This is a genomic window from Arthrobacter sp. TJ-265 (assembly GCF_058269135.1).
Genome location: NZ_JBZCND010000002.1, coordinates 513,313 through 568,050, shown reverse-complemented (window position 1 = coordinate 568,050; position 54,738 = coordinate 513,313). Strand labels below are relative to the sequence as shown.

The following is a 54,738-nucleotide window of genomic DNA, read 5'->3' as shown; positions in this document are numbered from 1 at the left end:
GCTCGACGCGCAGGACCTCGGCAAGGAACGCGCCTTCATGCAGGACATCCGCGACGCCGTCCCGGCCGGCATGCAGACCTTCTGGGACATGACCATCTCGGCGTACTGGGCCTGGAGCTGCTGGGACGCCCGCGAGGGCGGGTTCCATTCTGCGCAGGGGGCCGGCGGCCTCGGCTTCGGCTTCCCCGGCGCGATCGGTGGATCGGTCGGACTGGAATCGCACGGCCTGCCCGCACGGGTCCTCGCCGTCTCCGGCGACGGTTCCGCCATGTACTCCATCGCCGAGCTCGCCACCGCGCGGCAGCACGACCTGCCCGTCACCTGGCTGATCGTGGACGACGGCGGCTACGGGATCCTCCGCGAGTACATGGAGGGCGCCTTCGGCCAGGCCACGGCGACCGAGCTCGCCCGGCCGGACTTCGTGGCGCTCGCGGAATCGTTCGGGGTGCCGGCACGCAGGGTCGCACCGGAGGGCATCGGCGAGGCGCTGCGCGAGAGCCTCGCGGCCGACGGCCCCAACGTCGTCGTCGTGGAGACGCTCCTGCGGCTCTTCGCACCCACCCACCTCGATCAGTAGGCTTCCTTTTTCCATCCCGGGGTGAGAGTGTCGGAAGAACTGCTCGACCACGTACATCGAGGGAGGAACCCCATGGCATTCAGCAAGGGCGACGAGGTCACCTGGAACACGCCGCAGGGCACGACCGAGGGAAAGGTCGTGGAGAAGCACGAGAAGGAATTCAGCTTCGACGACCAGAAGTTCAACGCGTCGAAGGACGAGCCCTACTACACCGTGGAGAGCGCGAAGTCGGGCAAGCAGGCCGCCCACAAGGAGAGCGCGCTGTCGAAGAAGTAGTGGGCACGGCGAGGGGGCGTTCCGCAGGGAGCGCCCCCTCGCCGCGTCCCGCTACGTCAGCGGATCGTGGCCCCAGTTCATCAGGGAGTACCGCCACTTCGAGGTCTCGATGTCCTCCTTGGAGGGCTTCTGCGCGACATGGCGGTGGACGTAGCCCACGACCTTCCGCATGTGCTCCACGTCCTCACTTGTGAGGTCGTCCCGCCGGGTGCGCAGGATGCCGATGATCCGCCTGCCGGACCGGTGGCCCACGGACTCACCGCCGTCCGGCTCCTTCTGGCCCACCGATCGGGATTCCTCGGTGTCGAGCCACGCCTCCAGCTGGGACGGGCTCATGTTCACCGCATCCTTCCACTGCGTCCATATCTCGTCGAGGTCGTGCTGGTTCTCCGCCATGGGGCGCCCTTCGTAGCAGTTCCTGGGGACATTGCACACCCTGGCCGTATCCCGGGCGTGCTATGGCTTTATCCTAAGCATGCTGATAGTTGTAGGGGGTAGGTCGAACCAACCTCGAAGGAGCTTTACATCATGGCAGGAAATCTTTTGGCACGATCCGCTCACGATCTCGGCGCGGCAGCCTGGTTCGGTGGAACCCTGATGGGCGCCGTCGGCCTCAACGGAGCCACCGGCAAGGCGAAGGACCCCAAGGAGCGCACGCGCCTGTCCTCGCTCGGCTGGGCGAAGTGGGCTCCGGTCCAGACCGCAGCCTTCGCGGCACACGCCGTCGGAGGCATCGGCCTGATCCTCGGCAACAAGGGCCGCGTCGCCGCCCAGGATTCCGTCGGGTCCAACACCGTCCTGAAGTCCGTGGTCACCGTGATCGGCATGGTGCTCTCGCTGTACTCGGGCATCCTCGGCAAGAAGGTCGGCGAGCTCGCCGAGCAGGGCAGCGCGGGCGCCACCGAGCCCCGACCCGGAGCGAGCGACGAACTCGCCAAGGCACAGTCCCAGCTCAAGATCACGCAGTGGCTCCTGCCCGTCATCAGCGGCATCGTCGTCGTGATGGGTGCGAAGCAGGGCGAGATGCAGCGTCCCGAGAACGTCAAGAAGGGCCTGCTCCGCAAGTAGACCCACCGATCCACCTCGGACCCCGCAGCGACCCCGCCCCACGCCACCCGGCGTCCGGTGGCGGTCCCTGCGGGGTTCCGTCATGGGAGGGTGCGCCTACTGCATCGTGAACGCGCGGGCCACACCGGCGTGGACGGCGCTGTTCCTGATCAGCGCCCCGAGGAGCGCGTTGCGCGGGCGCAGGACCGGACCGGGCAGGGGCCGCCCGAGCGCCATGTTGATGGCGGCCTTCCGGCGGGCCAGGGCCGCTTGCGCCCGGCGATCCCTCTCGTAGCGCGCGAGCCGCACGGCGACGTCCTGCCCGTCCCGCAGTGACGCCGCGATGATCGGGACCAGGTCGACGGCGTCGAGCCAGCCCAGGTTCATGCCCTGTCCGCCGATGGGGGACACCTCGTGGGCGGCGTCTCCTACCAGCACGACGCGCCCGGCGACGAGGCGCCGGGCGAGCCGGGACCGCACCTCGAACGCGCTCAGCATCGAGTTCGACGCCGGGTCGACGTCGACCCCCGTCCGCTCACGGACGAGCCGTGTGAGGCCGGCGGCGGTGGGGCGTTCCACCGGGCAGCCGACCCGCACGACCCAGCGCCGGATGCCCCCGGGCAGGGGGAAGGACTCGACGATCCCGCCCGTCTCCAGGTACAGGACGGCGTCGTCGCCGTCGCCCGTGGTGTCGCGGAAGTCGCCCATGACGTAGCAGTCCGGATAGCGATGCGCGGGGGCGCGAATCCCGGCGTCGTCACGGATGGAACTCCTGGCGCCGTCCGCCGCGACGACCAGCCGCGCCTGCAGGACGGCGTCCACGCCCTGCTCCCGGGTCACGGCCAGGATGTGGTCCCCGGCGTTGTGCGTGGTGACGACGGCGACGCCGCGGCGCAGCGTGCCCGGGAACCCGTCCTCGAGGTGGCGCTCCAGGATCTCCTCGGTGACGGCCTGCGGCACGGCGAGGACGTACGTCTCCTCGCCCGGGAGGGCCGAGAAGGAGACGGTGCCCACGTCCCGGCCTGCACTCCGGGCGATCCCGTCCCGGATCCGCACCCCCCGCGCGCGCAGGTCATCGGCGATGCCGCCGGCTTCGAGGGCACGCAGGGCCGGCGGGTGGATACCGATGGCACGCGAATGGCCGCTGCGCTCCCGACGGCGTTCCAGCACGACGGCGTCGAGCCCGGCCTGCCGCAGCAGCAGGGCGGTGTAGAGGCCGACGGGCCCGCCGCCGACCACGATCACGTCATGCACCGCCGTCTCCCGCCGAGCGGCGGTCGAGCACGAGCAGGTTGATGAACGGCACGGCCGTGCGGACCGTCCACTGCCCGCGTCCGTCGGTCGCTGCGCGCAACTCGTCCGGCGTGTAGCTGCGGCGGATCGAGGTCAGGCCGTCCTGGCGGATGTAGGAGCCGGGCAGCGGGAGGGTACCCGCCGAGAACAGCGCGTAGCCGAGCGGGTGCCGCGCGATATCGCTGTGCACCGCGACCGCGCGCGTCAGGCGTTGGGTGTCGTCGAGCAGGCCGTCGAACGCCGTGCGGTCGAGGTGGTGGAGCACGTGGTTCGAGACCACGGCGTCGAACACGGCCCCCTCGGCCACGAGCTCCGAGCTCAGCGCCCGGCGGAAGGACAGGCCGGCCAGGGGCGGACGCGACGTGGCGAAGGCGTGCGCGCGCTCGTCGGGGTCGATCGCCGTCACCTCGAGCGGGAAGCCGTCGAGCCGGGCCCAGCGTGCCAGCGTGCGCGGGACGTCCCCGCCGCCGGCGCCGATGTCGAGCAGCGTGTTGGTCCGGTCCCGCGAGAAGACCGGGCGGAGCAGCGAGGTGTAGGTGCGCCGCCACCCGGAGACGACGGCGTTGACCACCCCGAACTGGGCGTACGTGCGGTCGAGCCGGCGGGGGTCGCAGTCGGGCCGGTCCATCTCCTCGATGGCGTGCGGATCGCGCTCCGCGAGGAACCCTCGAGGCCTCATGCGCCCGCGTCGGTGAGGATGGGCGCCAGATCGTCGGGCACGACGTCGTCCGGGCCGCTCGCCGGACCGGCGTCGGCCGTCGCCGTCGCCGTCCCCGTCGCGGCCCCGGCGGCCGGTCCGCTGCCGATCCTGGTGAGCAGGGCCGTCTCGACCGTGAGCCCCGGGCCGAAGGCCATGGAGCAGATCCGGTTGTTCCCGTCGGAGGCCGGCTGGTCGAGGATGTGCTTCAGCACGAACATGACCGTCGCGCTGCTCATGTTGCCGTAGTCGCGCAGCGTCTCGCGGGCGGGGACGAGCTGGTCCCGGGTCAGGCCGAGCTTGGCTTCGACCTTGTCCAGGATGCTGCGCCCGCCCGGGTGGATGGCCCAGTGCTCGATCTCCGCATAGTCCAGGCCCTGCAGCGATGCGTCGCGGGCGAGCAGGGGTTCGAGGGCCCCGATGATGTGCTCGTCGATGATGTGGGGGACGTACGTTCCGAGGACCATCTCGAACCCCTCGTCGCCGATGTTCCAGGCCATGGATTCCTCGCCGACCGGGGTCAGCACGGTCTCGAAGTGATCGAGCGTCAGGGCGGGCCCGGTCAGGGGGAGGTCCCGGGCGGAGACGATCGCGGCCGCGGCACCATCGGCGAACAGCGACGAGCCGACGATGGTGTCGGGGTTGTTGGAGGACCGCACGTGGAGCGAGCACAGTTCGGCCGCGATGACGAGGACGACGGCGTCGGGGTCGGCGTCGCAGAAGGCCTTGGCCGCGCGCAGTGCCGGGAAGGCCGCGTAGCAGCCCATGAACCCGAGATGGTAGCGCTGCACGGAGGGTTCGAGGCCCAGCGCGCGCACCACCTTGTAGTCGGGACCCGGGGCGAAGAAGCCCGTGCAGGACGCCGTGACGACATGCGTGACGTCCGCCGCCTCGAGGCCCTGCGCCGCGTCCAGCGCCTTGCGGGCAGCCTCGACGAAGAGCTTCGTGCCCTCCTCGGCGTAGACCTCGTTGCGGGTCTTGGTGCTCGGCGTCAGGATCCGCAGTTCCTTCCGATCGAAGAACACGGGGTCCTCCGCGGCGCTGTCGAGCGTGAGTTCCCTGACGGCGGTGTAGCGCGTCTCGATGCCCGAGGAGTCGAAGGCCGCTCCGACCAGCCGCCGGCCGAGCCGCGTGAGGCCGGGTTGCGCGGCAAAGACATCACGGACCTGGGACTGCACCATGATCGTGTCGGGTACGGCGGTTTCGAGGGACCTCAGGATCGCAGTCATATGTCCATTACTAGAGGACTGACGCTGCAAACACAATGACAGTAGGCTTAGCATCCACCCTCCCGCCGTCACCAGGAGCATCATGTCCAACGAACCGTCAGGCACCCTCGACCAGGACGATCCCCGGGGCCCCGCTGTCGACCCCTCGACCGAGTTGCAGCAGTACCCAGGGTTCACGGAGCGCATGGACCCCCGCCCCGACCACGGCGAGGACAGCTATACCGGGCACGGGCGCCTCAGTGGCCGGCGCGCCTTCATCACCGGCGGCGACTCCGGCATCGGCAGGGCCGTGGCGCTGGCCTTCGCGCGCGAGGGCGCCGACGTCGCCATCGGGTACCTCCCCGAGGAGGAGGAGGACGGCGCCAGCTGCCTCGAACTCATCCGCGCCGAGGGCCGGAAGGCCCTGGCCGTGCCGGGCGACCTCCGCGACGAGGCCTACGCCGCGTCGGCCGTGTCACAGGTGGTGGACGGCCTCGGCGGCCTGGACATCCTCGTGAACAATGCGGGCTACCACATCGCGCAGCCGAACGGCCTGCCCGACGTCGACGCCGACCAGCTCCGGCGCACCTTCGAGACCAACGTCTACGGGACGATCTGGCTCACGCAGGCCGCACTGCCCCATCTGACGGCCGGCGCCTCGATCATCAACACCACGTCCGTCCAGGGGTACCACCCGTCCCGGAACCTCATGGACTATGCAGCGACCAAGGCTGCGCTCAACAACCTGACGTTCAGCCTCGCCGAGCTGCTCGGGGAGCGCGGGATCCGCGTCAACGCCGTCGCGCCCGGCCCCGTCTGGACGCCCCTGCAGCCCGCGACGACGACCAGTGAGAAGCTGGAATCCTTCGGCGAGGGCACACCACTGGGACGGATGGGGCAGCCGGCGGAACTGGCCGGCGCGTACGTCTTCCTCGCCTCGAACGATGCACGGTACGTCTCCGGAGAGATCCTCGGCGTCACCGGAGGCACACCCCTCGCCTGAGGGTCCGGGCGGACGGCGGGGCGACCACCCCGCCGTCCGGACCAAGCCGCGGCGGGGTACGGAACGAAGAACAGGCACCAGCGCCGGATGTTCGTGGCCGGCCGACATGGATGGGCTCACCGTGAAACACCTGACCGTACTGCCGCACCGTCGAGGCGCCGCACTCCTCGCCGTCATGCTCGCCTCGTCCCTGGCGCTCGCCGGGTGCGGAGCCGTCGAGGAGAACCCGCTCGGGGTGAACACCGCGGACAGCACCCGTGGGTCGGTGGCCACCCCGGCCCCCGGTCCGGACGGCAGCAGGGCGGAGCCCGTGGGCAGCGACCTCGGCGATGATCCCCTGAACGTGGGCGTCGACGGCGCGCAACTGTGCGGCGTCCAGCCCCGGGACAGCCGCCTGCGCTACACCGTCATGCTGCACAACCCGACCCTCGAGACCTTCACGTTCGGCGAGATGGCGCTCGGCAACCCCCAGGGGCTGGACATCCTCTCGGCGGAGGTGCAGACCGCGAACCGCGAGGGACACCACCATCCGGCACCGGAGGCGAGTGCGCACGAGGAGCACACGGCCGCCCCCACCCCGACGAAGCCTGCCGAGCCGATCGGACCGCCCGAGCCGGCGGAGGGGTACCGCTTCCTGCCGGACGCCCACATCAACATCATCGTCACGGTGGAACTCGCGGACGGCGTCACCCACGGCAGCGCCGACACCATCCTTGTCGCGTTCTCGTCCCCGGAACGCGACTACACGGTGCCGCACAACCTCAGGATCGACGTCGACGCCACGTCCTGCAACTGATCGTTCACGGGCCTCGACGCAGCGGAGCCCCCGTCGAGATGACGGGGGCTCCGCTGCGTCGTGCTGGACGGGCGGCAGACGCTCTGGGCGCTACCGGACCCGGAGAGCTCCTGGACTAGGCCGGGAGCTGCAGGACCTGGCCGGTGAAGATCAGGTCCGCGTGGATGACGGTGTCGGTGTTCGCGGCGAACAGTGCCTGCCAGCCGCCGTTGACGCCGAGCTTCGCGGCGATGGTGCTGAGGGTGTCACCCGACTGGATGGTGTAGGTCTGGCCGCTCAGTGCCACAGGGGCGACGGCGGGGGCCTGGACCGGTGCAGCGACGGGTGCCTGGACCTGGACGGGTGCTGCGACGGGCGCCTGGGCGACGGGGGCAACAGGTGCCTGGGCCTGGACGGGTGCTGCGACGGGTGCCTGGACCTGGACGGGTGCCTGGACGGGGGCGGCTACGGGAGCCGGAGCCTGCTGGGTGGAGACATAGCCGGTGGACGAGCCGCCGTTGAGGCCGAGCTTCGCCGAGCAGGCGGGCCATGCGCCCCAGCCCTGCATCTGCTGGAGATTCGTTGCAACACGCTTCTGCTCTGCGACGCTGGCCTGGGCGGGGGATCCCGAGCCGCCGGCTGCGTTCCAGCTCTGCTGGGAGAACTGCAGTCCGCCGAGGTAGCCGTTGCCCGTGTTGATGCTCCAGTTTCCGCCGCTCTCGCACTCTGCGAGCTGGTCCCAGGTGTCGGCGTTGGCCGCACCGGCCGAAGCGCCGAGACCGAGGCCGGCGATTGCTACTGCTGCGAGTCCGCGACGGGCTGTGGTGCTGAATTTGGTAGTGTTCATGGCGTTACGATGCTCCGAAAGGCCACCTGCACTAGGTCCGTCCCCGGACTTCTTCGCGCCGTTGCTCACCTTGACGGTATAGAGGTCATGGTTCGGCAGCCGCCTGTTGAGCAACGAGCGGTGGAGAGCGGTGCCGGGCATTCATCGCTGCTCGCCGAGCGGCAGCGTTTTCGCTTCCCCCTGACGGGGAACTACCCCTACCGTAGAGTAATTTCGTTTCGTTGCCAAATCGGTACTGAACCGTAATTGACTTTCTGTGAAGTTGAGAATTTATGCTGGACCTGTGGGGTATCTTCTGGGACACTCACCCGCCGAGGGTGATTCGGAGGTGCGGTAGAAGGCGTACCGAAGGCCCGGAGGGCGCGACAAAGGGGCCCGGACCGTCACGGTCCGAGCCCCTTCCGGTTCCGCTCAGGCGGACGACGCCCTGATCAGGCGGCGACCATCCCGTGCGGATCGATGACGTACTTGGTCGCAGCTCCGGCATCGAACTCCTCGTAGCCGCGGGGTGCGTCGTCCAGGCCGATCGACTTCGCGTTCACGGCCTTGGCGATCTGCACGCGATCGTGCAGGATCGCCATCATCAGGCCGCGGTGGTACTTCATCACCGGACACTGTCCGGTGGTGAAGGACAGCGACTTCGCCCATCCGGTGCCCAGACTGATCGACAGCGATCCGACCTTCGCGGCCTCGTCGATGCCTCCGGGGTCGCCGGTGACGTACAGGCCCGGGATGCCCAGTGCACCGCCGGCGGCCGTCACCTGCATCAGCGAGTTGAGCACCGTGGCCGGTGCCTCGGTCGACGCGCCGCTTCCGTGGCCACGGGCCTCGAAGCCGACGGCGTCGACGCCGCAGTCGACCTCCGGCACGCCCAGCAGCTGCTCGATCTGATCCCGCGGATCACCCTTGGACACGTCGACGGTCTCGCAGCCGAAGCTCCGGGCCTGGGCCAGCCGGTCCTCGTTGAGGTCGCCCACGATGACGACGGCGGCACCCAGCAGCTGCGCCGATGCCGCGGCGGCGAGGCCCACGGGGCCGGCTCCGGCGATGTAGACCGTCGATCCGACGCCGACGCCGGCCGTGACGGCACCGTGATAGCCGGTGGGGAAGATGTCCGACAGCATCGTCAGGTCGAGGATCTTCGCCAGGGCCTGGTCCCGGTCCGGGAACTTCAGCAGGTTCCAGTCCGCATAGGGCACGAGGACGTACTCGGCCTGTCCGCCCACCCAGCCGCCCATGTCCACGTAGCCGTAGGCGGCGCCGGGACGGGCGGGATTGACGTTCAGGCAGATGCCGGTCTTGCGTTCCTTGCAGTTCCTGCACCGCCCGCAGGCGATGTTGAAGGGGACGGAGCAGATGTCCCCCTTCTTGATGAATTCGACGTCGCGCCCCACCTCGACGACCTCTCCGGTGATCTCGTGTCCCAGCACGAGGTCTGCCGGCGCCGTCGTGCGCCCGCGGACCATGTGCTGGTCCGAGCCGCAGATGTTGGTGGTGACGGTCTTGAGGATCACGCCGTGGTGGAGGGCCCGGCCCACGTTGGCCGGATTCACCCCCGGCCCGTCCTTCAGCTCGAAGGTGGGGTACTCGGTGTCGATGACCTCCACTTTTCCTGGTCCCTTGTACGCAACAGCTCTGTTACCGCTCATGGAACTTCCTCTCGTGACACATCGGTCGCACCGGGTGTTGCCGGCGCTGGACTCGAGGGACGGAACGCGCAGGTGTGCGTCGTCCGCCCCCGGTGACGCGAACGTACACCGCAGGGGGTCGCATCGACGTTGCATGGCCGGATGTCCTGTCCACGGGCCATGTGTTGTGCCGCCGGACGCCGTGGGGGAGGGTGGAGGGATGACCGAGACCGTGTTGATCACCGGGGCCACGTCGGGGATCGGCGCCGAATTCGCGCGCCAGTTCGCCGCCCGAGGATGCGATCTGGTGCTGGTCGCCCGATCCCCGGGTCCCCTGGAGGAGGCGGCGGCGACGTATCGTGCGCTGGGCGTCGGGGCCGAGACGATCGCCGCGGATCTCCTCGAGGACGACGGGCTGGCCCGCGTCCTGGACCGCCTGGGCACTGCCGGGGGCGACCACCGGGCGCCTGTCACGGTGCTCGTCAACAATGCCGGTTACGGCCTGGTCGGGCCGTTCGCGGACAACGCGCTCGAGGACGAGATCCGCCACCTGAGGATCCACGTCGAGGTACCCCTCGCCCTGGCGCATGCAGCCCTCCAGTCGATGCGGCCCCGCCGCTCCGGGACGATCATCACGGTGGCGAGTGTCGCCGGTTTCACCCCGCGGGGCACCTACGGCGCTGCGAAGGCGGCCATGATCAGCTTCAGCCGCTGGGCGAATCCGGCGTACGGGCGGGAGGGGATCCGGGTGACGGCGGTCTGCCCGGGCTTCGTCCGCACGGAGTTCCACCAGCGCATGGGGATGGAGACGTCCTCCGTCCCCGCCGCCCTGTGGCTCGATACCGGTCTCGTGGTGCGGGAGGCACTCCGTGACACCGCGGCAGGCAAGGCCGTCTCCGTTCCCGGTCTCCGCTACAAGACCCTCGTGGCGCTTGCGCGGGTGGCGCCGTCGTCCCTCGTGGCCCGGCTCGCGGCGCGGGGCCGCTGAGCAGCGTCAGCGACCTGCGGCTCCGCCGTCCCAGGTGTCGTGCTCGAAGGCGGCGTCCTCGGGGTGGCGCGGGCGGTCGGCGCCGTCGGTCGCGTCCGTCGAGTCGTCCCCGTCGTACGCGGCAGGCACGGCGCCGGCCTCGTGGATTCCCTGCTCGTCCCGGATGCTCGCGGCATGGTGGTCCCACGATCCGGGGGACGGTTCCAGGATCTGCTCGCGCCGATCAGGGGCGGGACGGCCGTCGGGGTGTCCGTCGGAGGGATGCCCGCCCCGGGTCCCGCCGTCCGGATGTCCTGCGCTGCTCGACTCGGTCATGGTGCTCCTTCTCATGCCCTGCAGGGCGTCGGTCGGTGGACCGGACGGGTGATCGGTCACATCCCACGACCCCGTGTCAGGGGCGGTCAGTATGCTTATGATAGGGGATCACAGGTTGGTGACGTTGTCCCTTACAAGGAGGTAAGACGATGGCTGGATACTTCAAACTGGTGGACGCTCACGACGACGGTTTCCGGGTGAAACTGACCGCTCCCGATGGAACGCTCGTGGCAGTGTCCACGTATTACGCCACGAAGGACGAGGCGGTCGCGGGGATCGACCTCATCCGCGAGATCGCCGGGACCGGCCCGGTCGTCGACCACAGCCGCGTCGAGTCCCAGGAGCACGCGGCGCTCATGGACGGGCTGCAGTCCGGTCCGGACCGCGCGGGCACGGTCCGCCACAAGGCCTGAGTCGGCCCGACCGGCTTTCCCCGGGAGGTCGGGGACACGGTGTACGACTGTATACAGTGCCCCCGATCGTGGAATAGGATGGGGTTATTCCACAACCTCTCTGAAGGGAGCCAACGTCATGTCGACCGCGGACTCATTCGGCGCAAAGGGCGTTCTCGACGTCGCAGGCGCCAACTACGAAATTTTCCGGCTCAGCGCGGTCGAAGGCGCCGAGAACCTTCCGTTCAGCCTCAAGGTCCTGCTGGAGAACCTGCTCCGCACCGAGGACGGCGCGAACATCACGGCCGACCACGTCCGCGCGCTCGCGCAGTGGGATGCCGCGGCGGAGCCCAGCACGGAGATCCAGTTCACCCCGGCCCGCGTGATCATGCAGGACTTCACGGGCGTCCCCTGCGTCGTCGACCTCGCAACGATGCGTGAGGCTGTCGCGGACCTCGGCGGAGACCCCAAGCGCGTCAACCCGCTCGCCCCCGCCGAGATGGTCATCGACCACTCCGTCCAGATCGACGTGTTCGGCAACGCCGGCGCCCTCGAGCGCAACATGGAGATCGAGTACCAGCGCAACGGGGAGCGGTACCAGTTCCTGCGCTGGGGCCAGACCGCGTTCGACGACTTCAAGGTCGTCCCGCCGGGCATGGGCATCGTGCACCAGGTGAACCTCGAGTACCTCGCCCGCACCGTCATGACCCGCGAGGTCGACGGCGTGCTCCGCGCGTACCCCGACACGTGCGTCGGGACCGACTCGCACACCACGATGGTCAACGGCCTCGGTGTGCTGGGCTGGGGCGTCGGCGGTATCGAGGCGGAGGCCGCCATGCTCGGCCAGCCCGTATCCATGCTCATCCCGCGCGTCGTCGGCTTCAAGCTCACCGGTGAGATCCCGGCCGGCGCCACCGCCACGGACGTCGTCCTCACCATCACGCAGATCCTGCGCAAGCACGGCGTGGTCGGCAAGTTCGTCGAGTTCTACGGGGAGGGCGTCGCGTCCGTGCCCCTCGCCAACCGTGCCACCATCGGCAACATGAGCCCCGAGTTCGGCTCCACCGCCGCCATGTTCCCCATCGACGACGTCACGCTCGACTACCTGCGCCTCACGGGCCGCCCGGCGGAGAACGTGGCGCTCGTCGAGGCGTACGCCAAGGAGCAGGGCCTCTGGCACGATCCGTCGCGCGAGATCCGCTTCTCCGAGTACCTGGAACTGGACCTGTCCACGGTCGTCCCCTCGATCGCCGGGCCCAAGCGCCCGCAGGACCGCGTGGAGCTCAGCAACTCCAAGGCCCAGTTCCGCGAGGACCTGCGCAACTACTCGAACGACCCGGAGCTGACGTTCGCACCCGGGGGCACCGTGGACGAGTCCTCCCAGGAGAGCTTCCCCGCCTCCGACTCGCCGAGCTTCACGCCCGGCACGACGTCGTCGGTCACGGACGAGAACGCGGAACCCCGCGAGACCGTCGGTGCCGGGTCGAACGGCTCCACGCGTCCGTCGAAGAAGGTCGGCGTGACCATGAAGGACGGCCGCGAGTTCGAGCTGGACCACGGTGCCGTCAGCATCGCGTCGATCACGTCCTGCACCAACACGTCCAACCCGTCGGTCATGCTCGCCGCTGCGGTCCTGGCGCGCAACGCCGTCGAGAAGGGCCTCGTGTCCAAGCCGTGGGTCAAGACCTCCGTGGCCCCCGGGTCGAAGGTCGTCACCGACTACTACGAGAAGTCGGGCCTGATCCCGTACCTGGAGAAGCTCGGCTTCTTCACGGTCGGCTACGGCTGCGCCACCTGCATCGGCAACTCCGGCCCGCTGGAGGACGAGATCTCGCAGGCCATCCAGGACAACGACCTCGCCGTCACCGCCGTCCTGTCCGGCAACCGCAACTTCGAAGGCCGCATCAACCCGGACGTGAAGATGAACTACCTGGCGTCCCCGCCGCTGGTGGTCGCCTACGCACTCGCCGGCACCATGGACTTCGACTTCGACAACGAGCCCCTCGGCCAGGACGAGGCCGGCAACGACGTCTTCCTGAAGGACATCTGGCCCAACCCGGTCGAGGTCCAGAAGGTCATCGACTCCTCGATCGACGAGGAGATGTTCACGTCGAGCTACAAGACGATCTTCGAGGGCGACGAGCGCTGGAAGTCCCTGCCCACGCCCGACGGCGACACCTTCGCCTGGGATCCCGAGTCCACCTACGTGCGGAAGCCCCCGTACTTCGACGGCATGCAGCGCGAGGCGAGCCCGGTCGAGGACATCGACGGCGCCCGGGTGCTGCTGAAGCTCGGCGATTCGGTCACCACCGACCACATCTCGCCTGCGGGATCCTTCAAGTCGGACACCCCGGCCGGCCGGTACCTCACGGAGAAGGGTGTGCAGCGCAAGGACTTCAACTCCTACGGCTCGCGTCGCGGCAACCACGAGGTCATGATCCGCGGCACCTTCGCGAACATCCGCATCAAGAACCAGCTGCTCGACGGCGTCGAGGGCGGGTTCACGCGGGACTTCTCGCAGCCGGATGCGCCGCAGGCCGCTGTGTACGACGCCGCCGAGAACTACCGCGCGGCGGGTACGCCGCTCGTGGTCCTCGCCGGCAAGGAGTACGGGTCGGGGTCCTCGCGTGACTGGGCAGCCAAGGGCACCGCGCTGCTCGGCGTGAAGGCCGTCGTCGCCGAGAGCTACGAGCGCATCCACCGCTCGAACCTCATCGGGATGGGCGTCCTGCCCCTGCAGTACCCCGAGGGCCAGAACGCGGAGAGCCTCGGCCTCACCGGCACGGAGACCTTCGCGGTCAGCGGTGTCACCGAGCTCAACGAGGGCCGCACGCCCCGCACGGTGAAGGTCAGCGCCACCCCGGCCGACGGCGGATCGCCGATCGAGTTCGACGCCGTCCTGCGCATCGACACCCCGGGTGAAGCCGACTACTACCGCAACGGCGGCATCCTGCAGTACGTGCTGCGCCAGCTCGCGAGCTAGCGCCCACCTCCGGTTCCGGGCCGGGAGGCCTGCCTCCCGGCCCGGGCCGTCCGCAGGGCATCAGCCCTGACCATCCCAACCACGAGACCTCCGAGGAGGGCGCCATGGCCGAGTCCGCGGAGCTGTCGGCGCGCGTGGACGGCGATGCGATCTTCCGCGTCCTCCGCAGCGAGATCCTCGCCGGGGTGCACCCGCCGGGGACGGCGCTGCGGGAAGTGGTCATCTCGGAGCGGTTCGGCGTGTCGCGGACCCCCGTGCGCGAGGCGCTCAGCCGCCTGCAGCACGAGCGGCTGCTCGAACGGGCCGCCCGCGGCCTCCAGGTCCCGCAGATCGACCCGCAGGAGGTCATCCAGATCTACGACCTCCGGGTGATGCTCGAGGAGGAAGCCGCCGGGCAGGCCGCCCTCAACCGCGGGGCAGCGGACGTCATGCGCCTCGAGGCGCTGCTGGAACGCGACCGCGCCGTCGTCGATCCCGATGACACCACCAAGGTCACGAACAACCTGGAGTTCCACACCTCGCTGTGGGCGGCCGCGCGCAACCCCATCCTCATGGATCTCCTCCAGCGGCTCTCGACCCACCTCATCCACACGCCGCGCTCCACGCTGTCGGTGGGCACCCGCTGGCAGGAGGTGCTCCTCGAGCACGAGGCCCTGATCAGCGCCATCACCGAGCGCCGCAGCGACGACGCCCGGGCGATCGCACGCAGGCACATGGAGACGGCCCGCGCCATCCGCCTGCAACTGCTCCGCACCACGGCGGCGGACTGACGGTGACCCGGAGCCCCCAGCGCCTCCTGCTCGACGCGGACACGGGTATCGACGACGCCGTCGCGCTCCTGTACCTCCTCGGGACGCCGGAGGTGACGCTGGAGGCGATCACCTGCACCGCGGGCAACGTCGGCGCGCGGCAGGTCGCCGTCAACAACCTCGCCCTGCTCGAGCTGTGCGGCTCCACCGGGGTGGAGGTCGCGATCGGCAGCGAGGTGCCGCTGGAGATCCCGCTCGTCACGACCGAGGAGACCCACGGCGACCAGGGCATCGGCCACGCCGTGCTGCCCCCACCGCGCGGCGGTGTCTCGGAACGCCACGCCGTCGACGTCTGGGTGGAGGCCGTCCGGAACCACCCGGGGCAGGTCACCGGTCTCGTCACGGGACCGCTCACCAATCTCGCACTCGCGATCCGCGCCGAGCCGCAGCTGCCGATGCTCCTCAAGGGCCTCGTCATCATGGGCGGGGCGTTCAACTATCCGGGGAATACGACGCCGGTCGCCGAATGGAACACGCACGTCGACCCGCACGCGGCGCAGGAGGTCTACGCGGCCTACGAGGGTCTGCCGTTCGGGAAGCTGCCCATCGTGTGCGCGCTCGAGACCACGGAGCGGATCGAGTGCACACCCGCCCACGTCGACGCCGTGTCCCGGGCGGCCGGGGCCGGGCCGGAGGTCCTCGATCCGGACGGGCCCGAGGGGACGCGCAGTGGGAGCGGCAACGCCGTCGTCGCCTGCGTGTCCGATGCCCTCCGCTTCTACATGGAGTTCCACCGACTGTACGACCAGGGGTACGTCGCGCATCTCCACGACCTGTTCGCCGCGATGGTCGCGACGGGGGAGGCGGGCTTCGAGGAACGCCTGGCGACCGTCGACGTCGAGACCGGGTCCCCGCTGACCTTCGGGCAGACGGTCGCGGATTTCGCGGGGATGTGGAAGCGGGAGCCCAACGCCCGGATCGTCACGGGCAACGACCCCGCCGCGGTGTTCGGGCTGATGGTGCAGAGGTTGTCCGACGTCGCACGCCGGCACGGCTGAGGCCAGGTCCCGCGCACCCGGCGCGGCGGTGCGGCCCCCGGTACACTGATAGCTGCCACGCACAGCTGCGCGGCCGGCGCCGAGGTGACATGAGGTGCGTCCTCCTCCCTCCACTGCGCCCAAGGAATATCGTGAGCTCACCCCTGATCCTCGCCTCCGAGCCCGCCACCGAACGGCCGCGGCGCCTCCTGATCGCCCTCGGGGCTGCGCTCATCGCCGCCACGTACGTGTTCCTCGTCGTCGTCCAGCCGGCCGAGATCGCCGGCGGCATGGGCAGCGCGGCGTCGCTCGTCTCGCTCTTCGGCTTCCTCGGCGGCGGGGCGCTGCTGGTCGGCGGGATCCTGCCCATGCTCACCACGAGCTCCCTGGTCATCATGCCGCTCGGCATCGCCCTGAACATCGCCATCGGCCAGATCGCCGGCTCCCTGGGCATGCAGATCTACCTCGACGCCATCGGCACCGTCCTCGTCGCCGTCCTGGCCGGTCCCGCAGCGGGCGCCGCGACAGGCGCGATCAGCAACGCCATCTGGGGTCTCTTCAATCCCTTCGCGCTGCCCTTCGCGGCGGGTGCCGCCCTGATCGGGCTGCTCGCGGGCCTGGCCGCGCGCTACGGCGCGTTCCGCCGCGTGTACCTCGCACCCGTGACGGGGCTCGTCGTCGGTGCGGTCGGCGGGCTCGTCGCGGCGCCGGTGGCCGTCTTCATGTTCGGTGCCGCCGGGACGTTCGGGACCAACGCGATCATCGCGGTGTTCCGCTCGATGGGGGACAAGCTGCTGGTCGCGGCGACGAAGCAGGGCCTGCTGTCGGATTCCGTCGACAAGATCGTGGTGTTCGTCATCGTCGCCCTGATCGTCTACGCCCTGCCCCAGCGCGCCGTCCGGCAGTTCCCCTTCGCCCGCACGTACCGGGTGCTCGGCAGCCGGACCGGCACCGCGTCCGGCACCATGAGCGTCAGTGGCGCCGGAGCCGGCGCCGGCAGCGCCGGCGCATCCACCACTCCCGCGCGCGGGAACGACACCGGCGTCCCCTGAACCATGCCCCGCCGCAGGATCTACAACCCCCTGACAGAACTGCTCGCCGCGGTCCTGCTGGTGGTGCTCGTCCTCGTGGTGAACCGCTGGGAGTTCTCCCTCGCGGTGCTGGGTCTCGTGGTGCTTCCCGCCGTGCTCCTGTCCGGCCGGCCCCGGCAGATCGGCCTGGCGGTCACCCTGATCGCAGGGCCCCTGCTCGTCTCCTCCCTGCTGCTCCACGGGCTCTTCTTCCCCGAGGGCACCACCGTCCTGCTCGATCTCGGCGTCGCCCGCGTGACCGCCGAGGGCCTGGCCTTCGCCGCCCTCATGGGCCTCCGCATGACCGTGTTCACCGCGGCGCTGCTGACGGTCACGATGACGCTGAACCTCGCCGACCTCCTGGCCACCATGACGCACCGCGGCTGGAACCGGAAGCTCGTCTTCGTCGCCGGATCGGCCGTCGGGCTCATCCCGCACGTGGCCGAGCGCGCACGCCACATCACGCGGGCGCAGCAGGCCCGGGGCCTCATCGTGGGGCGGGGACCGCTCTCCCGGGCACGGGCCCTGCTGACCGTCCTCACGCCGCTCGTGATCGGGCTGCTGGTGGACGCCTCGGAGCGTACCCGCATGCTCGAGGCCCGCGGCTTCTCGTCCCCGGGCCCGCGCACGAGCTATCTGCCGGACTCGGACACGGCACGCCAGCGTGCGGCACGCCGGGCGATGGTCGCCGTCGTCGGGACGTTCTCCGCCGCCTGGCTCCTGACGGCGGCGGCATGATCGCCCTCGACAGCGCGGGCTTCGCCTACGACGACGGCGCGCCGGTGCTCGCCGGCGTCGCGCTCACCGTGGCGGCGGGGGACTACGTGGTCGTCGCGGGGGCCTCCGGGTCCGGCAAGACGACCTTGGCCCGGCTGCTCGCGGGCATGACCGGGGCGGACGCGGGCTCCGCCTTCACCGGGGCGATCACGCTCGGCGCCGAGACCGTGCGCTTCCGCGGGCTGCCGGACGACCCGCGGATCGATCCCGCCCGGTGGAGCGCGAGGGTGGCGTACGTCGCCCAGGGCGCCTGGGGGCAGCTGTCCATGATGTCCTCCACCGTCGCGGAGGAGATCGCCTTCGGCCCCGCCAACCGCGGCATGCCCGCGCAGGAGCTGCGGCGGGCCGTCGACGACGTCGCGGCGGCCCTGAAGCTCACACCCCTGCTGGGGCGTGATCCCCGCAGGCTCTCCGGCGGGCAGCTGCAGCGCACCATCATCGCCGCCGCCGTGATCCAGCGGCCCGAGGTCCTCGTCCTCGACGAGCCGTTTCAGGGGCTCGACGACGACGCGACGCAGGACGTCGCCGAGGCCCTGGAGGCGCTCCGGCGGACCGGCACCGGGGTGGTGGTCTGCGCACCCATGCTGCCGCGCCACGCCCCGCGGGGTGCGCGCGTCCTGGCGCTCGCCGACGGCCACTCCGTGTTCGACGGCCCGCTGCCGGAGGCGCGCCGGGCCGGACTGCGGCGCTTCGGCATCGGCACGGAGGGGGAGCCCCTCCGGCTGGGCGACGACGACGCCCGCCTTCCCGTCGATCCCGCGGGCCCCGAGGCGATCGTGATACGTGGCCTCGGCTTCCGCTACCCCCGGGAGCCCGGCACGGACGTGCCGCCGGTTGGGCTGGCCGGCGTCGATCTGTCCGTCCAGGCGGGCGAGGTGGTGGCCCTCCGCGGCCCCAACGGGTCCGGCAAGTCGACCTTGCTGCACCACCTGAACGGGCTGTCCCGGGCTGACAGCGGCTCGGTCGCCGTGGGCGGCGTGCGGATCGACCGGCAGCCGACGGGCGCCCTCGCGGCCACCGTGGGCTACCTGTTCCAGGACACGGACCAGCAGCTCTTCGAGCGCACGGTCCTGCGCGAGGTCTCCTACGGCCCGCGTTCCACGGGGCTGCGGAAGGCCGATGCCGCACGGCGGGCCGCGATCGCCCTCGACGCCGTAGTGCTCGGCGCACTGGCGGACGCGCACCCGTACGAACTGGGCTTCGTGCAGCGGCGCATGGTGGCGCTGGCCTCCCTCATCGCCACGGGTCCGGCCGTCTGGGCCCTCGACGAACCCACCGCAGGCCTCGACGGACCCGCGCGCCACCTCCTCGCCGCCGTCCTCTCCCGCCATACCAGGGACGGCGGCTGCGTCCTCATGGCCACGCACGACGCCGCCTTCGCCGACGCCGTCGCGCACCGGAGCGTGTGGCTCGACGGCGGCAGGATCAGCCCGGACGGGGCGCCGCACCGGGGTGCCTCCGCCGGACCTGCGCAGCCCCTAGGGTGAACCTCATGGACCTACTGCGCGAGAGACACCGGAGGATCGAGGCGGAGGGCGCCGACCTCGCCGTGTTCGAGTACGGCCTCGATCCGGACCCGGCCACGCCGACCATCGTTTTCCTGCACGGCTATCCCGACGATCACCGGGTCTTCCACCCGGTTCTCCGGGAGCTCGCCCCGACGCACCACCTGGTCGCGTTCGACACCCGGAACGCCGGCCGGTCCCGTGCCCACGCGGGCGCGGGGTTCACGGTGGCGGAGCTCGTGGACGACATCTTCGCGGTCCTCGACGCCGTGGACATGCCGGGCGGTGTGCGCCTGGTGGGCCACGACTGGGGCTCGATCCAGGGCTGGGCCGCCCTGCAGGACGAGCGTGCGCAGGGGCTGATCCTCGACTACACCAGCATCTCCGGTCCCGATCTGCGCCACTTCTCCCGGTGGCTGCGCCGGCGGCTCCGGGATCCCCGGCTGGTGCCGCAGGGCGTGGGGCAGGTGCTGCGCAGCTCGTACGCCGGATTCTTCCAGCTGCCCGTCCTGCCCGAGGCGCTCTGGAAGTACGGGCTGACGCGGCGCTACGAGCTGACGGCCCGGCGCAACGTGGGGCAGGACCCGGTGCGGGGCCTCGCCCTCTACCGGACCAACCTGTCCGCCGCGGTCACGCCGCCCCGGCGGCGTCCCGTCGCCGTCCCCGTGCACGTGATCGTCCCGCTGAAGGATCCCTTCCTGTCGCCGCACCTCGTGGACGGACTCGAGGACTGGGTGTCGGACCTGACCGTCACGAGCGTCCCGGGCGGGCACTGGTGGATCGCGGACCGGCCCCGGGCCTTCGCGGAACTGCTCGACCCCGCGCTGCGGGACCGGGACGGCCAGGCCTGATCGCGGCATCCGGGGTCCGTTGTGCACGTGTGGCGGGTGGCGTCATCGTGGACCCGCCACACGTGCGCACTGAGGCGACGTGGACCCGGGCGCCGTCCCGGATCCGACAGCGCACCGGGGCCTACGCGTCGAGCAGGCCCCGGATGTCGTCCGCGGTCAGCGCGGAGGAGAAGATGGCGTCGTCGTCCATGACGGACGTGAACAGCTTCGCTTTCTTCTCCTTGAGCTTCATGACCTTCTCCTCGATGGTCCCCCTGGACACCATGCGGTAGACCATCACGTTCTTGGTCTGCCCGATGCGGTGGGTGCGGTCCACGGCCTGGGCCTCGGAGGCCGGGTTCCACCACGGGTCCAGCAGGAAGCAGTAGTCCGCCTCCGTCAGGTTCAGGCCGAACCCGCCGGCCTTGAGGCTGATGAGGAACACGGGGGCCTTGCCGTCCTTGAAGGAATCGATGACCTCGCCGCGGCTGCGCGTGGATCCGTCCAGGTAGGCGTACTCGATGCCGCGCGCATCCAGCTGCTCGGCGGCCTTCTTGAGGTAGGACGTGAACTGGCTGAAGACCAGGGCCCGGTGTCCTTCCGCGAGGACGTCCTCCAGATTCTCGAACAGGACCTCGAGCTTCGCGGACGGGACGCCCTCGTGCGCGGGGTCCACGAGCGAGGCATCGAGGCTGAGCATGCGCAGGAGGGTCAGGGACCGGAACACGATCATGCGGTTGCGGTTCATGTCCTCGATCAGCCCGAGGAGCTTCTGCCGCTCGCGCTGCAGGTACGTCTCGTAGATGTGCCGGTGCTCGGGGTGGAGCTCCACCTCCAGGACCTGCTCCTGCTTCGGCGGGAGGTCGGAGGCGACGGCCTCCTTGGTGCGGCGCATCATCAGCGGCCGGATGCGCTTCCGGAGCCGCACGAGCGGACGGTTGTCGCCGATTTTCTCGATCGGCGTGCGGTAGTCCTCCGTGAACTTGCGGGCCGAGGGGAACAGCCCGGGCGCCACGATGTTGAACAGGGACCACAGCTCCATGAGGTTGTTCTCCATGGGCGTGCCGGTGATCGCGAGCTTGAACGGTGCATCGAAGTCCTTCGCCGCCTGATGCACCTTCGACGCGCGGTTCTTCACGAACTGCGCCTCGTCCAGCACGAGACCGGACCAGGCGAGGTCCTGGTAGGCGGGGAAGTCGAGCCGGAAGAGCGTGTAGGAGGTGATGACGACGTCGGCGTCTCCCACCTGCTCGTCGATAGGGATGCCGGAGGCGCCCTGCGTGTCGCTGATCGCGACGACCTTGAGGCCCGGCGCGAAGCGGCGTGCCTCGTTGGACCAGTTGGGGACCACGGAGGTGGGTGCGACGACGATGAACGGGGCGTCGAGCCCCGACGTCTCCTTCGCGTGGATCATCAGGGCCAGGGCCTGGAGGGTCTTGCCGAGCCCCATGTCGTCGGCGAGCACGCCGCCGAGGCGGTGCCGCCACAGGAACGCCAGCCAACTGAAGCCCTCCGCCTGGTAGGGGCGCATGTCGGCGACCAGGCCCGCCGGGGCCGGGGTGGCCGCGACGTCCTCGAGCTCGAGCAGTCCGCTCACGGCGTCGCGCCAGGACTGCGCCTGCTCGGTCTCCTCCGCGAGGTCCTCGAGGTCGGCCCACAGGCCGGCCTGGTAGCGGCTGATCTGCAGCCCGGAGTCCGGGTCCCATTCGCTGAGCGCCCGGGCTTCCTCGATGAGCTCGCGGAGCTGGTCGAAGACGGGCTGGTCGAGCGAGAGGTAGCTGTTGTCGACGAGCTTCAGTTTCTTCTGGCCCTGGGCGAGCGCGCGGAAGACGGAGTCGAAGGGGATGGTGCGGCCGCTGACGGTGACCATCACGCCGAGGTCGAACCAGTCGCGGTCGTCCGTCTCCACGGTGCTGATCCGCAGGGTCGGTGTCTCGGTCAGTTCCCTGTAGTCGGGCTTGTCGCCGACCACCTCGACGCTCACGCCGTCGAGCTCCGCGAGCCGGGGCAGGACGTCCTCCACGAACTCGACGGCCTGCATGTCCTCGAGCCGGAGCGACCTGATCGGGACCGGGCCGAGGACCTGACGCGCGGAGGCCGCGAGGGCATCCTCGACGTCGGGCTCGCGGTAGCCGTCGTCGCCGCCGGGACCTCCCCGGCGGAAGGGCCGGCGCTGCACGGCATCGCCGAGGGTGTAGTCGAAATGCCAGTCCAGGGCCACCGACCCGTCCTCGCCGTAGGCGGTGGTGAGGACGAGCGCGGGAGGCTGGATCTCGGGCAGTTCCACGCTGCCGTCACTGCTGTCCACCTGGATGGACTGCCGCAGCTTCGGGTAGTAGTCCTGGAGGAAGAGGGACTTCTCCTCCTCGGGCACCACGACGGCGTGCCCGCGCTGCAGGAGCTCGATGTCCTTCGCCGTCAGCCTCCGCGAGGCGGGGGCGAGGGTGATCGTGTCATCGGGGGCGACGGTGTAGATGCCGTGCGTGCTGATGACGTGGGCCGTCTCGGACGGGTGGGGCCGGCCGTCGACGTCGAGGGCCGGGCTCAGCCGCAGCGAGCCGTCCTCCGTCTCGGTCGCGTCGAGCTTCAGGGTGGCGCGGGCCGCGAGGTCGATCGAGACGGACTTCTTCGACCCCACGAACGCGATGCCGAGGCGCTGCGCCTCGTCCAGCAGTTGCCAGAGCAGCGGGTTGCTGAAGTCGTCGAGGTACAGCCAGGAGTCGTTGTTGCCGAAGTAGTTGACGCCGGTGCCGCGGTGCAGCGCAGGGAACTGGGAGAACCACCGGTGCTGGTCCGGGTCCAGCGTCAGCCCGTAGGTCTGGTAGCTGATGCTGCCCCAGGACAGGTTGTTCTTGATCCACTTGCCCTTGCCGTTCTGGCTGACGGGCCGCACGCCGAGGCGTGTGTTGAGCGTGCGCTGGCCCTGGCGCTCGGCGGCGGAGCCCCACCGCTGCACGGCGACCTCGGGGGTGCGCAGCTCGAACTGCAGCCCGAGGGGCGTCCGCGGCGCGGGCGGGGAGTCGATGCCGGTGTCGGCCTCCAGGAGATCCGTGAGGGATGCCTGCCAGCCCTCGGGCACCGACGTGCGCGGAGCGGACCGGGCGCCGAGGCCGCGTTCGTGCTGCGCCAGCAGGTTCTCCGTGTTGCTCTGCAGGGCCGTGGCGGCCACGTGCTTGCAGTCCGCACCGATGGGGCAGCTGCAGAAGTTCTCGAGGGGGCGGAAGCGGCCGTCGCCCTTGAGCCCGAGGCGCAGCTTGGTCCGGTAGTCATGGGGCGCGGTGCCGCGGACCTTCCCGGTCAGCAGCTTCGACTCGGCGTCCCAGGCGAGGGAGCTGACAGCGCCGTCCTTGGCGTAGGTCTGTCCGCGCTGGAACGCCGCGCCGCCCACGATCCGGATGATGTCTGTGACATCGACCATGGGGTGGGTGGAAATGGGCATAATTCCATGCTCTCACGTGGCGGTGACGCACTCCTCGCCGGGCGCTCCGTTTCGGGGAAAGCCCGACTGCCGGTGGGCGTCCGGCGGGGAACGGCCGTATAGTCTACCCGCTGCCGGCGGGGAACCGTGATGAGGCAGGCGCGCTCCGGCGACACCCCGGCCTGCCCTACTCTTGGCTCGGGGGCTGAGCGCCAGGTCGCAGGGAAACGGAAGAGGTCGCACGTGTTCGAGGCTCCAAGCATCATCTTCGCGGCGGCGGGGCTTGCGGTGTTCGCGGCCGCCCTCCTGCCCCGCCTGCTGATGCGCGCCCCCGTGTCCATGCCCATGGTCTTCCTCGCCGCCGGCATCATCATCTTCACGTTCGCGAAGGACCTTCCGGACCCGGACCCCATGAAGTACAGCGACGTGACCATCCACCTCAGCGAGGTCTGCGTCATCATCTCGCTGATGGGCGCCGGGCTGGCACTGGACCGCAAGGTCGGCTGGCACCGGTGGTCCACCACCTGGCGGCTCCTCGGCATCGCGATGCCGCTGTGCATCCTCGGACTGACCCTCATGGGGATGTGGGTCCTCGGCCTCGGCGTCGCGTCGGCCCTGCTGATCGCCGCCGCCCTCGCGCCGACCGACCCCGTGCTCGCCTCGGAGGTGCAGGTCGGCGAGCCGTCGGAGTCCGAGGAGGACCTGGACGCCGAGGACGAGGTGCGGTTCGGACTGACCTCCGAGGCAGGCCTCAACGACGGGCTCGCGTTCCCCTTCATCTACCTCGCGATCCTGCTGAGCACCGTGGGGCTCGCTCCGTCGGCCTGGTTCCCGGAATGGATCCTCCTCGACGTGCTGTGGCGCATCATCATCGGCTGCGCGTTCGGCGTCGGGATCGGCATGCTGCTCGGCCGCATCTTCTTCCGGTCACCCATCAAGAGCGTCCGCCTCGCCAACCACTCCGAGGGCTTCGTCGCGCTCGCGGCCACCTTCCTGACGTACGGCGTGACCGAGGCGGTGGAGGGCTACGGCTTCATCGCCGTGTTCGTGTGCGCCGTCACCATCCGCGCGGGGGAGCAGACCCACGGCTACCACGGGGTCCTGCACAGCTACATCGAGCAGCTCGAGCGCCTGCTGACGGTCGTCGTGCTCGTCCTGCTCGGTGGTGCCGTGGCACGTGGGCTGCTCGAGGGCCTGCGCCCGCTCGAAGTGGTGGTCGCCGCAGCCTTCATCCTCCTCGTCCGGCCCGTCAGCGGCTGGATCAGCCTGGCCCGCGGGAAGACCGGTCCGCGGGAGCGCAGCACCCTCGCCTTCTTCGGTGTGCGCGGCATCGGGTCCATCTACTACCTCAGCTACGCGCTGTCGAAGGGGGAGTTCACGGCCGACGAGTCCACGCTGTGGCGCATCGGGGCGCTGGTGATCGTGATGTCGATCGTGGTGCACGGCATCACCGCGGCGCCGGTCATCAACGCGCTGGACCGGGCACGGCAGCGCAAGGCACGTGAACAGGGCGACGAGGCGCAGGCGCCGCATACGCCCGTCTAGCCGTCGCCGGTCAGGCGGGCCGTTTCCGTTCGATGGCGGTCCGCACCGCCAGCCCGCCGACGAGCGCCCAGAAGGCCCCGCCGATCCCGAGGACGGACAGGCCGGACGCCGCGAGGAGGAACGTCACGGCGCCGCTCATACGCCCGGTCGCGTCCCGGAAGGACGCCGTCACCGCCGTCGCCATGGTGCCGATCAGGGCGAGCCCGGCCACCGCCTCCACGAGCCCGGCGGGTGCGGCGCCCACGACGACGACGAGCGCCCCCGAGCAGGCAGCGAGCACCAGGTAGGACAGGCCCGCGGTGAGGGCCGCGATCCACCGGCGGTCGCGGTCCTCACCCGCACCCTCGCCTGCGGACAGCGCGGCCGACAGGGCCGCGAGGTTGACCGCGTGGCCGCCGAAGGGCGCGACGACGGCGGTCCCCGCGCCCGTGACGGCCAGGGCGGGCCGCCACGGGGCCTCATAGCCGAAGGACGAGAGCACGGCGACGCCCGGGAGGTTCTGCGACGCCATCGTGACCACATAGAGCGGCAGGGCGATGCCGAGGACGGCGGCAGGCTCGATGACCGGGACGGTGAATGCCAGGGACGGGGCCAGGGACGACGCGTCGATGGCCGTACCCGCGAGGCCGAGCTGGACGCCGATCACGGCCAGGGCCGCGAGGAGCGCGAGGGGGACCGACCACTTGGGGGCGAGGGCCGAGGCGGCGAGCCAGACGAGGATCACCGGCAGCACCAGGAGCGGGATGGTGCCGATGGACTGGAACGGCGCCAGGCACAGGGGGAGCAGCACGCCCGCGAGCATCGCCTGCGCGAGGTGCTGCGGGATGCGGGCCACCATCCGGCCCAGCCACGGCACCGCCGCGGTCAGCGCGATGAGGACGCCGGTGACCAGGAAGGCGCCGACCGCCGCGGGCCAGCCGCCGGACGGGATGCTGGCACCGGCCAGCAGGGCGGCACCCGGGGTGGACCACGAGAGCGTGACGGGGATGCGGTACCGCAGCGACAGCAGGACGATCCCGAGGCCCACGACCGCGGTCAGCGCCAGCAGCCCGGAGGCGGCCTGCTCGGGTGACGCGCCGGTGGCCCGCAGGCCGGCGAGCACGACGGCGAACGACGAGGTGAAGCCCACCAGGGCGGTGACGATGCCGGCGAGGACGGGTTCGTGCAGACCGGGCCGGACGGAGGATCTGGTGTGCACCGCGGGACTCCTGTCGGGTGGCGCGCAGCGCCCTCGGAATTCGTTCTGTATACGGAACGGCCAGCGTAGGATGCAGGGATGCCCGAGGACAAACCGGACCGCGACGAATCCCTGCACTCCGCCGTCGCCCGCAGGATCACGCGGCTGCGCCGGGACCGCGGGCTTTCCCTCAGCGCCCTGGCACTGCAGGCGGGCATCGGGAAGGGCACGCTGTCCGAACTGGAGGCGGGGACCCGCAATCCGACCCTCGGGACGCTCTACGCGCTCGCAGGCCCCCTGAAGGTACCGCTCACCGGACTCGTGGGGGACGGGACGGGGCGTGGCGTCTCCGACGGCGTCGTGGAGGCCCGGCTGCTCACGGTGCGTACGCACGACGACGGCGGCACCACCGAGGTCTTCTGGCTCACCATCGCGTCGGCGGGGACGCGGGTGTCACCGGCCCACGGACCGGGGACCGTGGAGCACTTCCGGGTGGTGCGGGGCAGCGCACGCGTGGGCGTGCTCGGCTCCGAGCAGGACGCGACGGCCGGCGACGCGCTGTCCTGGCACGGGGACACGGTGCACTCCTACGCGTCGACGGACGGGGGCGCGGAGGGGGTCCTGACCATCGAGACGCCGGCGCGCCGAGACGGATCAGGCGCCGGTCACGCGGTGATCATGCAGTGATCAGGCGTGGCGCAGCTGCTCGAGCCGGCGCTGGATGGCCTCCAGCTCGTCGCTGAGCGCCTGCAGGCGGGCGGAGTTCTGTTCCACCGCGAGCTCGCGGACGAGGAGGTCTTGGCGCTCGCGGAGCGCGGCTTCGGACGGAAGTGGGTCGCTGGGCATGCGCCCAGTCAAGCAGATCCGGCGCAGGCTCGGGGCCGTGCGCCGTCACAGGGGCGTGACGTAGGCGCCGGCGATGCCGCCGTCGACCATGAACTGGCTGGCCGTGATGAAGGACGAGTCGTCCGAGGCCAGGAAGGCGACGGCGGCAGCCAGTTCGTCGGGTTCGGCGAAGCGCCCCAGCGGGATATGGACGAGCCGGCGTCGGGCCTGTTCGGCGTCGCTCGCGAACAGCTCCTGCAGTAAGGGGGTGTTGACGGGGCCCGGGCAGAGCGCGTTCACCCGGATCCCCTCCCGGGCGAACTGCACCCCCAGCTCACGGCTCATGGACAGCACGCCGCCCTTGGACGCGGAGTAGGAGATCTGGGACGTGGCGGCGCCGAGGACCGCCACGAAGGAGGCCGTGTTGATGATCGACCCGCGTCCCTGCGCCTGCATGTAGGGCAGGACGTGCTTGCAGCAGTAGTACACGCTCGTCAGGTTCACCTCCTGGACACGGCGCCAGGCGTCGATCCCCGTGTCGAGGATGGAGGAGTCGTCGTCGGGCGAGATCCCCGCGTTGTTGAAGGCGATGTCGACCGAACCGTAGGTCGCGAGGGCGAAGGCGTACATCGCCCGGACATCGTCCTCGCTGGTGACGTCGGCGCGGATGAAGCTGCCGCCGAACTGCTCCGCCAGCGACTCCCCGACCGCGTCCGGACAGATGTCCCCGATCACCACGTGCGCCCCCTCGTGGGCGAGGCGCCGGGCCGTGGCCAGGCCGATCCCCGAGGCGCCCCCGGTGACGACCGCGGTGCGCCCCTGGAGGCGGTTGGTCACGAGTCCGTTGTAGGGCAGGGCGGTCATGGGCACTCCTTCTGGTCGGATGGACGCCACTCAGGCGTCGGTGGCTATGAAGACGTTCTTGGTCTCGCTGAACGCGTCGAGGGCCTGGGGGCCCAGTTCCCGGCCGAGGCCGGACTGCTTGAAGCCGCCGAACGGCGTGGAATACCGGACGGAGGAGTGCGAATTCACGGAGAGGTTCCCCGCGTCGATGGCCCGTGAGACGCGGAGCGCGCGGCCCACGTCGCGCGTCCAGATGGATCCGGACAGTCCGTAGGCCGAGTCGTTGGCGAGCCGGACGGCATCCGCTTCGTCCTCGAACGGGACGACGCAGACCACCGGGCCGAAGATCTCCTCCGTGAAGGCGGCGGACCGGGGATCCGAGGGCGTGATGACGGTGGGCGGGAACCAGAAGCCGGGTCCGTCGGGGGCGGCGCCCTGGAAGGCGACGTCGGCCACGGTCCTCCCGTCCGCGTCGTAGACGAATCGCGCCACGGCGTCGCGCTGGGCGGCCGAGATCAGCGGACCCATGTGCGTGTCCTCCAGGCCCGGATCGCCCACCCTGACGGATTCCACCGCGGTTCCCAGCATGCCCAGGACGTCGTCGTACACGGACCGCTGGACGAGCACCCGGGACCGGGCGCAGCAGTCCTGCCCGGCATTGTCGAAGGCCCCGTCGGGTACCGCGGCGGCGGCCTTCTCCAGGTCTGCGTCGGCGAAGATGACGTTGGCGCTCTTCCCGCCGAGTTCGAGGGTCACGCGCTTGACCTGTTCCGCGCAGCCCGCCATGATCTGCTTGCCCACGCTGGTGGAACCGGTGAAGACGACCTTGCGGACCGCAGGGTGGGTGACGAAGCGTGCACCGACGACGGAGCCCTTGCCCGGCAGGACGGTGAACACGCCCTCGGGGATCCCGGCCTGCAGTGCGAGCTCACCGAGCCGTATCGCCGTCAGGGGGGTGAGTTCGGCCGGTTTCAGGACCACCGTGTTGCCGGCGGCGAGCGCCGGGGCGAAACCCCACGCTGCGATGGGCATGGGGAAGTTCCACGGCACGATGATGCCGACGACGCCGAGCGGTTCGTGGAACGTCACATCCACGCCGCCCGCGACGGGGATCTGCTGCCCGAGATGGCGTTCGGGGGCCGCCGAGTAGTACGTCAGGACGTCACGTACGTTGCCGGCCTCCCAGCGCGCATTCCCGATCGTGTGGCCGGCGTTGGCCACCTCGAGCGCGGCGAGCGCCTCGATCTCCGCATCCACGGCGGAGGCGAACCGCCGGAGCAGCAGCGCACGGTCCGCCGGGGCCACCTGCCGCCAGGCGGGGAAGGCGTCGGCCGCCCGCAGGATCGCGGCATCCGTGTCCTCGGGTCCCGCCATGGCGACCGTGCCGATGGCCTTCTCGGTCGCAGGGTCGAGGATCTGATGGGTAGAGCTCATGACGCGGTCCTTTCAGGGGCGAGGCGGGAGGCGTAGGTGCGGGCAGCGTCGACGAAGCCGCCGAACAGGCGCCTGTCCTGCCCGTTCTCCTCGGGATGGAACTGGACGCCGAGGGTCCAGCCGACAGGGCCCCCGACGGCCGCTTCGACGACCTCCACCGTCCCGTCCGCGGCCAGGGCCGTCACGCACAGTCCGTCGGCGATCCTGTCCAGGCCCTGGTGGTGGTAGCACGGGCTCGACGCCCGCTTCCCCAGCAGCTGCCGGGCGATGGACCCCGGTTCGGTGGTGAAGTCGACGCTGCCGAAGACACCCGGCGCGGGCTGATACCGCGCTGCGTCCTCCCGCACCTCGGGCAGGTGCTGGTGCAGCGTGCCGCCGAGGGCGACGTTGAGGACCTGCGCCCCCCGGCAGATGGCGAAGAGGGGTGTGCCGGCGGCCAGCGCCGCCCGCGTCAGGGCGAGGTCGTGGTCGTCGCGCTCCGGCTGGGACACCGTGGTCGGATGCGGCGCGGCGCCGTAGCGCACAGGGTCCACGTCGACCCCGCCGATGACGATCAGACCGTCGAGCAGGCCGACGACGCTCGGATCGGTGCCCACGGGTGGCAGCAGGAGGGGGCTCCCGCCGGCGTCCACGACGGCGCGCACGTAGGCGCCCGGCACGATGGCCGCGGTGCCGTCCCAGACACCCCAGGCCGCGGACTGCCAGTACGTGGTGAGGCCGACCCTCGGGCGGTAGGTGCCCTGTGCGGGCTCGGTCGTCACCATGACGCCCTAGTGTCGTTCAAACCCGCGCCGCACTTCCCAGTCCGTCACGGCCGCGTTGAACTGCGCCAGCTCGACGTCGGCATAGTGGGTGTAGTGCTCCACCACCTCCTCGCCGAAGACCTCCCGCGCGATCGCGGAGCCGGCGAAGAGGTCACGGGCCTCCTGCATCGTGGCGGGCACGTGGTCGGCGTCGGACAGGTAGGCGTTGCCGTCCATCCGTGGTGGCAGCTCCAGTTCGTTCTCGACGCCGTACAGTCCGCCGGCGAGCATCGCCGCGAGTGCGAGGTAGGGGTTCGCATCCGCGCCCGGGACCCGATTCTCCAGGCGGGCGGAGGAGCCGTGGCCCACGAGGCGGACCGAACAGGTCCGGTTGTCCAGCCCCCAGGCGACCGCCGTCGGTGCGAAGGAGCCTTTGGAGAAGCGCTTGTAGGAGTTGATGTTGGGCGCGTAGAAGAGCGTGAACTCGCGCATGGTCGCGAGCACCCCCGCGATGAAGTGGTCGTAGAGCGGCGTGCGCTGGTTCCCGGCCTCGTCCCAGAACACGAGTCCGCCGTCGTCGCTCCGGAGGGACATGTGGATGTGGCAGGAGGAGCCCTCCCTCTGGTTCGGCTTGGCCATGAAGGTCACCGACTGGCCCCGCTGGGATGCGATCTCCTTCGCCGACAGTTTGTAGACACTGTGGTTGTCGGCCGTCACGACCACGTCGTCGTACTTGAACGCGATCTCGTGCTGACCGAAGTTGCATTCGCCCTTGGCCGACTCGACGATCATGCCCGCCTGGTACATCGCATTGCGGATGTCCCGCAGGAGCGGTTCGACGCGCAGGGACCCCAGGATCGAGTAGTCGACGTTGTACTGGTTGGCGGGAACGAGATCGCGGTAGTGCTTGAGGCCGGCGTCCTCGAACGAGTCGTTGTAGATGATGAACTCGAGCTCCGTCCCCGAGAACGCCCGCATGCCGCGGTCCGCGGCCCTCGCGGCCTGCGCCTTGAGGATGCTGCGCGGGGCGACCCGGACCGGTTCGCCGGTGGTGAAGGACAGGTCCGACTGGATCATCACCGTGCCCTCCCGATAGGGGAGGCGCCGGATGGTGTCGAGGTCGAGGTCGAACACCATGTCCCCGTACCCGGTGTCCCAACTCGACATCGCATAGCCTTCCACGGTGTTCATGTCGGTATCGACTGCCAGCAGGTAGTTGCATCCCTCCGTGCCGTGGCCGAGGACCGTGTCGAGGAAGAACCGGCCGTGGATCACCTTGCCCTGCAATCTGCCCTGCATGTCGGTGAACGCCAGGACCACCGAGTCGATTTCACCTGCCTCGACGGCCGAGGTGAGCTGGTCGACGGTGAGCATACGTTCACTGCGGGGATGCGGGTCCATGAGCTTCCTTCTGTCGGGTGGGGTGGCGTCGCGGGTGGGGTCGGGTCAGGCCAGGTCCTGCTCCTCCTTCTCCAGCAGGGCGAATTCCTCCTCCGGGGCGCTCGCCACCAGGTGGTGGCGGCTGTAGAACCAGAAGTAGGCGAGGGCACCGAGGAAGATGGCGGCGGTGATGGAGGCAGCGAGGATGTCGACGAAGAAGGTGGCCACCAGGGCGATGACGGCGAGGACGAGGGCGATGCCCGTCGTGACCACCCCGCCCGGCGTGCGGTATCCCCGCTCGAGCCCGGGTTCCCTGAACCTCAGGAGGATGTGCGACAGGTTCAGCAGGACGTAGGACACGGTGGCACCGAAGACGGCGATGTTGATGAGGAGCCCGCCGTTGCCGGTCAGGGCGGCGAGCAGGAAACCGATGGTCCCCGGGACGATAAGAGCCACCCACGGGGTGTGGCGCTTCGAGGTGAGGGAGAGGACGCGGGGGAGGTAGCCGGCCCTCGAGAGGGCGAAGAGCTGCCGCGAGTAGGCGTAGACGATCGAGAAGAAGCTGGCCACGAGGCCCGCGAGCCCTGCGTAGTTGACGAAGTCGGCGAGGGCGGAGTCCCCGCCCGCTGCCGCCCGCAGCGCTTCAGGGAGCGGGGAGTCCGACTGGCCCATCGCTTCGGCGCCTGCCGCCCCCGGTACCAGGAAGAGCATGAGCGCGCCGAAGACCAGGAGCAGCAGCATGGCGACGATGATGCCCCGCGGCATGTCCCGTTTCGGGTCGCTGGATTCCTCGGCGGCGAGGGGGACGCCCTCGATGGCCAGGAAGAACCAGATCCCGAACACCAGCGCGGCGAGGACACCGGAGAACCCGTACGGCAGGAAGGCCGACGATCCGGCCGACCCGTCGGGGACGATGTCGAACAGGTTCGCGGTGTCGAAATGCGGCAGGAGCCCGACGACGGTCACCACCAGGGCGACGACGGCGACCACGGTGATGCCGAAGATCAGCTTGAGCGCCTCGCCGACGCCCCAGAGGTGGATCCCGATGAACACCACGTAGGTGACGAGGTAGACCGGCCACGAGTTGGTGATGCCGAAGAGCCCGAGCGCCTCGATGTACCCGCCGATGAACGTGGCGATCGCCGCGGGCGCGACCGCGTACTCGATGAGTACCGCCATCCCCGTGGCGAAGCCTCCGAGCGGACCGAGGGCGCGGCGGGCGAACCCGTAGCCGGCACCGGCCGTCGGGAGCGTCGACGACATCTCCGCCAGGCCGAACACCATGCAGGTGTACATGATGCCCATCAGGATGAAGGCGATGAGCAGGCCGCCCCACCCGCCTTCCGCGAGTCCGAGGTTCCAGCCGGAGAAGTCCCCCGAGATGACGTAGGCGACCCCGAGCCCGGCCAGCAGGACCCAGCCGGCGGCCCCGCTCTTCAGCTTCCGGTGCTTGTGGTACTGGTCGTCGACGGCGGTGTAATCGATGTTCCTGTGTGCCACGTGTACCCCTTGGTTGGACGGCCGGATGGAGGACGGGTAGGGCAGGCCTTTCTCGGCGGAGCGGATCCACGCCGACAGCATTGGACTGATATCAGTCCAAAGAGTGCCCTAATGCTCGTCCCCCCGATCCGGTTCGTCAAGAGGGCTGCCGACCGGCGGGGATGAGGGCCGCCGGCCGGTGCGTAAGCTGGAAGCATGAGCGACCCTGCGGATCCTGTTTTCCGGCTCATCCAGCCGGCACGCAGGGGGAACGCGTTCGAGGAGACGGTCGAACGGCTCCTGCATGCCATCAAGCTGGGCGTGTTCCCCGCCGGGTCACGGCTTCCGCCCGAGCGGGACCTCGCCGAGCACCTGGGCGTCTCCCGGTCCACCCTGCGCGACGGGCTCGCCGACCTGCAGACCGCGGGCTACCTCACCGTCCAGCGCGGCCGCTACGGAGGCGCCGTCGTCAGTGCGTCGCTGCCGGCCGGCGGCGACAGCCCCGCCTCCCTGCGCCGTTCCGAGGTGGAGGACGTCCTCGCCTTCCGTGCCGTCGTCGAGCCCGGCGCAGCCCGCCTCGCCGCCCAGCGGGCGTGTTCGGAGGAGGCGCGCCGTGACCTGCTCGGAGCACTGCAGGCGGTGGACGACGCCGACGCAGCCCGGTATCGCCCCCTCGACGCCCGGCTGCATCTCGCCATCGCCGAGGTGGCGGGGTCGCCGTCGTTGGCGCTCGCCGTGGCCCAGGCGCGGTCCAAGACCAACGACATGCTCGACCGCATCCCTTTCCTGGCGGCGAACATCAGCCATTCCAACCGGCAGCACGCCGCCATCGTGAAGGCGGTGCTCGGGGGCAACCCGGAGCGCGCGCAGGCCGAGATGACCGCCCACCTCGAGGGCACCGCTGCCCTCCTGCGGGGGTTCCTCCTCGACGAGGCGGACGGCGATGCGGAGGGGGCGTAGCGACTCCCGCGCTCGTCCGGGCCGCGCCCCGGGCCTCCGCGGCTTCCTCCGTGGCGCTGTCCCTGCCCGCGCGGGAAATAGATACACCCGGGCAACCGTTCCCTGAGAAGACCCGCGACACACCCCGTCGCGGTCGTCGAGAACCGGAAGGTGCACCCATGTCCGTCCCCCTGTCCATCCTGGATCTGGCGCAGGTCGCTGAAGGCTCCACGCCGGCAGAGACCTTCGCCTCGAGCGTCTCGCTCGCGCAGCACGCCGAGCGGTGGGGATACCGCCGCATCTGGTACGCGGAGCACCACAACATGGGCAGCATCGCGTCCTCCGCCACGAGCGTGCTCATCGCCCATGTCGCCGCGCACACGTCCACCATCCGTCTCGGCTCGGGAGGCGTGATGCTGCCCAACCACTCACCGCTCACCATCGCCGAGCAGTTCGGCACTCTCGAGAGCCTGCACCCGGGCCGGATCGACCTCGGCCTCGGACGGGCCCCCGGCAGCGACCAGGTCACGGCGCGCGCCCTGCGCCGCGACCCCATGGCTGCCGACAGCTTCCCGCAGGACGTCCAGGAGCTGCAGGGCTACCTGAGCGGCGAGAGCCGCGTGCCCGGTGTCCAGGCGACCCCGGGCAAGGGCACCAATGTCCCGCTCTACATCCTCGGGTCCTCGCTGTTCGGTGCGCGGCTCGCTGCGGCCCTGGGCCTGCCCTTCGCCTTCGCGTCGCACTTCGCCCCCCAGGCGCTGCAGGACGCCGCTGCCATCTACCGCCGGGAGTTCACGCCGTCCGCGCAGTCCTCGGAGCCGCACTTCATCGCCGGCGTGAACGTGATCGCGGCGGACAGCGCGAACGACGCCCACCACGAGTTCCACGAGGGCATGCTGCGCCGTGTGAGCCTGCTCCTGGGCCGTGGGCAGACCTTCACGCGGGAGGAGTCCGAGGCCATCCTCGCGTCGCCGGCCGGTCAGCAGATGGCCGGGATGGCACGGTACAGCGCCGTCGGCACGCCCGACGTCGTCCGCGACTACCTGGAGCAGTTCGCCGAGCGGTTCGGGGCCGACGAGCTCATCGTCGCGACCCAGGCGGAGAGCACCGACGCGTGGCTCCGCTCCTTCGAACTGCTGGCCGATGCGATGCATCCGGTCGCCGCGCAAGGGTAGCCGATCAAAGAACTTTGGCTTCCTGCTTGCCATTACCCTCCAAGGTTTGGTTAAGTGGGTGTCGGTTGTAGTGTTGCGCATTTGTATTTCACGCGGTCTGGCCCTCACGGGACGGATCGTGTCTCTGAAAAAGCGGACAAGCACGCCGCGACTGGGGCGCTCCGAAAGTCGGAGTGCGTCTGAATTTCAGAAGGATAAACAAAAATGGCAACAGGTACCGTGAAGTGGTTCAACGCTGAAAAGGGCTTTGGATTCATTGCTCCCGACGACGGAAGCGCAGACGTGTTCGCACACTTCTCCGCCATCAATGCGAGCGGCTACCGCTCGCTTGACGAGAACCAGAAGGTCAGCTTCGACACCGAGCAGGGCCCCAAGGGTCCTCAGGCGTCGAACATCCAGCCCCTCTAAGGCTCGGATCTTCCACTAGATCTTTTCGCGAGTAGCAGGTCGGACCTCGGTCCGACCTGCTTCTTCGTTAACCCGCATCTGCCGCGCCGCCGGGCGGGTCCGACTCCGGCATCCGGCCGCTGCCGCTGTGCCGCCCGATGAACCAGGCCGCTCCGGGCGGGGCGTGGGAGGTCTCAGCCCTCCCCGTCGCAGAGGCCGATGAACGCGCCGAGTTCCTCCAGGGCGGCCGGCGTGGAGGGCATGTGCTCGGTCAGCCGCGGGGACCTGACGACGACGGCGCGCCACTGCCCCCGCGAGACCGCGACGTTGACCCGGTTGCGGTTGAGCAGGAACCCGATGCCGCGGGGTGCCTCCGCGGCGGAGGACGCCGTCATGGTGACGATCACGACGACGGCCTGCTGACCCTGGAACCTGTCCACGGTGCCCACCCGGACGTCCCCGAACCCGGCCGTCCGCAGTGCCTGCCGGGTGAGCTGCACCTGGGCGTTGTACGGCGCGACCACGAGGATGTCCTCCTGCGCGAGCGGGCGCGGGACGGTACCCGGCACGGGGGTCCACGCCAGGCCGAGGTGGCGCCGCACCTGCTCGACGACCTCCGCTGCCTCCTCCGCCGAGGCCGTCGCATTGCCCTCATGGTCGACCGTGACGCATTCGATGCCGGGCCGAGCACCCTCCAGGCGCCGCCCGCGCGCTGCTGCAGCCGTGGTCAGCCGGCCGTCGTACGCGAAGGCCGACACCGCGCGGCACAGGTCCGGGTGCATGCGCCAGGTGTCCGCGAGGAAGTACCCGAACCGCCCGGGCAGTGTCGCGTGCCCGGCGGACAGCCAGCCGAGCGCGGATCCGTCGACCGGCTCCGGGTGGACGCCCTGGGTGACCTGCGGGAGCTGCTGCGGGTCGCCGAGCAGGAGGAGCCGGCGTGCGGCGCGGGCCACGGCCATCGTGTTGGCGAGCGAGAACTGCCCTGCCTCGTCGATCACCAGCAGGTCGAGGGAGTGCGCCGGGACCTTGCTCCCGGTCATCGTCCAGGCCGTACCTCCTACCAGGCAGCCACCCGGTCCGCCGATCAGGCGGGCGACGTCGTCGTCGGACCGTTGTGTCCAGGGTGTGTCGGGTGTCTCCGTGCGTTTGGCGACCTGGTCGGCGGGGACACCGGCCTCGATGGCACGGCACAGCAGGTTCTCGACGACGGCGTGCGACTGCGCGACGACGCCCACCTTCCACCCGAGGTGCACCAGGCGGGAGACGACGTCGGCGCCGACGTGGGTCTTGCCGGTACCGGGCGGACCCTGCACGGCGAGATAGGAGTCCTCGAGGAGGTGCAGGGCGGCGGTGATGGCCTCGGCGTAACCGTTCCCGTGCAGCGGTGCCGTGGGTGGTTCGGCGCCGCCCGCGAGGCGTGGGGGGACGCGCCGGAGGAGGTCGAGCGCAGGGTCCCCGGGCACTCCCGGAAGCGACCGGCCCACCCGGTCCGCGAGGGCGGCCAGCGCGTCCTGCATCGATCTCGTCATCAGCGGCTGGTCGGGGGCCAGGGCCAGGGGGAGTTCGGGACGCTCCGGCGCTCCGCGCCGCAGCTTCTCCCTGAACACCACGGTCGCGACGCCGTCCGCATCCTCGGACAGCTCCGTCACCTCGACGCCGAACCAGCCGCCGCGCCCCGTGCCGCCGCTGTCGATGCTGTCCGCATCGGGCGGGACGGGCGCGTCGTAGATCGCGAAGTAGGTCGAGCCCTCCCTGACGTCGGCCCCCGTCGTCAGGGTGCCGGTCGCCTTCAGCAGCCGCACGGGGTTCGAGCGGGAGGTCGGCCTGGCCCAGTCCTGCACCACCTCGAGGGTCCGGAACACCAGCACGTCACGTGCGGTGTCCCAGGCATGGGCGGGTGCGGCGAGCCGGTCGAAATGGGACCACCAGAACTGCTTCCGCTCCCGGCGGTGATACCCGACGGCCGCCGCGACGAGCGCGATGGCCTGCTGGTCCGGCCCCCTCCCCGTACCGGTCGGCAGGTCGGCGAGGTACGCCAGCAGCCTGGCCTCCTCGGGGGCGGGGCCGTAGGCGGGGAGGTCCTCGGCGTCGGGAACAGGGGCGGGGGCGGGCGCGGCGGACGGGAGACCCGCGGCACCAGGGAGAGCGTGCCGCCGCCCGAGCGAGAGCAGCCAGTCCCGGAGCCCGAGCGTCGAGAGGCAGTCGTAACGGTTGTAGTCGGTGATGCCGGCGAGGATCTCCGCCGCGGCTGCGCCGTCCCCGGCGTCGCGGGCGGCACAGTAGGCGGCATAGGCGACGACCGAGGCTCCGGCGTCGGTCACGTCCCCGGAACGCAGGCTACCGCCCAGGTAGAGGGGCTCGAGCTTCTTGAGGCTGTAGGAGCGCTCGGAGATACGGAGGCTGCGGCGCACGGTCTCGTAGAGGTCCACGAGGACGCCCTCGCGGAGCAGGGTGTCGACGGCGTCCTCGCCGATCACATGGACGAGGGACAGCCTCCGCAGGGCGCTCTTCTCGTAGGCCGCGTAGTGGTAAACGTGCAGGTCCGGGTGCTGCAGGCGGCGCTGCCGGACGTACTCGAGGAACCGGACGAACGCCGCGCGCTCCTCCGCACGGCTGTGGGCCCAGAACGGACGGAAGGGCGGCTCACCGTCGCGGTCCGGCTGCTCGACGACGCCGAACAGGTACTCGATGCCCCAGCTGCCGTCCTCGGGGTCCTGCCAGAGCGGATCGCCCTCGAAGTCGAAGAAGATGTCGCCGCGACTCGGCGCCGGCAGGGCCCCCAGCGTGTGCTGCGGAAGGACGCGGTAGGACAGCGTGCGCTCCGTGCCCTCTGCGTCGCGGTAGGTGACGCCGCCGTCCACGGCGATCGCCCCGACCTGCAGGCGCGCCTGCTCCTGCAGCCTCGTCAGGGCGGCGTCCTCCGGGCGGTCGGGCAGCGCGGCGAGGTCGTCGATCGTGGTGACGCCCTGGGACTGCAGGCGTGCCCTGCGCTCGCCGGTCATCCCCGCCACCATAAGGAGGTTCCGCGATGCCAGCACCTGCTCGGCGCAGTAGTCGCACCGCCCGCACGCGGCCACGCCCGGAGCGCCCCAGCCGACGGGGTCCGCCTGCCTGCGATGGCCGTGCACGAGCTCGAGGAAGCGGGTGCGTCGCTCGCGGAACACCGGCAGGAGATCGGGCAGCCGATGGGTGCTGCGGCGGCGGTCGCCGAGGACGAGCGTCACCTCGTCCGCCGTCGGGATGCCCGCCGTCTGCAGCTGGTCGCCGTACGCGGCGAGCTGCAGCAGGGCGCCGACCTTCGCGTGGCGGGCGAGCTTCGTGTCCCAGACGGCGTACGCGCCGTCGTCCTGCCGGACGAGGAAGTCCGAGCGCCCGTGGAACAGGCCGTCGAAGAACGCCGCCTGGAACACCACGGCCGCGCCGGAGCGCAGGGCGCGGAGGGACTCCTCATGCTTGGCCTCCAGGGTGGCCCGGTCCAGGGACGCGGCCGGTTCGACGTCGTACACGCCCGACACGTTGCCCGGCGACCACAGCCCGTGCTCGGCTACCAGCTCGTCGAGGACCCGGTGCTCGTGCACGTCCCCGAGGGCGGCGGCGCGCTGCAGCATCCCGTCCACGGGGAAGTCGGCCCGGGGGGCCCGTCCCAGCTTCTCGTCGAGGATGCGCAGGAGCCGGTACCCGCACTCCGACGCGGTGACGAGGTCCGTCGCCGAGAACACGAGGTCGGGGGATGTCGCGTCCGGGGCGCCGTGGGCGTCGAGCAGGAACATGGGCCACTGGTCCTTTCGTCGTGCCGGGGAGACCAGCAGTCCATCACGGGCCGCCGACGATCCCGTGACAGGGGTCACAGGGCGTGCGGCCCCGGACCTGTCGGGGTGCAGCGCGAACCCACCGACAGTAGAGGATACCCAGCATGAGCGGGCACGCGAGCTGTCGAGGGTCTGGGAGAATTGGAGGCACCGATCGCCGACCGACCAGGAGCCCCATGAACCCCCGCACGCTTTTCCGCACCGTCGCCGTCGCGGAGGCGGTGACCTGGGCCTTCCTGCTGCTGGGCATGTTCCTCAAGTACGTCACGCGGACCACCGAGGCGGTCGTCCCGCCGGCAGGAGCCGTGCACGGCTTCGTGTTCCTCTGCTTCGTGGCGACGACCGTCTTCATCTGGATCAACCAGCGCTGGTCGGTGGTGACGGGACTGCTGGGCCTCGCCTCGGCGGTCGTCCCGTTCGCGACCATTCCCTACGAGCGGTGGATCGAGAGCCGCGGACAGCTCGCCGGGACCTGGCGCCTGGCCCCGGGGGCCGAGGCGCCGCGGACGCCCGTGGAGCGGCTCCAGGCATGGGTGCTGCGCAGTCCGCTCGTCGCGCTGGCGGTCGCCGTCGTCGGGATCTCCGTGGTCTTCAGTGTGCTGCTGCTCGTCGGCCCTCCCGGATCCTCGAGCTGAGGCCCGCATGACCGACCTGCGGAACACGACGGACGACGAGCGGTTCTTCCTCCACAGCGGCCGCCGCTGGCGGAAGACCGACCCCTCGCTGCCGGACGACGTCAAGGCGCGCCTGATGTCCCACCTCGGGCGAGGACGCTCGGGCGTGCGCAACAGTGCGAAGGGCGACGACGGCGCGGCCCTGCCCCGCGCGCGGCGCACCGTCCAGCTCGCCAAGGAAGGGCTCGGCGAGCGGGGGACGCCCTGGTGGGAGCAGTCCGCGGCGCAACGCACCGCGCGATGGACCGCAGCGCTGCAGGAACTCGACCGCATGCACCCGAAGAAGCCCGGCGGCTCCGCCGGCCGCGCGGCGGGGGACGCGACGGACGATGCCTGACGGGGTCACGGATCCCGATCTGCGGGCCGAGATCCTGCGGATCGCCGCGCAGCGGGGCAGCGGGAAGACGCTGTGCCCGTCCGACGCCGCGCGCAGCATCGGCGGGGATCAGTGGCGCGACCTGATGCCCGCGGCGCGACGCATCGCCTTCGACCTGGCGGGGGAGGGGCTCGTGCACGTCACCCAGCACGGGGAACCTGTGGCCCAGGACGCACGGGGTCCCATCCGCATCCGCTGGATCGAGGGCCCGGCCGCAACGACGGACGACGGCGCCTCGGGGGAAGCGCCGTCGTCCGGGTGATGCCGGGTACCCCGCAGGCGGGGCGGTGTTCAGCCGTCCGTCAGGGACAGCTCTGCACCGTCCCACTCCACCGGTTCCGCGTGCATCGACCGGTAGGTCACTGCGGCGTCCCAGCTGTGGAACAGGAGGTACACCTGGCCGTCGGGAGCGGTGGCCAGGTCCTGGCCGCCCGGCCCGATGTAGCGGTCGCCGCCGAAGGAGTCCGAGGAGAGGAAGGGTTCCGGGGACTTCTCCCAGGGCCCCTCCAGCGCCGGAGCGGAGGCCCGGCCCACGGTGTAGGACCGGCCCCCGTAGTCGTTGCTGGAGTAGAGCAGCACGTACCCGCCGTCCCGCTGCACGACGGTCGGTGCCTCGACGAGGTCGCCCTCCCACGCGAGGTCCTGCTTGATGAGCTTCTGCGGCGGACCGGTGAGTGCCAGCCCGTCCGCCGAGAGCGGCGCCGTCTGGATCCAGGTGTCCTTGTCGCAGCAGTTGCCGTCGTTCTTCCAGACCAGGTTCAGGCCGTCGTCCGTCACGACGGTGCTGGCGTCGATGGCCCCGCCCTCGTCCTCGGGACAGACCAGCATCGAGTCCCCGACGACCGTGAACGGTCCCGCGGGATCAGTGGCCGTGGCGACGCCGATGCACTGCAGCGTCGGCTGGAAGTTGGTGCCGGTGAAGTAGAGGACGAACTGCCCCTCCGCCACCTCGGTCACCTCCGGCGCCCAGGTCTTGCCCGGGATGATCCAGGAGGGGAGCTCCGGCAGTGCGTCCTCGTCGAGCTGCTCCCACTCGAGGAGATCCTCGGAGGTCGCCACCTGTACGTTCTTGCGGTTCCCCTCGGTCGCGTAGGCGTAGTAGGTGTCGCCGACCTGGAGGATGTCAGGGTCCGCGAACTCCTCGTCCAGCACCCGGGTGGGGTTCTGCTCCGCTGCCGTGGGCGCGGCCTCCGACGTCTCCGACGGAGCGCACCCGGCGGTCGCCGCTGCAAGCGCGGCGACCGCCATCAGTGAGAGCAGGCGGCCGGGGAACGGACGCCTCAACCCTTCACCCCGGACCGGGACACGCCTTCGATGATGAAGCGCTGGAGGAAGACGAACAGCGCGAGCACCGGAACGCTCGCCACCACGGCACCCGCCATCAGCAGGTCGTAGCGGACCGCGTTGGCCGACTGCAGCGTGCCCAGGCCCGGCGGCAGCGTCTGCACCTCGGGGTGAACAGCACGTAGACCGGCCAGAGGAAGTCGTTCCAGTTGCCGAGGAACGCCAGCAGCGCGAGTGTCGCCATCGCCGGCTTCGCGAGCGGCAGGATGATGCGCGTGAACATCTGGAAGCGGTTGGCGCCGTCGATCCGCGCGGCCTCCTCCAGGTCGTCCGGGAGGGAGATGAAGAACTGCCGCATGAAGAACACACCGAAGGCGGAGGCCGCCGTCGGCACGATGATCGCGACGAGCGAGTTCAGCCACCCGAGGTCGCTGACGAGCAGGTAGTTCGGGATGATGAGGATCACCGGGGGTACCAGCAGCGTCGCGACGATGACCGCGAAGACGATTTTCTTGCCGCGGAAGTTCATCCGGGCCAGCGGGTACGCGGCGAGGGAGGCGGTCACGACGACGAGCGCCGAGTGGAGGATCGCGGCCACCATGCTGTTGAAGAACCACCGCAGCACCGGGGTGTTGGTCCCCGGCGCGAGGAGCGTCCTGTACGCCTCGAGGGAGAACGGGTTCGGGATCGCGGGAGGCCGGGCGGCTGACGTCGCTGGCGTTCAACCTGACCGCCGTCGACACCGAGGAGGACATGGGTCCCTTCGAGGTCGCTCCCGGCACGCAGTGGGACCTGCCCGAGGGCTTCGACCACGAGATGTTCCCGCCGAAGTCGGCGTATGCGCGGTACGAGGGTCTCGCCGAGCGCAAGTTCCCGAAGATGGGTGACATCTCCGCCCGCTCCGCATTGACGATCCACCGCGGCACGAAGAACGAGTCGCAGAAGTCCCGGCCGGTCCTCGTGCTCGGGGTGGACGCCCCCGGCGCGGGCAACGCCGAACACCACGCCATGGCGGTGACGAAGCCCTTCTACGAGGCCCTGCCCGAGCGGGTCCGCCGCCATGTGGTCTGCCCGGTGGTGGACACCCTGGTGCCGATCACGCAGAAGCACTCCATCGAGGGCCTCATGATGGGTGAGGCCTGAGCGCTCTCCCTCACGTTCCATGGACGACGACGGCGGCGGCACCCGAGTGGGTGCCGCCGCCGTCGTTCGTGCCGGGTCGGAGGGCTACTTCCGTGCGAGCTCCGGGTGGTGGAGTTCGGTGACATCGGGATGCGCCCGCACCCGGCCCTTCAGCACGTTGGAGCCGTAGGAGGACAGCATCGGGTTCTCGGGGTCGTCCGAGATGCCGCGGGCGGCGGACCGCAGGTCCTCGGTCAGGGGGACCGGGTCGATCACGGCGTCGAGGCGCGGGGACCAGAAGAACGGGACGGCGTAGCGGTCCACACCCGGCGCAGGTGCGGTGACGCGGTGGATGGTCGCCGCGAGGTAGCCCTCGGTGGCCACCTCGAGCATCTCGCCGAGGTTCACCACGAGCGCCCCCGGGATCGGCGTGACCGGGACCCACTCGTCGGTGCCGTGGGGGAGGACCTCGAGGCCGCCCACCTGGTCCTGCAGCAGGAGGGTCACGAACCCGTAGTCGGCGTGGGCGCCCACGCCCTGCGAGCCGGCTCCCTCGACGACGCCGCCCACGTAGTGCACGAGCTTGGCCATCCAGGCCGGGGTGCCCTCGAAGGGTTCGGCGAAGTAGTCCTCCGGGAGGTGGAGGGCGACGGCGATGGCCGAGAGGAGTTCGGCGCCGACGCGCGACATCAATGCCGCCCAGGCCATCGCCTGTTCCTCGAGTTCGGGCAGTGCGGTGCTGGGCCAGAGGTTCGGGCCCTGCAGGAGCCAGTACGGCTCGTCGGCGGGGTAGTCGGCCAGGGGCTCCCGCTCGGGGGAGAAATCGATCTGCTCGCGGGCATCGGGGCGGCCGCGCGTGATCTCGGTGCCGAGGCCGGCGTAGCCGCGGAAGTGGGGCGACGACCGGTTGTGGATCCGGAGGCGCTCCTCCAGCGGAAGCTCGAAGAAGCGGCGGGTGACGTCGAAGAGATCGTCCGCCTGCGTGGGGGTGGCGCCGTAGTTGATGATGTGGAAGAAGCCGACGGTGTGGGCGGCGTCGCGCAGTTCCTCGATGAAGCCGGGGGTGAAGGATCCATCGGCGGAACGGGCGGTGCTGAGGTCAAGGGCGGGGATCGATCCCGTGGACTGCTGCATGCGCAGGAGACTACGCCCGTTCAAAAAACGTCCCTGCCTTTGCGTTACGCCGTGTTGCGGCCGGCCCCGCCGGCCCCGTCGTCGTCCGCTCCGTCGTCGTCGGTCCCGTCCGCCCGGCCGGTTGCACCACCGGCTCCCGGACCCTTCACGCCTGCCAGTGCGCGGACGGCGCGCAGGCCGGCGTCGGACCCCGTCCAGTGGCGGGTCAGCGCCTCCGGACCTGCGGCCCGCACCACCGCCCGCAGGGTGACGGCGATCACGACGACGTCGTCCGCATAGCCGATCACGGGCAGGAAGTCCGGCACGAGGTCGATCGGCACCACGAGGTAGGCCGCGAGGAGGCCGAGCAGGACGCGCGCCCGCACCGGGACCGAACGGTCCGCTGCGAGGCGTCGGATGAGCCCCAGGAGGTCCGGGCCCAGACGCAGTGCGTCCCGCAGCGAGATGACCTCCGGATGCCGCTGCGCGTAGACGGCGAGGCAGGCGAGGAGGAACGCATAGGCGGCCAGGATCGCGACGGCGAGCTCCAGGACCGGCTGCCAGTTCACGGCTCTCCTCCCGCTCGTCCTGCCCTGGTGGACAGGGTCCGACGGTAACGCTCCCGGGGTCGGAGCGGCCCAAGGGGCGAGCACTGCACCCGAGTTCCGCGGTCCGACAACTCCCCCTGCACAGGGGGCAGGCCCGCATGCGGCCCGCAGGAGGACCTTATAGGTTGGAGAGGTACCGAGCATCCACCAGGAAGGCACCATCCCATGATCTTCATCGTCGTCAAATTCACCGTGAAGCCCGAGTGGAGTGACCGTTGGATCGACCTAACGCGGGACTTCACGGAGGCGACGCGCCAGGAGCCGGGCAACCTCTGGTTCGACTGGTCCCGCAGCGTCGAGGACCCCCACCAGTTCGTGCTCGTCGAGGCGTTCCAGGACGACGCCGCGGAGGCGCACGTGAACAGCGACCACTTCTCCCGGGCGATGCAGGACATGCCGCAGGCCCTCGTGAAGACGCCGGAGATCATCAGCGAGCGGATCGGCGCCGAGGGCTGGGGCCAGATGGGTGAACTCACCGTCGGCTAGCGCTTCGCCGGGGCATCTGTCGGGCGAACGCCCGTGGACGCCCCGCACGGTCCGGGCGGTCACCCGGCGCAGGCTGGTCGCCCGTCAGGCGTTCCCCGCCCCGTCGGGGAGCGCCTGTTCCATGATGAAGTCGTCCTCGAAGCGCTCGCCGAGCCGGAAGCGCTTGGTCCCCACGCGCCGGAACCCGTGCTTGGTGTAGAAGCGGAGGGCCCGCGCGTTCTCCTGGTTCACGCCGAGCCACACCCCCGGCAGTCCCGACCCGGCGGCGAGCTCCAGCGTCCGCTGCATCAGGGCTGCGGCCGCACCGGCACCGTGGTGGTCGGGGTGGACGTAGAACTTGCTGAGTTCCACGGTGGGCGAGATCGAGAGCGCTGCTAGGACGTCCCGATCCGTGGGCTGGTCCAGCACCACCATGCTCCAGCCGCCGATGCGATCACCCTCGCGGAGGCAGAGGACGGTGTGCCGGGGGGAGTCGATGTACGCGGTGAAGCGCTCCGCGGAGAGCTGGGTCGCGATGTGCCGCTCGATGTCCTCGGGGAGGGAGTCGGCCGGGCAGGCCAGGGGGAAGGTGACGGCTGCGACGGCGGCGAGCTGTGCTGCGTCGGCCGCTGTCGCCGCCGTGATCTCGATGGTCGTGCCCGTGCCCGTGCCCGTGCCTGTGCCGGTGTCGCGCGCCCTGTCCACGGTCCTGTCGATACTCATGATGCCAATGTATTCCGAACGGCAACGGGGCGTGGACCGGAAGCCGCGATGGTGCGGTGGCGGCGGTGTGGAGGTGACGGATGCCACACTGGTGACGGCGGTCCTGCCTGAGGTGAACGATGCCCTGCGGGTCGCCCGTGCCGCACCGGAGCCCGTCCGGCAGGAACAGATCGACGAGGATCATGATGAGAACCGAGACAGAACAGCAGGACGCCTACCGCGAGGACATCCTGGGGGCGGGCTACGAAGTACGGACGCTGTCCCTGCGCCCCGACGAGGAGGGCGACGTCGTCGCGACGCTCGTGCGCCGGACCCTCCCCGCCGGCTCGCGCCGGGCGGTCCTCTATGTGCACGGCTTCGTGGACTACTTCTTCCAGACCCACCTCGCCGACGCCTGGCTGGCCGCCGGCTTCGACTTCTACGCGCTGGACCTCCGGAAGTACGGCCGGTCCCTCCGGGAGCATCAGACGCCGAACTACATCACGTCGCTGGACGCGTACGACGAGGAACTCGATGAGGCCTCACGCATCATCCGCGAGGAGGAGGGGCACGACGTCCTCGTGGTCATGGGCCATTCGACGGGCGGCCTGGTCACGTCCCTGTGGACGCACCGCCGTCACGGGCAGGGGATCGTGGACGGCCTCGTCCTCAACAGCCCCTGGTTCGACCTCAACGCGAGTTTGTTCCAGCGGACCCTCGGCACCGCGGCCGTGCACCGCCTCGGGACGCTCAGGCCGCGTGCCGTCGTCGGGAAGCTCGGCTCCGCCTACGGCCGGTACCTGCACCGGGAGTCGGGAGGGGAGTGGGAGTACGACCTCGCGTGGAAGCCTCACAGCGGCTTCCCCGTCGTCGCCGGCTGGCTGCGGGCCATCCGCCGCGGGCACAAGGAACTGAACCGTGGGCTCGCGATCGACTGCCCGGTGTTCATCGCGTGCTCGGACGCCACCTCGAATCCCGTGAAGGAGCCCGCGCGGATCTCGTCGACCGACGTCGTGCTCGACGTCGCGCACATCGCCGGTCGGGCACCGAAGCTCGGCCGTCTCGTCACCCTCGTGCGCATCGCGGGCGGCATCCACGACCTCGCGCTCTCGCCGGAGCCGGCCCGTGCGCAGTTCTTCGAGGAACTCGGGCGCTGGCAGCAGACCTACGTCCCGGGTGCCGACCAGGGCTGACGCAGCGTGGCGCAACCGCCGCTGAGCGACGGCGGCCTAGCGGTCCCCGGCCGCGACGTCGTAGGTCAGGACGGCGAACTGCCCCTGCTGCTCGACGGACCGCAGCGTCAGCCGGTCGGATTCGACGCGGAGGGGCAGGAGCGGCGCTCCTCCTGTCAGCGCGACGGGTGCGACGGAGATCCGGATCTCGTCGAGCAGGCCCGCGGCGAGGAACTGCCCCGCGAGGTCGCCCCCGCCGACGACCCAGATGTCCCGCGGTCCTGCCGCGTCGCTCAACCGCCCGAACACCGGCCGGACGTCTCCGGACACGAGGCGTACGTCCGCGCCCTCCGGGACAGGCAGTTCCCTGGTGGTGAAGACGAAGGTGGGCCGGTCGCCGTAGAGCGGACCCCACTTGGACGGCTCCTCCAGCAGCCGCTCGAAGGCCAGCACCCACTCGTACGTCGTCGAGCCCTCCACCAGCACGCCCACGCTGTCGAAGAAGCGCTCGTACTCCTCCGGGGGCGGGGGTTCGACGGCGAAGAGCCACTCCAGCGAGTTGTGCTCGTCCGCGATGAAGCCGTTGAGGGTGGTGGCGGTGTAGAAGATGACGCGCGTCATGCGCCATTCCACCACGCAGTCCACGTCGCGGGAAGGGCGCCCATGCCGGGCGCCGGGCCGTTCGTCCCGACGGCCGGGTCCGCAGGGTGGGAATGTTCGACCATGCCCACCGGGCGAGGGCGCCCGGTGGGCAGAACCGACGGAACGTGCAGTTCTCCGGCGGTTTGTCGGGCCGGCTACCCCTGCGCCTCGACCCCGTTCACGAACTGCCGGACGAGGGCGTCGAACTCGTCCTCCCGCTCGATCTGGGGCATGTGCCCGCACTTCTCGAACAGGTGGACCTCGGCGTGCGGGAACACGGTCCGGGCGTGCTCGAGATGCGACGCCGGCAGGATGCGGTCCTCGTCGCCCCACACCACGAGGGTGGGCTTCTGCTGCGCGGCGACCGTGCGGAGGAGCTCCGTCCGCCAGCGGCGGCGGACGCCGCGGACGGTGCCGAGGTGCCGGGCGACGGCGAGCAGCACGTCGTCGTACACGGGATTCCGGCCCACCTCCTGCGCATGGTCGAGCCGCTCCTCCGTGACGAACCGCTTGTCGTAGAACAGGGCGCGCTCCGTCCGGTAGGCGGCCTTGCGGGACTTGTCCTTCATGAGGCGCCGGCCGAGCGGGCGGACGGCGAGCAGGCGCAGCGCGATCGTCACCTCCTGGCCGAACCCGGCACTGTTCACGAGCACCAGGCTCCGTACGCGCTGCGGCTCGAGGACGCTGATCTTCATGGCGATCGCACCGCCCAGCGAGTTGCCCACCACGTGCAGCGGCCGATGTTCGCCGAGGACGTCGAGCGCCGCGATCACGAAGCGGGCGATCGACTCCATCGAGTACCGGCCCGCCGTGCGCTCGGACAGGCCGAAGCCGGGCAGGTCCACGCTGATCACCCGGTGGTCCGGGGCGAGGCGCCCGTAGAGCCCCTCCCAGTCCTCGAGGCTCCGGCCGATCCCGTGGAGCAGCAGGACGGGCGGCTTCTCCCGTACGCCCGCGTCGCGATAGCGGACCCGGACGCCGTCCACCCGCAGGTAACCGTCGTCACCCCCTGCTGTGGAGGTCCCGGTCGACGGTCCGACGCCGGGCCGGACGGCGCTCACCGGCGCACCTTGCCCACGAGGCGGGCGAGGCTCGTGGCGCGGCGCTCGAGGGTGCCGAAGGACATGGGTGCCAGCCGGGCGACGACGTCGGGCAGTTTCGCGCTGAGCCCGATCAGCAGGCGGGCCCTGCGCGCCTTGACCGCCTCGAGCATGAGCTCGGCGGCGCGGTCCGCGGGGAAGGTGAGGAGCTTGTCGAAGTCCTCCTTCGCGTGTTTCACGTCGCGGTCGCTGAGGTCCCCGCCGATCCGCGCGTTGAGGGCGATGTTCGTCCGGATGCCGCCGGGGTGCACGGTGGTGGTGCCGATCCCGCGGGGGAGCAGCTCGTTGCGGAGCGCTTCCGTGAAGCCGCGCAGCGCGAACTTGCTGGCGGAGTAGGCGGTCTGGCCCTTCGGTCCCACGAGGCCGAACAGGCTCGAGACGTTCAGGATGTGCCCGCCGGGCGCGATCCGCGGGAGCAGCCGGTGCGTGAGCAGGACCGGGGCGGTGAAGTTGATGGCCATGACCCAGTCGAAGTCGTCCATGCTGATCTGGTCGAAGCGGCCCGCGAGGGCCACGCCGGCGTTGTTGACGAGCAGGTCCACGCGGTCGGTCGCGGCGAGCAGATCGGTCGCCAGGCGCTCGACGGCGTCACGGTCCGCGAGGTCGGCGGTGAACGTCGTGACACTGCTGCCCGGATGGGTGGCGCAGATCGACGCGGCGACGGCGTCGAGCCGGGCCGTGTCGCGGTCCACGAGCAGCAGGGTGCTGCCGCGCTCGGCGAGGCCGCGGGCGAGGTGCTCACCCATGCCCGCGGCCGCGCCGGTGACGACGGCGGTGGACCCGGCGAACTGGAAGGGTTGGATGCTCACGCGTGGATCTCCTGGAGGTCGGGGACAGGTGAGGGCGGTGCGGGCGCGTCGAAGACCATGTTCTTCGCGAGGTTGCCGTGCAGTGCGGTGGGGGCGTCGAGCAGGTAGTTCTGCCGCACGATCCACGGCTGCCGGTCGCCCTGCTTGGGGAACACCGAGACGGCGCGCTGCACGTACCCGGAGGTCAGGTCCAGGACGGGCCGCGGCTTCATCGGTCCGTCGACGGCGGGCGCTGCCGAGCGGTGGCCGTTACGGTCCATGTACCGGATGAGACGGCAGACATAACGGGAGCTGAGGTCCGCCCGCAGCGTCCACGAGGCATTCGTGTAGCCGAAACACACCGCGAGGTTCGGGATGCCGCTGACCATCAGTCCCCGGTACACCCAGGAGTCGCCGAGGTTCACCGGGGCGTCGTCGACGGTGAAGGTCGCGCCTCCCAGCGGCAGCATCGAGAGCCCGGTGGCGGTGACGACGACGTCGGCCTCGAGCTCCTGCCCGGACGCCAGGCGGATGCCGTGCGGCGTGAACGTGTCGATGGTGTCCGTGACCACGGACGCCGAGCCCTGCTTCATCGCCTTGAACAGGTCCGCGCTGGGTGCCACGCACAGGCGCTGGTCCCACGGGTCGTAGGCCGGAGTGAAATGCTCCTCCACCATCCGCTCATTGCCGAGGATCCGTGCGGTCTGCATACGGAGGAACTTCTTGGCGAGCTCCGGCCGGCGGCGGCACAGCTGGTAGAACGCCTGCATGTACACCACGTTCTTGGCGCGTGCCACTCGGTGCGCGAGGCCGGCGGGCAGGTGGCGGCGTACGGCGTCGGAGAACTTGTCGCGGGTCGGCAGGGCGGCGATGTAGGTGGGGGAGCGCTGCAGCATCGTCACGTGCGCGGCATCCTCCGCCATGGCCGGCAGCAGGGTGACGGCGGTGGCACCGCTGCCGATCACGACGACGCGCTTTCCGGTGTAGTCGAGGTCCTCCGGCCAGAACTGGGGCCGGACGACCTCGCCCTCGAAGGACTCGAGGCCGGGGAAGGTCGGCTCGTACCCGCGGTCGTAGTCGTAGTAGCCGCTGCACAGGTAGAGGAATCCGCAGGTGAGCCGGCGCCGCTCCACGGTGACGGACCCGCCGCCGTCATCGTCCGTGACGTCCAGATCGAGGGTCCACCGGGCGTCCGCCGAGGACCAGGCGGCGCTGATCAACCTGGTGGAGAAGCGGATGCGTTCGCGGATGCGGGGGTCCTCCGCGGTGTCGCGGATGTACTTCAGGATGGACGAGCCGTCGGCGATCGCCTCGGCCTCGGTCCACGGACGGAACGGGTAGCTGAGGGTGAACATGTCACTGTCGGACCGGACGCCCGGGTAGCGGAAGAGGTCCCACGTACCGCCGATCGCATCGCGCGCCTCGAGGACGGTGAAGCTCTTGCGTGGCAGTTCTGTGGAGATGCGGTAGGCAGCGCCGATGCCGGAGAGGCCAGCTCCGACGATCACGACATCGAGGTGTTCGAGGGAAGTGTCCATCCGATCATTATTCCGTGACCGTCAAGGCGGGGCTTGACTTCGTGCGACAGTTATTTACCCTTGGACGACATGAGTTCCGTCATTCGCTCCGCCGGCATGCACGGCTTCCGTGACGTCGTCGAGCAGTTCGGGGGCGATCCCGCGGCGCTCGCCGCCCAGTACCGCGTGCCGCTGGAGGCGATCGACAGCGACGACGTCCTCGTCTCCGACATCGCCATGGCGAAGCTCCTCGAGGGGGCTGCCCGCACTCTGCCCTGTCCGGACCTCGGCCTGCGCATCTCGGAGTACCAGGACATCGGTATCCTCGGCCCCCTCGCGGTCGCGATCCAGAACTCGCCGACGGTGGGCGCGGCCCTGGAGTGCGCCTCCCAGTTCCTGTTCCTCCACAGCCCGGTGCTCCGGTTCACCATCGTCGCTGACCCCGAGGGCCGTCCCGGCGACGTGGGCCTCTGCTACGGATCCTCCGAGGGTGATCCACCGCGGCAGGCCATCGACGCGATCCTCGCCTTCTCGCACCGCATGATCCGGTTCCTGGTGGACGGGCCGTACGGCCTGCACTCGGTCCACCTCTCGCACCTGCCGAAGGCGCCCGCCGCCCGGTACGCGGACTTCTTCGGGGCCGAGGTGAGGTTCGGCCAGCCCGCCTCCCTCCTGCGCGTGCCCCGGAGCCTGCTCGACCGCCCGCTCGCCGGGGTGGACGGCACGCTGCGGGAGATCGCCCTCGACTACCTGCACAGCCACTTCCCCGAGCCGGGGCGTGTGGTCGCCCCGCAGGTCCGGAACACCATCGACCGCATGCTGGGCACGTCGCCACCGCGCATCGACTCCGCCGCGAGGCTCCTCGGCCTGCATGCCCGGACCCTCCAGCGGAGGCTCGCCGCGGAGGGCACGTCCTTCGAGTCCCTGCTCGACGACGCCCGCCGTGATGCGGCCCTGCGGCTGCTCACCCGGACGGACCTGCCGCTGCAGCAGGTCGCGGCCCTCGTGGGGCTGTCCGAACAGTCCGCCCTCACGCGGTGCGTCCGCCGGTGGTACGGGACGACGCCGCGGGCGGTGCGCTCCGGCAGTGGGGTGGAGCCGGAGCGTACCTCCATCGGCAGGGAGGAGTCGGGGACCGGGCGTCATGATCTCCGAGGAGAGCCGACCCCGTCCGCTCGGTCCGTGGGGCGCATCCCCGGAGGCGGGTGAAGTCAAGGAAAGTCGACGATCGAGGTGTCGTCGTTGAACGACGGCGGTACCGGTGGTACAGCTTGATAGGCGCAGCCCATCTCAGGCAGCCACGACCGCCCCGACCCGAGGAGACACCATGGCAACGCCCGACGACGCAGAGCGCACCCTGAACGACTGGAGCCGGACGCTCGGCCAGGCCCTGCAGGTCCTCGACCTCGAACTGGACCACGCACGGATCGTGGAGCTCGCCAACCGGACCTCCCACCTGCTCACGGCGGACGCCGGCGCGATCAGCGCCTTCATGGTCGGCTACGCTGCAGGCACCGTCACCACCGACGGACGGGCGGAGACGGACGCTGCCATCGAGAAGGCCGTGAAGACCGTGCTGACCGTCATCGAGAAGGACGAGCAGACGAACGAGCAGAAGGGCTGGACCGGCTCGGCCCAGTGACGCCTCACGCGTCCGCGGGGAGGCCGCGTCGTGTCGACGGGAGACGGGTGAGCGTCCAGGCCACGACGACGGCGACGACCACCGCGGCCGCGAGGCCGAGGCCCGCGTAACCGAGCAGTACGAGGGCGGGGCCCGCGAGGGCTCCGCCGAGGGCACCCGCAAGATTCATCACGAGGTCCGACGAGCCCTGGACGGGTGCCCGTTCCGCCGCTCCCACCGCACCGGTGAGGAGCGCTGACGCCGAGACCACGCACGCCGACCATCCGAGGCCGAGCAGCACCAGGCTCGTGGTCACCCACGCCTCGGATTCCGACCCCCGCCATGCCGTGACGAGGGCCATGAGCAGGAGCGCCTGCCCGCACAGGATGCCCTCCGTCTTCCCGAAGCGGTCCGCGATCCAGCCGAACACGGGCGACAGCGCGTACATGCCCGCTACGTGCAGGCTGATGGTCAGCCCCACGATGGACAGCCCCGCACCGTGGTCGTGCAGGTGCACCGGGGTCATGGACATGAGCGAGACCATGGCGGCGTGACTCACCGCGATCGTCACCACGGCGAAGCGGGCCGTGGGATTGTCGGCCAGGATGCGCAGGCCCCGGCGGCGCTCCGGGGGCGCGCTGTCGGCGGGGCGGGCCTCCGCCTGCCGGGCGAGTGCTGTCAGGAGCGGATCGGGCCGGAGTCCCAACCCATAGACGGCGGCGGCGCCGACCTGCGCTGCAGCCGAGAAGACGAAGCCACCGCTGAGCGGCGGGATGCCGAGCACCAGTGCGACGGCCGCACCGGGTTCGAAGAGATTCGGCCCCAGCACCGCCCCGATGGTGGTCGACCAGACGACGATGGCGAGGCTCCGACCGCGCGTCGCCTCGGTGGCGAGGTCGGTGGCGGCGAAGCGGGCCTGCAGTCCCGTCGCGGATCCCACGCCCAGGAGCACCAGCGCGAGGAGCAGCAGGGGGAACGCGGAGAGCGACGCCGCGAGGATCGCCAGCACCGCGCCGACACCGGACACGACGGCGCCTGTGGCCAGGGATACCCGGCGGCCACGGCGCTGGGCGAGCGAGGCGAGCGGGACGGCCGCAGCAGCAGCACCCAGGGTGGCCATGGTGGCGGCCATCCCGGACCACGCGCTCGACCCGGAGGTCTCCGCCGCGAGCAGCGCACCGAGGGACAGCGTGGCCCCGGCGCCGAGTCCGCCCAGCACCTGGGCGGACACGAGGACACGGAGGACGCGGCGCTGCTGATCCTGCTGCCCGATCGGCTGCTGGGTCTGCTGGGTCCGCTGTGTATCCGGCTGCTTCTCCACGACGTCCACTCCTCCCTGTGGTCACGACCGCAGCAGTCTATCCGCGCAGTCGCCGTGCGCGAGCTCGATCACCAGACGCGATGCCGGCCACCCATCCGGAGGTCGCGTCCCGATCCGTTCGGGTCGATGTCGGCCGCAGATATCGCCGGTGCATCGGGTCGCGCCGTCGACAGGTCCGGATCCCTGTGGAAATCGACGCAGCGTATCCTGTGGCCATGACTGAGGCAGAACCGACTGGACGAGTCCGAGCGATGGACGCGGGATTCGTGTCCGAGGAGGCCATCTACGCCCTGATCCTGGTTGCCGGGATCATCGTCACCGCCGGCAGGCACGGCGAGAGCAGCTGGGCGGTCTTCTGGACCGTGGCGGGAACGGTGGTGGTGTTCTTCGCTGCCCATATCTATGCCGGGACGCTCGCACACCTGAACGTCGGTCGCCACGACCGCGTGGAACTGAACACGGCATTCCGGGCATCGGTGCGGCGGTCCTCGGGTCTCGTCATCGGAGCGGCGATCCCGGCTGCCATCCTTCTGCTGGGGGCGACCCGCGTCATCGACGACCAGAATGCCATGTGGTTCGCGCTGTGGGCGGAGGTTGCCGCCCTTGCGGTGCTCGGTTATCTCGCTTTCGCGAAGCGCCGGGCTCCGGTGCCGGTACGCATCCTCGGCGCTGTGACGACAGCCCTGTTCGGTCTGGCGATGATCGGGCTCAAAGTGATCATCCACTGAGAGTCGCGGACAGAGCGCCGACATGTATCACCCGAGGAGCAGCGCACACGAGTCTGCCGAACGAGGGCGGACGGCGGCGAAGGCAGGCCACAGCCGTTGAGTGGACAGAAGGGCGACCGTCAGCCGCTGCCGGGTCATCAAGCCCGCCGGGCGATCACGCGAGGAGCTTGGCCTTCTGTGCCGCGAACTCCTCCTCGGTGAGGATCCCGTCCTCCTTCAGGGCGGCGAGTTCCCGGAGCTGGGTGATCATGTCCTTGGCGGGCTCCGGCGCGGCGGGTGGTTCGGCGGCGTCCGCGTACTCCGGTTCCTGCGCGGCCATGTCCTGTTCGTAGGCCCGGCTGCGGTCGGCGGCGG

At 70.5% G+C, this 54,738-nt stretch carries 55 protein-coding genes (2 of these 55 cut by a window edge); 28 read left to right on the top strand and 27 right to left on the bottom strand.

Annotated features, from left to right (window positions below; all coding sequences use genetic code 11):
- Window positions 1-577, top strand: the 3' end of a protein-coding gene (locus AC4D2E_RS11195) for a thiamine pyrophosphate-binding protein (RefSeq protein WP_490952673.1). Its footprint begins 1,115 nt before the window's first position; the window shows 577 of its 1,692 coding nt (coding positions 1,116-1,692); its start codon lies off the left edge, out of view; its stop codon occupies window positions 575-577.
- Between the two features lie 72 nt (window positions 578-649).
- Window positions 650-853: a hypervirulence associated TUDOR domain-containing protein gene (locus AC4D2E_RS11190; protein WP_490952672.1), complete on the top strand. Its 204-nt coding sequence runs from the start codon at window positions 650-652 to the stop codon at window positions 851-853.
- 51 nt (window positions 854-904) lie between these two features.
- On the opposite strand, the gene AC4D2E_RS11185 is transcribed toward AC4D2E_RS11190, so the two are convergent.
- Window positions 905-1,249 (bottom strand): DUF3140 domain-containing protein, encoded by a 345-nt coding sequence (locus AC4D2E_RS11185; protein WP_490952671.1) that lies wholly within the window; start codon window positions 1,247-1,249, stop codon window positions 905-907.
- Window positions 1,250-1,381: 132 nt separating this feature from the next.
- On the opposite strand from AC4D2E_RS11185, the gene AC4D2E_RS11180 reads away from it, so the two are divergent.
- Window positions 1,382-1,921, top strand: coding sequence for a hypothetical protein (locus tag AC4D2E_RS11180; protein ID WP_104168717.1), 540 nt, complete (start codon window positions 1,382-1,384; stop codon window positions 1,919-1,921).
- 96 nt (window positions 1,922-2,017) lie between these two features.
- Here AC4D2E_RS11180 and AC4D2E_RS11175 read toward each other — a convergent pair whose 3' ends face one another.
- The 3 genes from AC4D2E_RS11175 to AC4D2E_RS11165 are packed head-to-tail and all read right to left on the bottom strand — an operon-like array spanning window position 2,018 to window position 5,119.
- On the bottom strand, window positions 2,018-3,154 hold the full coding sequence (locus tag AC4D2E_RS11175) for an FAD-dependent oxidoreductase (protein ID WP_490952670.1): 1,137 nt from the start codon (window positions 3,152-3,154) through the stop codon (window positions 2,018-2,020).
- On the bottom strand, window positions 3,147-3,872 hold the full coding sequence (locus AC4D2E_RS11170; RefSeq protein WP_490952669.1) for a class I SAM-dependent methyltransferase: 726 nt from the start codon (window positions 3,870-3,872) through the stop codon (window positions 3,147-3,149). Before AC4D2E_RS11170 ends, AC4D2E_RS11175 begins: the two co-directional genes overlap by 8 nt.
- The gene (locus AC4D2E_RS11165; RefSeq protein WP_490952668.1) at window positions 3,869-5,119 is read right to left on the bottom strand and encodes a type III polyketide synthase; all 1,251 of its coding nucleotides are present in this window, start codon (window positions 5,117-5,119) and stop codon (window positions 3,869-3,871) included. Before AC4D2E_RS11165 ends, AC4D2E_RS11170 begins: the two co-directional genes overlap by 4 nt.
- 82 nt (window positions 5,120-5,201) lie before the next feature.
- Here AC4D2E_RS11165 and AC4D2E_RS11160 point away from each other — a divergent pair, with 82 nt between their 5' ends.
- Together AC4D2E_RS11160 and AC4D2E_RS11155 are read left to right on the top strand one after the other, a co-directional pair.
- Window positions 5,202-6,101 (top strand): SDR family oxidoreductase, encoded by a 900-nt coding sequence (locus AC4D2E_RS11160; RefSeq protein ID WP_104168713.1) that lies wholly within the window; start codon window positions 5,202-5,204, stop codon window positions 6,099-6,101.
- Window positions 6,102-6,222: 121 nt separating this feature from the next.
- Entirely contained in the window at window positions 6,223-6,897 is a 675-nt protein-coding gene (locus tag AC4D2E_RS11155; RefSeq protein WP_490952667.1) for a hypothetical protein, read from the top strand.
- Window positions 6,898-7,012: 115 nt separating this feature from the next.
- On the opposite strand, the gene AC4D2E_RS11150 is transcribed toward AC4D2E_RS11155, so the two are convergent.
- Together AC4D2E_RS11150 and fdhA are read right to left on the bottom strand one after the other, a co-directional pair.
- Window positions 7,013-7,723 (bottom strand): transglycosylase family protein, encoded by a 711-nt coding sequence (locus AC4D2E_RS11150; RefSeq protein ID WP_490952666.1) that lies wholly within the window; start codon window positions 7,721-7,723, stop codon window positions 7,013-7,015.
- 431 nt (window positions 7,724-8,154) lie between these two features.
- The gene (fdhA, locus tag AC4D2E_RS11145; protein WP_104168710.1) at window positions 8,155-9,372 is read right to left on the bottom strand and encodes a formaldehyde dehydrogenase, glutathione-independent; all 1,218 of its coding nucleotides are present in this window, start codon (window positions 9,370-9,372) and stop codon (window positions 8,155-8,157) included.
- Between the two features lie 199 nt (window positions 9,373-9,571).
- Between fdhA and AC4D2E_RS11140 the strand changes: the two genes are divergently transcribed.
- On the top strand, window positions 9,572-10,339 hold the full coding sequence (locus AC4D2E_RS11140) for an SDR family NAD(P)-dependent oxidoreductase (RefSeq protein WP_490952665.1): 768 nt from the start codon (window positions 9,572-9,574) through the stop codon (window positions 10,337-10,339).
- A 6-nt stretch (window positions 10,340-10,345) separates the two neighbouring features.
- On the opposite strand, the gene AC4D2E_RS11135 is transcribed toward AC4D2E_RS11140, so the two are convergent.
- Complete coding sequence (locus tag AC4D2E_RS11135; RefSeq protein ID WP_490952664.1) at window positions 10,346-10,654, bottom strand: hypothetical protein; 309 nt, start codon at window positions 10,652-10,654, stop codon at window positions 10,346-10,348.
- Window positions 10,655-10,803: 149 nt separating this feature from the next.
- Between AC4D2E_RS11135 and AC4D2E_RS11130 the strand changes: the two genes are divergently transcribed.
- The 8 genes from AC4D2E_RS11130 to AC4D2E_RS11095 all read left to right on the top strand — a co-directional run bounded on the left by AC4D2E_RS11130 (window position 10,804) and on the right by AC4D2E_RS11095 (window position 20,018).
- Window positions 10,804-11,067 (top strand): YegP family protein, encoded by a 264-nt coding sequence (locus tag AC4D2E_RS11130; RefSeq protein ID WP_104168707.1) that lies wholly within the window; start codon window positions 10,804-10,806, stop codon window positions 11,065-11,067.
- A 118-nt stretch (window positions 11,068-11,185) separates the two neighbouring features.
- Window positions 11,186-14,029 carry an aconitate hydratase gene (locus tag AC4D2E_RS11125; protein WP_104168706.1) on the top strand — a complete coding sequence of 948 codons (2,844 nt, stop codon included), beginning with the start codon at window positions 11,186-11,188 and terminating at the stop codon, window positions 14,027-14,029.
- A gap of 104 nt (window positions 14,030-14,133) precedes the next feature.
- Window positions 14,134-14,799, top strand: a complete 666-nt coding sequence (locus AC4D2E_RS11120; RefSeq protein WP_490952663.1) for a GntR family transcriptional regulator — start codon at window positions 14,134-14,136, stop codon at window positions 14,797-14,799.
- A 2-nt stretch (window positions 14,800-14,801) separates the two neighbouring features.
- Complete coding sequence (locus tag AC4D2E_RS11115; RefSeq protein WP_490952662.1) at window positions 14,802-15,836, top strand: nucleoside hydrolase; 1,035 nt, start codon at window positions 14,802-14,804, stop codon at window positions 15,834-15,836.
- A 131-nt stretch (window positions 15,837-15,967) separates the two neighbouring features.
- A complete protein-coding gene (locus AC4D2E_RS11110) occupies window positions 15,968-16,867 on the top strand; it encodes an ECF transporter S component (RefSeq protein WP_490952661.1) in 900 nt (299 codons plus the stop codon).
- A 3-nt stretch (window positions 16,868-16,870) separates the two neighbouring features.
- Entirely contained in the window at window positions 16,871-17,623 is a 753-nt protein-coding gene (locus AC4D2E_RS11105; RefSeq protein ID WP_490952660.1) for an energy-coupling factor transporter transmembrane component T, read from the top strand.
- Window positions 17,620-19,149 carry an ABC transporter ATP-binding protein gene (locus AC4D2E_RS11100; protein WP_490952659.1) on the top strand — a complete coding sequence of 510 codons (1,530 nt, stop codon included), beginning with the start codon at window positions 17,620-17,622 and terminating at the stop codon, window positions 19,147-19,149. Before AC4D2E_RS11105 ends, AC4D2E_RS11100 begins: the two co-directional genes overlap by 4 nt.
- Before the next feature lie 5 nt (window positions 19,150-19,154).
- The gene (locus AC4D2E_RS11095) at window positions 19,155-20,018 is read left to right on the top strand and encodes an alpha/beta fold hydrolase (RefSeq protein ID WP_490952658.1); all 864 of its coding nucleotides are present in this window, start codon (window positions 19,155-19,157) and stop codon (window positions 20,016-20,018) included.
- A gap of 121 nt (window positions 20,019-20,139) precedes the next feature.
- Here the strand turns inward: AC4D2E_RS11095 and AC4D2E_RS11090 are convergent, their stop codons facing one another.
- Window positions 20,140-23,436 (bottom strand): DEAD/DEAH box helicase, encoded by a 3,297-nt coding sequence (locus AC4D2E_RS11090; RefSeq protein WP_490952657.1) that lies wholly within the window; start codon window positions 23,434-23,436, stop codon window positions 20,140-20,142.
- 222 nt (window positions 23,437-23,658) lie between these two features.
- Between AC4D2E_RS11090 and AC4D2E_RS11085 the strand changes: the two genes are divergently transcribed.
- The gene (locus AC4D2E_RS11085) at window positions 23,659-24,960 is read left to right on the top strand and encodes a cation:proton antiporter (protein ID WP_490911027.1); all 1,302 of its coding nucleotides are present in this window, start codon (window positions 23,659-23,661) and stop codon (window positions 24,958-24,960) included.
- Between the two features lie 10 nt (window positions 24,961-24,970).
- Here the strand turns inward: AC4D2E_RS11085 and AC4D2E_RS11080 are convergent, their stop codons facing one another.
- Window positions 24,971-26,158 carry a benzoate/H(+) symporter BenE family transporter gene (locus AC4D2E_RS11080; protein ID WP_490952656.1) on the bottom strand — a complete coding sequence of 396 codons (1,188 nt, stop codon included), beginning with the start codon at window positions 26,156-26,158 and terminating at the stop codon, window positions 24,971-24,973.
- A 78-nt stretch (window positions 26,159-26,236) separates the two neighbouring features.
- On the opposite strand from AC4D2E_RS11080, the gene AC4D2E_RS11075 reads away from it, so the two are divergent.
- The gene (locus tag AC4D2E_RS11075) at window positions 26,237-26,824 is read left to right on the top strand and encodes a helix-turn-helix domain-containing protein (protein WP_490952655.1); all 588 of its coding nucleotides are present in this window, start codon (window positions 26,237-26,239) and stop codon (window positions 26,822-26,824) included.
- Here the strand turns inward: AC4D2E_RS11075 and AC4D2E_RS11070 are convergent, their stop codons facing one another.
- Genes AC4D2E_RS11070 through eat form a run of 6 tightly spaced genes read right to left on the bottom strand, consistent with a single transcriptional unit; the run spans window position 26,825 to window position 32,862 of the window.
- The gene (locus AC4D2E_RS11070) at window positions 26,825-26,983 is read right to left on the bottom strand and encodes a hypothetical protein (RefSeq protein WP_181033704.1); all 159 of its coding nucleotides are present in this window, start codon (window positions 26,981-26,983) and stop codon (window positions 26,825-26,827) included.
- 45 nt (window positions 26,984-27,028) lie between these two features.
- Window positions 27,029-27,826, bottom strand: coding sequence for a 3-oxoacyl-ACP reductase (locus tag AC4D2E_RS11065; RefSeq protein ID WP_104168698.1), 798 nt, complete (start codon window positions 27,824-27,826; stop codon window positions 27,029-27,031).
- Between the two features lie 30 nt (window positions 27,827-27,856).
- Window positions 27,857-29,239, bottom strand: a complete 1,383-nt coding sequence (locus AC4D2E_RS11060; RefSeq protein ID WP_490952654.1) for an aldehyde dehydrogenase family protein — start codon at window positions 29,237-29,239, stop codon at window positions 27,857-27,859.
- Window positions 29,236-30,003 (bottom strand): gamma-glutamyl-gamma-aminobutyrate hydrolase family protein, encoded by a 768-nt coding sequence (locus AC4D2E_RS11055; RefSeq protein ID WP_104168696.1) that lies wholly within the window; start codon window positions 30,001-30,003, stop codon window positions 29,236-29,238. The genes AC4D2E_RS11060 and AC4D2E_RS11055 overlap by 4 nt, the downstream gene beginning before the upstream one ends.
- A gap of 6 nt (window positions 30,004-30,009) precedes the next feature.
- Complete coding sequence (locus AC4D2E_RS11050; protein WP_490911021.1) at window positions 30,010-31,383, bottom strand: glutamine synthetase family protein; 1,374 nt, start codon at window positions 31,381-31,383, stop codon at window positions 30,010-30,012.
- Between the two features lie 45 nt (window positions 31,384-31,428).
- The gene (gene eat, locus AC4D2E_RS11045; RefSeq protein ID WP_258069996.1) at window positions 31,429-32,862 is read right to left on the bottom strand and encodes an ethanolamine permease; all 1,434 of its coding nucleotides are present in this window, start codon (window positions 32,860-32,862) and stop codon (window positions 31,429-31,431) included.
- 195 nt (window positions 32,863-33,057) lie between these two features.
- On the opposite strand from eat, the gene AC4D2E_RS11040 reads away from it, so the two are divergent.
- The 3 genes from AC4D2E_RS11040 to AC4D2E_RS11030 all read left to right on the top strand — a co-directional run bounded on the left by AC4D2E_RS11040 (window position 33,058) and on the right by AC4D2E_RS11030 (window position 35,363).
- Window positions 33,058-33,801: a FadR/GntR family transcriptional regulator gene (locus AC4D2E_RS11040; protein WP_490952653.1), complete on the top strand. Its 744-nt coding sequence runs from the start codon at window positions 33,058-33,060 to the stop codon at window positions 33,799-33,801.
- A 158-nt stretch (window positions 33,802-33,959) separates the two neighbouring features.
- Entirely contained in the window at window positions 33,960-34,955 is a 996-nt protein-coding gene (locus AC4D2E_RS11035) for an LLM class flavin-dependent oxidoreductase (RefSeq protein ID WP_104168692.1), read from the top strand.
- A 204-nt stretch (window positions 34,956-35,159) separates the two neighbouring features.
- Window positions 35,160-35,363 (top strand): cold-shock protein, encoded by a 204-nt coding sequence (locus AC4D2E_RS11030; protein ID WP_026533290.1) that lies wholly within the window; start codon window positions 35,160-35,162, stop codon window positions 35,361-35,363.
- Window positions 35,364-35,536: 173 nt separating this feature from the next.
- Here the strand turns inward: AC4D2E_RS11030 and AC4D2E_RS11025 are convergent, their stop codons facing one another.
- On the bottom strand, window positions 35,537-39,112 hold the full coding sequence (locus tag AC4D2E_RS11025) for a TM0106 family RecB-like putative nuclease (protein WP_490952652.1): 3,576 nt from the start codon (window positions 39,110-39,112) through the stop codon (window positions 35,537-35,539).
- 215 nt (window positions 39,113-39,327) lie between these two features.
- Here AC4D2E_RS11025 and AC4D2E_RS11020 point away from each other — a divergent pair, with 215 nt between their 5' ends.
- Genes AC4D2E_RS11020 through AC4D2E_RS11010 form a run of 3 tightly spaced genes read left to right on the top strand, consistent with a single transcriptional unit; the run spans window position 39,328 to window position 40,463 of the window.
- Window positions 39,328-39,786 (top strand): DUF3817 domain-containing protein, encoded by a 459-nt coding sequence (locus tag AC4D2E_RS11020; protein WP_104168690.1) that lies wholly within the window; start codon window positions 39,328-39,330, stop codon window positions 39,784-39,786.
- 7 nt (window positions 39,787-39,793) lie between these two features.
- Complete coding sequence (locus AC4D2E_RS11015; RefSeq protein WP_104168689.1) at window positions 39,794-40,162, top strand: 2-polyprenylphenol hydroxylase; 369 nt, start codon at window positions 39,794-39,796, stop codon at window positions 40,160-40,162.
- Entirely contained in the window at window positions 40,155-40,463 is a 309-nt protein-coding gene (locus AC4D2E_RS11010; protein ID WP_490911017.1) for a DUF3253 domain-containing protein, read from the top strand. Before AC4D2E_RS11015 ends, AC4D2E_RS11010 begins: the two co-directional genes overlap by 8 nt.
- A gap of 29 nt (window positions 40,464-40,492) precedes the next feature.
- Here AC4D2E_RS11010 and AC4D2E_RS11005 read toward each other — a convergent pair whose 3' ends face one another.
- Together AC4D2E_RS11005 and AC4D2E_RS11000 are read right to left on the bottom strand one after the other, a co-directional pair.
- Complete coding sequence (locus tag AC4D2E_RS11005) at window positions 40,493-41,485, bottom strand: glycoside hydrolase family 43 protein (protein ID WP_490952651.1); 993 nt, start codon at window positions 41,483-41,485, stop codon at window positions 40,493-40,495.
- 97 nt (window positions 41,486-41,582) lie between these two features.
- On the bottom strand, window positions 41,583-42,110 hold the full coding sequence (locus AC4D2E_RS11000) for a carbohydrate ABC transporter permease (protein WP_490952650.1): 528 nt from the start codon (window positions 42,108-42,110) through the stop codon (window positions 41,583-41,585).
- Window positions 42,111-42,238: 128 nt separating this feature from the next.
- Between AC4D2E_RS11000 and AC4D2E_RS10995 the strand changes: the two genes are divergently transcribed.
- Window positions 42,239-42,628: a phytanoyl-CoA dioxygenase family protein gene (locus AC4D2E_RS10995; RefSeq protein ID WP_490952649.1), complete on the top strand. Its 390-nt coding sequence runs from the start codon at window positions 42,239-42,241 to the stop codon at window positions 42,626-42,628.
- 84 nt (window positions 42,629-42,712) lie between these two features.
- On the opposite strand, the gene AC4D2E_RS10990 is transcribed toward AC4D2E_RS10995, so the two are convergent.
- Together AC4D2E_RS10990 and AC4D2E_RS10985 are read right to left on the bottom strand one after the other, a co-directional pair.
- Window positions 42,713-43,741, bottom strand: a complete 1,029-nt coding sequence (locus tag AC4D2E_RS10990; RefSeq protein WP_490952648.1) for an isopenicillin N synthase family dioxygenase — start codon at window positions 43,739-43,741, stop codon at window positions 42,713-42,715.
- Between the two features lie 44 nt (window positions 43,742-43,785).
- Window positions 43,786-44,289 carry a YkvA family protein gene (locus AC4D2E_RS10985; protein ID WP_490952647.1) on the bottom strand — a complete coding sequence of 168 codons (504 nt, stop codon included), beginning with the start codon at window positions 44,287-44,289 and terminating at the stop codon, window positions 43,786-43,788.
- A gap of 204 nt (window positions 44,290-44,493) precedes the next feature.
- Here AC4D2E_RS10985 and AC4D2E_RS10980 point away from each other — a divergent pair, with 204 nt between their 5' ends.
- Entirely contained in the window at window positions 44,494-44,814 is a 321-nt protein-coding gene (locus AC4D2E_RS10980) for a putative quinol monooxygenase (RefSeq protein ID WP_104168678.1), read from the top strand.
- 84 nt (window positions 44,815-44,898) lie between these two features.
- Here the strand turns inward: AC4D2E_RS10980 and AC4D2E_RS10975 are convergent, their stop codons facing one another.
- Window positions 44,899-45,516, bottom strand: a complete 618-nt coding sequence (locus AC4D2E_RS10975) for a GNAT family N-acetyltransferase (protein WP_490952646.1) — start codon at window positions 45,514-45,516, stop codon at window positions 44,899-44,901.
- Between the two features lie 185 nt (window positions 45,517-45,701).
- Between AC4D2E_RS10975 and AC4D2E_RS10970 the strand changes: the two genes are divergently transcribed.
- Complete coding sequence (locus AC4D2E_RS10970) at window positions 45,702-46,688, top strand: alpha/beta hydrolase (protein ID WP_490952645.1); 987 nt, start codon at window positions 45,702-45,704, stop codon at window positions 46,686-46,688.
- 36 nt (window positions 46,689-46,724) lie between these two features.
- Here AC4D2E_RS10970 and AC4D2E_RS10965 read toward each other — a convergent pair whose 3' ends face one another.
- The 4 genes from AC4D2E_RS10965 to AC4D2E_RS10950 form a co-directional block, all read right to left on the bottom strand.
- Window positions 46,725-47,288, bottom strand: a complete 564-nt coding sequence (locus AC4D2E_RS10965) for a dihydrofolate reductase family protein (protein ID WP_490952644.1) — start codon at window positions 47,286-47,288, stop codon at window positions 46,725-46,727.
- A gap of 176 nt (window positions 47,289-47,464) precedes the next feature.
- A complete protein-coding gene (locus AC4D2E_RS10960) occupies window positions 47,465-48,370 on the bottom strand; it encodes an alpha/beta fold hydrolase (protein WP_490952643.1) in 906 nt (301 codons plus the stop codon).
- Window positions 48,367-49,218 carry an SDR family NAD(P)-dependent oxidoreductase gene (locus AC4D2E_RS10955; protein ID WP_490952642.1) on the bottom strand — a complete coding sequence of 284 codons (852 nt, stop codon included), beginning with the start codon at window positions 49,216-49,218 and terminating at the stop codon, window positions 48,367-48,369. Before AC4D2E_RS10955 ends, AC4D2E_RS10960 begins: the two co-directional genes overlap by 4 nt.
- Window positions 49,215-50,735 (bottom strand): flavin-containing monooxygenase, encoded by a 1,521-nt coding sequence (locus AC4D2E_RS10950; RefSeq protein ID WP_490952641.1) that lies wholly within the window; start codon window positions 50,733-50,735, stop codon window positions 49,215-49,217. Before AC4D2E_RS10950 ends, AC4D2E_RS10955 begins: the two co-directional genes overlap by 4 nt.
- A 69-nt stretch (window positions 50,736-50,804) precedes the next feature.
- Between AC4D2E_RS10950 and AC4D2E_RS10945 the strand changes: the two genes are divergently transcribed.
- Together AC4D2E_RS10945 and AC4D2E_RS10940 are read left to right on the top strand one after the other, a co-directional pair.
- A complete protein-coding gene (locus AC4D2E_RS10945) occupies window positions 50,805-51,923 on the top strand; it encodes an AraC family transcriptional regulator (protein WP_490952640.1) in 1,119 nt (372 codons plus the stop codon).
- 118 nt (window positions 51,924-52,041) lie between these two features.
- Window positions 52,042-52,356, top strand: a complete 315-nt coding sequence (locus AC4D2E_RS10940; protein ID WP_490911002.1) for a DUF6457 domain-containing protein — start codon at window positions 52,042-52,044, stop codon at window positions 52,354-52,356.
- Window positions 52,357-52,360: 4 nt separating this feature from the next.
- Here the strand turns inward: AC4D2E_RS10940 and AC4D2E_RS10935 are convergent, their stop codons facing one another.
- Window positions 52,361-53,656, bottom strand: a complete 1,296-nt coding sequence (locus tag AC4D2E_RS10935) for an MFS transporter (RefSeq protein ID WP_490952639.1) — start codon at window positions 53,654-53,656, stop codon at window positions 52,361-52,363.
- 215 nt (window positions 53,657-53,871) lie between these two features.
- On the opposite strand from AC4D2E_RS10935, the gene AC4D2E_RS10930 reads away from it, so the two are divergent.
- The gene (locus AC4D2E_RS10930) at window positions 53,872-54,384 is read left to right on the top strand and encodes a hypothetical protein (RefSeq protein ID WP_146067488.1); all 513 of its coding nucleotides are present in this window, start codon (window positions 53,872-53,874) and stop codon (window positions 54,382-54,384) included.
- A 154-nt stretch (window positions 54,385-54,538) separates the two neighbouring features.
- Here the strand turns inward: AC4D2E_RS10930 and AC4D2E_RS10925 are convergent, their stop codons facing one another.
- Window positions 54,539-54,738 carry the 3' portion of an SHOCT domain-containing protein gene (locus AC4D2E_RS10925; protein WP_490952638.1) on the bottom strand. It continues 118 nt past the right edge of the window, so only the last 200 of its 318 coding nucleotides appear in the window; its start codon lies beyond the right edge, outside the window — the gene reads right to left on this strand; the stop codon is at window positions 54,539-54,541.

What these genes read in the sequence shown, in the direction of transcription:
- AC4D2E_RS11190 (WP_490952672.1), top strand. Translation starts at nt 650, where the DNA reads ATGGCATTCAGCAAGGGCGACGAGGTCACCTGGAACACGCCGCAGGGC.
- AC4D2E_RS11185 (WP_490952671.1), bottom strand. Translation starts at nt 1,249, where the DNA reads ATGGCGGAGAACCAGCACGACCTCGACGAGATATGGACGCAGTGGAAG.
- AC4D2E_RS11180 (WP_104168717.1), top strand. Translation starts at nt 1,382, where the DNA reads ATGGCAGGAAATCTTTTGGCACGATCCGCTCACGATCTCGGCGCGGCA.
- AC4D2E_RS11170 (WP_490952669.1), bottom strand. Translation starts at nt 3,872, where the DNA reads ATGAGGCCTCGAGGGTTCCTCGCGGAGCGCGATCCGCACGCCATCGAG.
- AC4D2E_RS11165 (WP_490952668.1), bottom strand. Translation starts at nt 5,119, where the DNA reads ATGACTGCGATCCTGAGGTCCCTCGAAACCGCCGTACCCGACACGATC.
- AC4D2E_RS11160 (WP_104168713.1), top strand. Translation starts at nt 5,202, where the DNA reads ATGTCCAACGAACCGTCAGGCACCCTCGACCAGGACGATCCCCGGGGC.
- AC4D2E_RS11150 (WP_490952666.1), bottom strand. Translation starts at nt 7,723, where the DNA reads ATGAACACTACCAAATTCAGCACCACAGCCCGTCGCGGACTCGCAGCA.
- fdhA (WP_104168710.1), bottom strand. Translation starts at nt 9,372, where the DNA reads ATGAGCGGTAACAGAGCTGTTGCGTACAAGGGACCAGGAAAAGTGGAG.
- AC4D2E_RS11140 (WP_490952665.1), top strand. Translation starts at nt 9,572, where the DNA reads ATGACCGAGACCGTGTTGATCACCGGGGCCACGTCGGGGATCGGCGCC.
- AC4D2E_RS11135 (WP_490952664.1), bottom strand. Translation starts at nt 10,654, where the DNA reads ATGACCGAGTCGAGCAGCGCAGGACATCCGGACGGCGGGACCCGGGGC.
- AC4D2E_RS11130 (WP_104168707.1), top strand. Translation starts at nt 10,804, where the DNA reads ATGGCTGGATACTTCAAACTGGTGGACGCTCACGACGACGGTTTCCGG.
- AC4D2E_RS11125 (WP_104168706.1), top strand. Translation starts at nt 11,186, where the DNA reads ATGTCGACCGCGGACTCATTCGGCGCAAAGGGCGTTCTCGACGTCGCA.
- AC4D2E_RS11120 (WP_490952663.1), top strand. Translation starts at nt 14,134, where the DNA reads ATGGCCGAGTCCGCGGAGCTGTCGGCGCGCGTGGACGGCGATGCGATC.
- AC4D2E_RS11105 (WP_490952660.1), top strand. Translation starts at nt 16,871, where the DNA reads ATGCCCCGCCGCAGGATCTACAACCCCCTGACAGAACTGCTCGCCGCG.
- AC4D2E_RS11100 (WP_490952659.1), top strand. Translation starts at nt 17,620, where the DNA reads ATGATCGCCCTCGACAGCGCGGGCTTCGCCTACGACGACGGCGCGCCG.
- AC4D2E_RS11095 (WP_490952658.1), top strand. Translation starts at nt 19,155, where the DNA reads ATGGACCTACTGCGCGAGAGACACCGGAGGATCGAGGCGGAGGGCGCC.
- AC4D2E_RS11090 (WP_490952657.1), bottom strand. Translation starts at nt 23,436, where the DNA reads ATGCCCATTTCCACCCACCCCATGGTCGATGTCACAGACATCATCCGG.
- AC4D2E_RS11075 (WP_490952655.1), top strand. Translation starts at nt 26,237, where the DNA reads ATGCCCGAGGACAAACCGGACCGCGACGAATCCCTGCACTCCGCCGTC.
- AC4D2E_RS11070 (WP_181033704.1), bottom strand. Translation starts at nt 26,983, where the DNA reads ATGCCCAGCGACCCACTTCCGTCCGAAGCCGCGCTCCGCGAGCGCCAA.
- AC4D2E_RS11065 (WP_104168698.1), bottom strand. Translation starts at nt 27,826, where the DNA reads ATGACCGCCCTGCCCTACAACGGACTCGTGACCAACCGCCTCCAGGGG.
- AC4D2E_RS11060 (WP_490952654.1), bottom strand. Translation starts at nt 29,239, where the DNA reads ATGAGCTCTACCCATCAGATCCTCGACCCTGCGACCGAGAAGGCCATC.
- AC4D2E_RS11055 (WP_104168696.1), bottom strand. Translation starts at nt 30,003, where the DNA reads ATGGTGACGACCGAGCCCGCACAGGGCACCTACCGCCCGAGGGTCGGC.
- AC4D2E_RS11050 (WP_490911021.1), bottom strand. Translation starts at nt 31,383, where the DNA reads ATGGACCCGCATCCCCGCAGTGAACGTATGCTCACCGTCGACCAGCTC.
- AC4D2E_RS11040 (WP_490952653.1), top strand. Translation starts at nt 33,058, where the DNA reads ATGAGCGACCCTGCGGATCCTGTTTTCCGGCTCATCCAGCCGGCACGC.
- AC4D2E_RS11035 (WP_104168692.1), top strand. Translation starts at nt 33,960, where the DNA reads ATGTCCGTCCCCCTGTCCATCCTGGATCTGGCGCAGGTCGCTGAAGGC.
- AC4D2E_RS11030 (WP_026533290.1), top strand. Translation starts at nt 35,160, where the DNA reads ATGGCAACAGGTACCGTGAAGTGGTTCAACGCTGAAAAGGGCTTTGGA.
- AC4D2E_RS11025 (WP_490952652.1), bottom strand. Translation starts at nt 39,112, where the DNA reads ATGTTCCTGCTCGACGCCCACGGCGCCCCGGACGCGACATCCCCCGAC.
- AC4D2E_RS11020 (WP_104168690.1), top strand. Translation starts at nt 39,328, where the DNA reads ATGAACCCCCGCACGCTTTTCCGCACCGTCGCCGTCGCGGAGGCGGTG.
- AC4D2E_RS11015 (WP_104168689.1), top strand. Translation starts at nt 39,794, where the DNA reads ATGACCGACCTGCGGAACACGACGGACGACGAGCGGTTCTTCCTCCAC.
- AC4D2E_RS11010 (WP_490911017.1), top strand. Translation starts at nt 40,155, where the DNA reads ATGCCTGACGGGGTCACGGATCCCGATCTGCGGGCCGAGATCCTGCGG.
- AC4D2E_RS10995 (WP_490952649.1), top strand. Translation starts at nt 42,239, where the DNA reads ATGGGTCCCTTCGAGGTCGCTCCCGGCACGCAGTGGGACCTGCCCGAG.
- AC4D2E_RS10990 (WP_490952648.1), bottom strand. Translation starts at nt 43,741, where the DNA reads ATGCAGCAGTCCACGGGATCGATCCCCGCCCTTGACCTCAGCACCGCC.
- AC4D2E_RS10980 (WP_104168678.1), top strand. Translation starts at nt 44,494, where the DNA reads ATGATCTTCATCGTCGTCAAATTCACCGTGAAGCCCGAGTGGAGTGAC.
- AC4D2E_RS10975 (WP_490952646.1), bottom strand. Translation starts at nt 45,516, where the DNA reads ATGAGTATCGACAGGACCGTGGACAGGGCGCGCGACACCGGCACAGGC.
- AC4D2E_RS10970 (WP_490952645.1), top strand. Translation starts at nt 45,702, where the DNA reads ATGAGAACCGAGACAGAACAGCAGGACGCCTACCGCGAGGACATCCTG.
- AC4D2E_RS10965 (WP_490952644.1), bottom strand. Translation starts at nt 47,288, where the DNA reads ATGACGCGCGTCATCTTCTACACCGCCACCACCCTCAACGGCTTCATC.
- AC4D2E_RS10950 (WP_490952641.1), bottom strand. Translation starts at nt 50,735, where the DNA reads ATGGACACTTCCCTCGAACACCTCGATGTCGTGATCGTCGGAGCTGGC.
- AC4D2E_RS10945 (WP_490952640.1), top strand. Translation starts at nt 50,805, where the DNA reads ATGAGTTCCGTCATTCGCTCCGCCGGCATGCACGGCTTCCGTGACGTC.
- AC4D2E_RS10940 (WP_490911002.1), top strand. Translation starts at nt 52,042, where the DNA reads ATGGCAACGCCCGACGACGCAGAGCGCACCCTGAACGACTGGAGCCGG.
- AC4D2E_RS10930 (WP_146067488.1), top strand. Translation starts at nt 53,872, where the DNA reads ATGACTGAGGCAGAACCGACTGGACGAGTCCGAGCGATGGACGCGGGA.